Source organism: Sphingobium sp. BYY-5 (assembly GCF_022758885.1).
Taxonomy (GTDB): domain Bacteria; phylum Pseudomonadota; class Alphaproteobacteria; order Sphingomonadales; family Sphingomonadaceae; genus Sphingobium.
Map to the genome: position 1 here is coordinate 2839749 of NZ_JALEBH010000001.1, position 54672 is coordinate 2894420.

The following is a 54672-nucleotide window of genomic DNA, read 5'->3' on the forward strand; positions in this document are numbered from 1 at the left end:
GCCCCTGCCATCTGCCGGCGCGCAAAGGGCACACCCGCGCGGTCGGCCCAGTCATCCGCCGAGGTGTGGGTCTCCCTTTCTGGTTCGGACCATGGTGGGTTCGAGATGATCAAGGAGAAGCGGCGGCCAAAGAAGGCATGGCCGTCCTCGAAGAAGTCGGCGTGATCCCGCCCGTGCGCGAGGTTGCGATCCTTCAGCGGCGGCAATTTGGTGCCGTCGCGCTCCTGCGCCTCCAGAATGTCGGCCGGGTCCAGACCCTCCAGCAACGAAAGGTAGAGGCTGAAGGCGGTGACTCGGCAGGCCATAAAGTTGATGTCGCCGCCGAAGATGCTCCGCTTGAGGAGTTCGCCACGCTCGGCGAAACCCAGCTGACGCCCTTCGCGCGCTTCCGCCAAGGCTATAAGGCGGCGATAGGCCGTCGTAAGCAGTATCCCCGATCCGCACGCGCCATCGAAGATCGTCTCGGAGAGCGGATCGGGCGACGCCAGCAGCGCCTGGTCCACCGCGAGCATGGCGAGATTGCGCGGTGTGTAATAGGCGCCGTCCTCGGCCTGCTGTTCGGGCGTCAGGAACTGCTCGTAGAGGCCAGATAACAGCTCAACCGGAATATAGCTGAAGTCGTAGTTCCAAAAGTCGCCCTGACCGGTGCGCATATCAGTGCGGCTCAGGAACTGGTCAAGAAGATCGAAGCCGCCGATCGAAAGCGCTGTCCAGGGATCGTGCCGGTCATCGCCAAGGAAATCGCCATTAAAATCGGACCGCAGGCGGTCGATCAGCTTGGCGATGCCAGCTCGGTCCCGCTGGGCGACTAGGTCGGGCAGTTTGGCGACGTTGCGACGGGCGCGATAGGTTCCGCCGACGATCTCGCGATGCTCGAGATAGGAGATAAACAACACCTGCCCCATCAGGAGCTCGGCCAGCCGGCGGCGCGCGCGTTCCCCCGCTATACCGTTGAGGCCCTCAAGGGTCAGCTTGGCGACCGCGGTCGACAGGTTGGACAAGAGCTTGCGATCCACACGCGCCTTAACATCGAACCATTTTGGCAGGCGCCGCGAGAGGTTCGCCGTCGACACGTCGAGAGCGGAGAACGGACCATCGGGCCGGGCTTCGTCAAGGCGCAAGCGTTCACCAGCGCTTTTGAGCTTGCGCGCCGGAAGCGCGGTCGCTTCGTCGCCCTTGAGCTCGATGACGATAGTCGCGAGATTCTGGTTCCAGATACGTTGGCGCGCTTTGTCCAGCTCGGCGCTCGACAGCGGCGCACCGTCCCGCGCGACAAAGACGACGGTCGGGACGCCCTCGACGTCGAAGACCGCCTGTGCGCGAATTGCCCCGTCTGGTTTCAGAAGAGTCTTGATCTCCAGCGCATAGGGATGGGTCTCGGGAACCGCGTCGCCGCGCAGATGCAGCACATCGCGCTCGGCTTCATAGCCCAGCTTTTCAAGCCAGCTCTGGACCGTCGCTGCGGTCATGTCCCTACACTCTGCCATTGCATATGATGGAACATATCATGAACATTGGTATGAGAACAGCCGCCTTGGCTGGACAAGCGATGGTACGGCCCGACGGTCATGAAGCCCGTCGGGCGGCGGCGCGGCGAGGGCTGGTCTTGTTGCGCTGTCTTCCATGAACAGTCGGCAACGAGAACAGATCGAGTTGCCCTTCGTCGCTTGCCTCCGGGAGAGCGAAACCATCCCTCAATACGGTGAGGTGTGGGTCGAGCGCAATCAGCAGCGCATCGGTCTCTGGCACCGTTCCCGCGCCGTCGAGGAACGACCAGCTCCTACCCGGGCCAAGCGCGAGCCGTTTTCCCCAGAGCGCGATGAAGGATTGCGATCGGAGCAGCTGGCGCAGCTCGGCGAACGCCGCCTGGTGCGCCTGCAGCTCGAGGCTGAACTGGTCGCGAAGGAGGACGGCGACGCGCAGCACGAGGACCGTCTGCCAGCTGAACCGAGCTGGTGACCCCTTGGTCTTCGGACGTTGGTCCGCGGGGATCAGCGCGCGGCGGCTGGTCCATTCGCGGAGCTTGTCCGTCGAGAGCCCCGTCAGTTGCGAGGCGATCGGGGTGGGCACGTAGCGCAGACAGGACCTCCTCAAGGTCGGGTACCCTACCCGACTTTCTCCCAAGAACGGGTAACATACCCGATCTGAGCGGTAAAGAATCAGCTGCTGTGACCGAGCTTCTATAAGCTTCGTTCCTGCGAGCATGTCCCGCCGTGGTCTTGTTTTTCTTCGCCAGCCTACGACGAGAGCAGCAATCTCTTTCCTTTTACGACGACATTCGGTTTCACATGGCCGCAATCGACAAGGAGAACGGCCGTGCCCAAGCTCGACGAGGGTAGCTACACTCGGACAATCCGGCGTCAACAGCTCAAGGAGATGGTACCGCTGGCCGACAGTACGATCTTCGGGATGGAACAGCGCGGGGAATTCCCACGACGCTTCGCGCTGTCGTCGCGATGTGTTGTGTGGGATCTGGCTGAGGTAGAGGCTTGGCTCGCGTCGCGGCGTGCCCGGCCGATCGCCCGAGGCCAACAAGTTGATGTTCGTCATCGCCGCAGCCGCCCGGTCAGAGGCTAGGATCGGGTTCGAGCAACGGCATCGCGGGCGGTATGATGACCGGCGCATATTTCCGGCCATCGATCCAGGCGTCGATGGTATTGGACCATTCTTGCATCATGTGGCGGCGCTGAACCTCGTATTCAGCCTTGTTGTAGACGCCGCGCGAGGAGCGGCCGTCCTCGTGGGCGAGACACTTTTCGATCCAGTCGCTGTTGAAGCCGAGTTCATTGAGCAGGGTCGACCCGGTCCGGCGAAGGTCGTGGACCGTGAACGGCTCCAGCGGCAGCCCGTCCTTTTTGGCCTGCTCGACAACCGAGTAGGTAACGCGGTTGAAGGTCGCGCGCGACATCGGAGCGTCGGCGTCGTAGCGCGAGGGAAGCAGATATTTCGAGTTGCCCGCGCACGTCTTGAGCGCGATCAGGATGTCCAGCATCTGCGTCGATAGGTAGACGTTGTGCGCCTTGGAGCGCTTCATGCGCTCCTTCGGGATCGACCAGACAGCGTTCTCGAAGTCCACTTCGTCCCAGACCGCATCCTGCAGTTCGCTCTTCCGCACCATCGACAGAATGAAGAACTTCATGCCGAGACGGATCGTCGGCAGCGTCGCAACCTTTTCGATCACCTTGAACAGCACGCGGATCTCGGAGGGCGATAACGAGCGATCCTTTGGCGTGAAGGTCGCGATCGAGGCCGGACCGACCTCGTCAGCGGGGTTGGCGATCTTCTCCCCGTGCAGGATCGCAAAGCCGTAGATCTGTTTGACGATATCGCGGACGTGGATCGCGGTCGCGGGCGCGCCGCGATCCACAATAGCCAGGCAGTGGGCACGAAGGTCGCCGGGGGTGATCTCCAACAGGAGCCGATTGCGCCACGCCGGCAGCAGCTCACGCTCGAAGATCGAGCGGCGCATCGCGCGCGTGCTGTCGGCCATGGGCGCGGCGGTCAGCCACTTCTCGCCGAACTGGCCAAAGCTCTTGGCCTCCTTGATCCGGCGCTTGTCCCTTTGCTTTTCAATTGAAGGCGATAGCCCTTCCTGGACCATGCGCTTGGCGTCGATGCACTTCTCTCGAGCGCGGGCCAGAGAAAGGCCGGAAGGCCCGTACTTTCCGAAGGTTACGGTCTCCCGCCTGCCGTGCAGACGGTAATCCAGGCGGAAGGAGACGGTGCCGTTCGTCCCGACGCGCACATACATGCCGTCACGGTCCGAAACTTTGTATGCTTTCTCTTTTGGTTTCAAATGCTTGAGTGCTGCGTCGGTCAACATTGTCAGGGCCTCCGATCTTTTTTACCGTCACCCCCAAAACACACCTCTCCTGACCCGAAAAGCGCACTGTTTGCAGTGACTTAGGTGGAGAAAATTACCGTCAAGGGCTGTTGTGTCCCTGACGGTAACGGCGATTTTGGCGATAGACAAGAGGAGGCGGTACCGTCAGATCGCGCGACGGATTTGAACGCTACCCACCGAATGTGGCTGAACGTCATTGCGATAAAAATAAATTTTATCAGATACTTATGTCGTATTCTGGCGTAGTTCCGGACCCTTCTGGAGGAGCCTAAATCATTCCCACTCGATCGTACCGGGCGGCTTGCTGGTGTAGTCGTACACCACGCGGTTGATGCCTTTCACTTCGTTGATGATGCGGGTCGCGACGCGGCTCAGGAAGGTGGCGTCGAAGGGGTAGATGTCGGCGGTCATGCCGTCGGTCGAGGTGACGGCACGCACCGCGCAGACGCTGTCATAGGTGCGATGGTCGCCCATCACGCCAACCGTCCGCACCGGGAGCAGTACGGCGAAGGCCTGCCAGATCGCGTCGTAGAGGCCGGCGCTCCGGATTTCCTCCAGATAGATGGCGTCCGCCTTGCGCAGGATGTCGCAACGTTCCTTGGTGACTTCGCCGGGGATGCGGATGGCGAGGCCGGGGCCGGGGAAGGGGTGGCGGCCGACGAAGATGTCGGGCAGGCCCAGCTCCTTGCCCAGCACGCGGACCTCGTCCTTGAACAGTTCGCGCAGGGGTTCGACCAGTTTCATGTTCATGCGTTCGGGCAGGCCGCCGACATTATGGTGCGACTTGATCGTCACCGACGGGCCGCCGGTGAAGGACACGCTCTCGATCACGTCGGGATAGAGGGTGCCCTGCGCCAGATAGTCCGCGCCGCCGATCTTCGCGGCTTCCTCCTCGAACAGGGCGATGAATTCGCCGCCGATGAACTTGCGCTTCTTTTCCGGGTCGGTGAGGCCCGCAAGGCCGCCCAGGAAGCGTTCCTCGGCGTTCACATGGACCAGCTTGATGCCATAATGTTCGCGGAACAGGCCGACGACCTGTTCGGCTTCGCCCAGCCGCATCAGGCCATGGTCGACGAAGACGCAGGTCAACTGGTCGCCGATCGCTTCGTGGATCAGCACGGCGGCCACCGCGCTATCGACGCCGCCGGACAGGCCGCAGATCACCCGGCCGGAACCCACCTGAGCGCGGATTTCCGCGATCTTGGTCGCGCGGAACTCAGCCATGGTCCAGTCGCCGGCGAGGCCGCAGACATGGCGGACGAAATTGGCGAGCAGCTTTGCGCCGTCAGGGGTGTGGACGACCTCCGGGTGGAACTGGGTGGCGTAGAAACGCTTCTCCTCGTTCGCGGTGACGGCATAGGGCGCGCCCTCGCTGGTCGCGACGACCTCGAAACCGGGGGCGAGCTGCGTCACCTTGTCGCCATGGCTCATCCAGACCTGATGCTTCTCGCCCTCGGTCCACAGGCCGTCGAACAGGGCGCAGCCCTTCTTCACCTCGATGAAGGCGCGGCCGAATTCGCCGCTCTCGCCGCCTTCGACATTGCCGCCAAGCTGCTGCATCATCGTCTGCTGACCGTAGCAGATGCCCAGGATGGGGATGCCGGCGTCGAAGAAATTCCCGGGTGCGCGCGGGCTGTCTTCCCACATCACCGAGGAAGGGCCGCCCGACAGGATGATGCCCTTGGGCTTGAGCCGTTCGAAGGCTTCGGCGGCATTGTTGAAGGGGGCGATCTCGGAATAGACGCCGGCTTCGCGGACGCGCCGGGCGATGAGTTGTGTCACCTGGCTGCCAAAGTCCACGATAAGGATGGAATCCTGAAGGGGCAGCGTCATCGAATCGCCTTTATTGGACCGAGGGAAGGGATTCGCGCCCGGTTAGTGCCGTAGCCTTCATATGTCCAGTTATGGCTTGACCGCGCGGTCGGCCCGCCATCCGATCAGCGCCCCGCCGGCCAGGATGAGGGCGGCGATCAGGAAGGCGCTGCCGATGAAGGGCAGGGCCGGCTTCGCGCCCATCGACAAGGAATAGATGGTGCCGAAGAAGAGCGGCGAGACGATGCCGGCGATCGCGCCGACGCTGTTGTTGGCGCCTTGCAACTGGCCCTGTTCGGATTCGGAGACATGCTGCGTCATCAGCGACTGGATGGTCGGCATGGCGAGGCCCCAGAGCGCATTGGGGAACATGGCGGCGACGAACAGCCAGCCGGTGGGGGCGAGGCCCATGGCGGCCACACCGATCGCGCCGAAGCCGAGGCCGATCACCATCGTGGTGCGATCGCCCAGCCGCTTCGCCACCGGCCCGACCAGCATCCCCTGCACCCCCATGTCCATGAGGCCCACCAGCGCCAGCAGCGTGCCCACCTGCCACGCCCCCCAGCCATAGCGGTCGCCGGCATAGAGGACGAAGACGGCGGAGAAGAGATGATGGCCGAAATAGAGGAGGAAATTGACGATGGCGAGGCTGGAAAGCTCCGGGTGTGAGCGCAACAGCCGCAGCGCGCCGAAGGGATTGGCACGCCGCCAGCTAAAGGCCATGCGCTTTTCGCGCGCCAGCGATTCGGGCAGGACGAAAAAGCCGTAGAGGAAGGCGAGGGCGGACAGGGCGGCGGCAGCCCAGAAGGGTGCGCGATGGGAAATCTCGCCTAGCAGGCCGCCGATCAATGGCCCGGCGACGAAACCGGCGCTGAACGCCGCGCCGATCAGGCCATAGCCCCTGGCGCGACCTTCGGGCGGGGTGATGTCGGCCATATAGGCGAAGGCGGAAGTGAAGCTGGACGAGGTGACGCCCGCCAGGATGCGCCCGAGCGCCAGCCACCAGAGATTGGGCGCCACCGCCATCAGCACATAGTCGAGCGCCAGCCCCGCGACCGAGATCAGGATCACCGGCCGCCGCCCGAACCGGTCGGAAAGGGAGCCGATCACCGGCGAGCAGAGGAACTGCATCCCCGCCCACAGCGCGACGAACAGCCCGTTCCACATGCCCGCTGTCGCGTTGGAGCCGGACAGCGTCTCGATAAGCTGGGGCAGGACCGGGATGACGATCCCCATCGACATGACGTCGAGCAGCGCCGTGATGAGGATGAAGATGATCGCGGCGGTGCGGCGGGGAGAGGGCGGGACGGACATGGCGGTGGCGCTATAGCGACGGGAAGACGATGCCAAGGGTCACACCGTCAAAGTTCACACCGTTGCAGGGCCTATTTTTCGGCCAGTTGCGGCAGGGAAGCGCCCGCGAAGCGACAGCCACGCGACAGGGACGCGTCAATCGGGTCACGCCGACGCGCCTTCCACGCGCCCGTAAAGCGACGGCGACGCGCCAGCCATGCGCCCATGACGCAACGCGGAAAGGCCGGGATGAAGCGGTGGGGCGCGATAACGGAAAGAGGGCATGGCTATCCATCCGACAAGATAGATCAGGAAAAATCCTACATTGGAAGGATGTTGGATTTTCGGGTGGCGTTGACCGTTGGGAGAGCGATGAGGTGGTGGGTTGTGGGGCGACTGGGAGGGCGTCTGATTCCCCCTCCCGCTTGCGGGAGGGGAATGTGTTTGTTCAACCCATCCCCGACCTTCCTGGCTCTGAAGAATGACGGGGCTGAATGGCTGGCTTATCCTTGCGGTTGGTCCTTCCCCGGCAGGATTTTCTCGACGATCACCGGGGCGACGAGGGCGGGGTCCACGGCGCCCTTGACCAGCGCGTCGAGGCTGGAGCCGTCGAGGCCGAGTTCCTTCATCAGTCCGTCGATCACCGGGGCTTGCGCGCGGTAGCGCAGGGCGGCGGATACGGCGGCGTTGGCGAGATTCTGTTCGCCGCCTGCGCCGATGATTCCACCGTCGCCGCCACCCTGACCGGTCAGCCCCTCGACCTGCACGATCTTGATCGAATCGATCGATTCCATCGGCTTGGCGGCTTCCCGTACCAGGTCGGGCAGCACCTTCAGCAGCGCCAGCTTGGTCTGGAGCGACATCTGGTCGGAGGAGAGCAGGTTCGCGGCCTCGTTCACCGCACGCTGGCCCGCCGCTTCCACCTCGAAGCGCACGCGGTCGGCCTCGGCGCGCAGCTTGACGGCTTCGGCCTCACCCTCGGCGGCGAAGCGCAATGCGGCTGCGCGATCGGACGCGGCCTGTTTCTCGGCCTCCGCCTCGACCTTCACCTGGATAGCGGCGCGTTCGGCTTCGCGCGCGGCGTCGATCAGCTCGATCCGCTTGGTACGCTCGGCAATCTCGGTCTGGCGCGATGTCTGGACCTGTTCCTCGGCCGCGACAGCCTTGGCGCGGGCTTCGTCTGCCTGCGCCTTGGCCTGGCTTTCCTCGCGGCTCTTGTTCTGGACGGCGATCTGCTGTTCCTGCCGGGCGAGTTCGAGCGCCTGGTCCTGTTCGATGCGGGCCTGCTGTACGGCGCGGTCGGCTTCGATCTGCTGGCTGTCGACCAGCTTCTTCGCCTCGATCTTGGCCTGTTCGGCCTCCTGCTGGCGCAGCGACTGTTCGCGCGCCACCTCGGCCGACTGGACCGCGCGGCGCATCTCGACCTCGCGCTCCTGCTCCAGCCGGGCAAATTCGGTGTCGCGCGCGATCAGCATCGACTGGCGCTCGGCCTCCAGATTCTTGGTCTCGATCTGGACGCGGGTGTCCTGTTCGATGTCGTTGCGGGCTTTCTTGCGCAGCTCGATCTGCTCGGTCAGCTTGGTCAGACCCTCAGCGTCGAAGGCGTTGTTGGCGTTGAAATGCTCGATCGAGGTCTGGTCGAGACCGGTCAGCGAGACGCTTTCCAGCTCAAGCCCGTTCATGGCGAGGTCGACCGATGACACCTGCTGCACCTTCTGCACGAAGTCGCCGCGCTGTTCGTGGAGCTGGTTCATGGTCATGCCCGCCGCGACCGAGCGCAGCGCGTCGACGAACTTGCCCTCGACCAGTTCCTTCAGGGCTTCGGGGTTCATCGTGCGCATACCCAGCGTCTGCGCGGCGGTGGCGATCGACTGGGCGTCGGGGCGGACGCGCACGTAAAATTCCGCCTTCACGTCGATGCGCAGGCGATCGAGCGTGATGAGCGCGTCGCTATTCTTGCGCTCCACCGCCAGGCGCACCGTGTTCATGTTGACCGGCATGGTTTCATGGAAGATCGGCAGCACCAGCGCGCCGCCGTTCATCACCACCTTTTCCCCGCCGAAGCCGGTACGGACGAAGCCGATCTCCTTGGATGCGCGCTTGTAGAGGCGGGCGATGACGATCCCCAGCACGAACAGGACCAGCAGGCCGCTGCCCGCGATCATCGCATAGGGAAGGATAGAAAAACCTTGCTGGACGGCAGGCAGGTTCATGTCTGTCTCCTAAGGATTGTGGGGATTTAGGATTCCCATTTAGCGGCAACTGTGCTTCCTGGTGCGGATGGATCGTTTTGTACTGACGGACGCCCAGTGGGCGAAGATGGAACCGCATTGTCTTGGCAAGATCACCGATCCCGGACGCAGCGGCAGGAACAATCGACTATTCATGGAGGCGGTGCTGTGGATTGTGCGAACGGGCAGTCCTTGGCGCGACCTGCCCGCCCAGTTCGGCAACTGGAGTACGGCGTTTCGGCGGTTCCGTGATTGGCGCGAAGCGGATGTTTTCAAGCGGATTTTCGATGCTTTGACGGAGGAGCCAGACATGGAATACGCCATGATCGATGCGACCATCGTGAAAGTTCACCGGCACGGTCAAGGTGCAAAAGGGGGACTTCGAGCCAGGCCATTGGCCGCTCCAAAGGCGGCATGACGACCAAGATATTGGCGCTAACCGATGCCTTGGGCAACCTTGTGCGCTTTCGCCTGATGCCGGGCAATCGTTTCGATAGCGTCGGTGTTGCCCCGCTGATCGAAGGCGTCGAGTTTGGGGCGTTGCTTGCCGACAAAGCTTTCGACAGCAACGACATCATTGCCGATCTCAACGAACGCGGTGCCAGGATCGTCATCTCTCAGCATCCACGCCGCGCCATACCTATTCGGCTCGACACTGAAATGTATAAATGGCGACACCTGATCGAAAACTTCTTCTGCAAACTCAAAGAGTTCAAACGTATCGCCATGCGTGCCTGCAAAACAGACCAAAGCTTCTCAGCAATGATCTATCTCGCTGCCGCCGTCATCAATTCACGATGAATCCCCACAACCCTTAGAGTATTGGCAGATAATGATCGCCATGCGAGATGGCGCGGAAGAGGTGGTTTTCGCGGCGGACGAGCAGGATGGTTTGCCCTTCCTCCAGAACCTGGCCCGCATTGTCGGGTTCGACCATGACATAATGGGCCTGGCCATGATGATCCTCGACCCTTGCGCGGGCGGGAGAGCCGGTAGTGGCGCGGCCGGTGATGATCCTTGCGCGGCTACCAACCAGATGGTCGAGCGAAACGGCAGTGCTATGATCCTGCGGCAGCAGCGGGGCGACCAGGCGGGCGGCGAGGCCGGTGGCGGGCAAAGCGGCGGCGGCCGCGCCGGGCACCGCAATCCAGGGTGAAAGCATCGCGCCGAACAGGTCGTGCGCCGCCTGCTGGCCGAGCAGGCCGATGATCGCGAACAGGGTGAGGAAGAGCGCGACCAGCGCGAGCAGGGGCAGACGGCCCAGGCCCAGCCAGCCGAGCAGATCGGTATCGCTGTCCAGGCCCAGATCGGCATCGCCGGCAAAGCCCAGCGCCTGGACGGCGCCGATCAGCAGCATCAGCAGCAAGGCTGACACGAAGACGATGTTTTCCGGCGCGAAAAGAAAAGCCGTCACCCCATAACCCCCTGATTCGGGGGCGATGCTAGACGACGAGGGGAGGCAGGAACAGGATAAAGCGATCGGTCCCGAAAGCCTGGATTACTGCGCCACCAGGTCGCGGCTGAGATAGGCTTCCGCGACGCGGCCGTCCTTCATGGCGCAGGTGAAGCGGCGGGTGTCGCTGTTGGTCGCGCGATAGCTGGCGCGGGTCTCGACCTCGCCGTCGATATTATAGCCGCCGCCCTCGGTGGCGGTGGGGATGCCCATTTGGCGGATTTCGGCGTAGCCGTCCTCCCTCTGCGCCTGGTCGCGGATGGCGACGGCGCAGGCGTTGGTCATGGTATCGTTTTGCGCGTCGTCGCCGCTGCCGCTGCCGGCCACGTCGGAGAAGTCCGCGTCGTCCCGCGTGGGGGCATCGTTGCGGACATCGGCGCCATAATCGGTGTCGGCGCTGGGCGGCGGCGCGTCATAATCGTCGCCATAGCCCCGGTCGGTGCGTGCGCCCTGCGCCTTCTTGTCCTTGGACATGGAGGAGGCAACGATCGCCACCGCGCCGACCAGCGCGGCGACGCCGATCGCATCGCCCACGCCAAAGCCGTTACCCCGATGACGGTGCCGGTCCCAACCGCGATCCCAGCCGCGACCACCGCCCCAGCCCGGCTGCGCCTGCGCCGCGCCGACGCTGCCCAGCAGCAGCCCCACGCTCACCAGCGCTCCGGTTATCCAGCGTGCCTTGATCCCGATCATCGTCATATCTCCTGCGATGGATAGTGGGATAACCGTATCCGGCTGTCCAGCGGCTGAACGGGGCTTATTCGGGCTTCGCCCTGATCCTCAGCCCGGTGAACCGGGCGAGGAAGGCGTAGCTGTCGGCATATTCGTCGATCAGCTTGTCGATCGGCTTGCCTGCGCCATGGCCCGCGCGGCTTTCGACGCGGATGAGGTGCGGCCTGTCGCCGATGTCCGCCGCCTGGAGCGCGGCGGCATATTTGAAGCTGTGCGCCGGCACCACCCGGTCGTCGGTGTCGGCCGTGGTGACGAGGATGGCGGGGTAATCCTTGCCCGACAGGATGTTGTGATAGGGCGAATAGCCGTAAAGCAACGGGAAATCCGTGGCGCTTTCCGGCGATCCATAATCGTCCACCCAGTAGCGGCCGGCGGTGAAGCGGTCGAAGCGCAGCATGTCCATCACGCCCACGGCCGGCAGCGCGGCGGCGAATAGGTCGGGGCGCTGGTTCACCACCGCGCCGACCAGCAGTCCGCCATTGGACCGGCCCTCGATCGCCAGGCCGTCCTGCGGGGTATAGCCGTTGGCCTTCAGCCATTCGCCCGCGGCGATGAAATCGTCGAACACATTCTGCTTGTTCGCGCCGCGTCCGGCATCGTGCCAGGCTTTGCCGAACTCGCCACCGCCGCGCAGATTGGCGATGGCATAGGCGCCGCCCTGCTCCAGCCAGGCCATGCGCGTCGCCGAATAGCCGGGCGTCAGCGAGATGTTGAAGCCACCATAGCCGTAGAGAATGGTCGGGGCGGCGGTCGCGTGGTCGGCCAGCACCTTCTTGCGCAATATGGTGATGGGGATCATCGTCCCGTCCTTCGACGGGTAGAGCCGCTGCTCGATGCCGAAGTCATTGGGGTCGAAGGGCAGGTCGGGCTGGGCGAAGAGCTGATATTGTTGGGTCGTCGTGTCGAAGCGGTAGATGCTGGCGGGCGTCACGAAGCCTGAAAAGCTGAAGAAGGTTTCGGGATCGCCCTCGCGCCCGCCGAACCCCGCCGCCGTGCCGAAGCCGGGCAGGGGCACGTCGCCCACCTTGCGCCCGTCCAGTTCGACCAGTTCGGCGACGGTCTGGGCGTCGCTCATATAGGCCAGGATCATGCGGTTGCCGACCAGAGAGCCGCCCGCCAGCGTCTCCTTCCGTTCGGGCACCAGTTCCCTTGGCCCCTTGCGCGGGCGGGCGGCGTCCAGCGTCACCACCCGCATATGGGCGGCGCGTGCGTCGGTGATGAAATAGAGGGTTGTGCCCTTGCTGCCGATCAGCCGCCAGTCTTGCGCCGGCCCCCTGACCAGCAGGCGCGGCGTGATCGGCCCGCCGGTCAGTTCGGCGACATGGATTTCGCGGCGCGGGTCGATGCCCTGGAAGGACGTGATGAGCAGCCAGCGGCCGTCGGCCGTCACCTGCGCCTGATGGCTGAGCGTCGGGCGGTCCGGCGTCCCGTAGATGAGCTGGTCCTGCGCCTGGGCCGTGCCGACGCGGTGGTAGAAGAGCTGCTGATCCTCATTGGCGGAGCGGAAGGCCTCCCCCTCCTGCGGCGCGGCGAAGCGGGAATAGAAAAACCCCTCGCCCCGGCCATCCCAGGCGATCTGCGAGAATTTTACCCACTCGACCGTGTCGTCCAGCGTCCTGCCGCTGTCGACATCCAGCAGCTTCAGGGTCCGCCAATCGCTCCCCGCGTCCTGCATGGCATAAGCGAGATATTTGCCGTCGGGCGAGGGCGCCCATTCGGCCAGCGCGCTGGCGCCGTCCTTTGTCCAGCCATTGGGATCGAGCAGCAGCCTTTGCGCGCCGCCCAGCCCTTCGCGGACATAGAGCGGGGTCTGGTTCTGCAACCCCTTGTTATAGCCGTAGAAATAGCGTCCGCCCGCCTTGCGCGGCACGGTGAAGCGGCCATGGGAGAAGAGCGCCTGCATCCGTTCCTTGAGCGCCTCCCGCCCCGGCAGGCCGTCAATGTAGCGGCGGGTGAGGCTGTTTTCCTCCGTCACCCAGTCGCGCACGGCCGGGTCGGCGCGCAGGTCGTTTTCCAGCCAGCGATAGGGATCGGCGACCTTCACGCCGAAATGATCCTCGACCAGGTCCAGACGCTTCGCAACGGGATAGCGCAGCCCGCCATGGCCCGCGTCGATCGTCGCGCCCTCCGGCCCGGCGAGCGCGGGTGCGGCCGCCAGCAGCAGCGGCAGCAGGATCAGGGCGGCAACGCGCATCCTCTCTAGGTCACTCTTTTCTCAAGCAGAACAGGCCGTGATTCCCTAAGGAATCACGGCCTGTCCGTAAAGCATCCAGTCCCGCTCAGCAGGACTGCCGGATCACGCTTCTTCCAGCTCGTCCGCATCGGCGCCCTGGACCGGACCGGAGTCCTGACCCTTGGCGTCTACGTCGCGGTCGACCAGTTCGATGATCGCGATCGGCGAAGCGTCCGACGCGCGGAAGCCGGCCTTGATGACGCGGGTGTAGCCGCCGTTGCGGTCCTTGTAGCGCTCGGCCAGAACTTCGAACAGCTTGGCGAGCTGCACATCGTCCTGCAGACGGGCCGACGCCAGACGACGGTTGGACAGGCCACCCTTCTTGGCGAGGGTAATCAGCTTTTCGACGTAAGGACGCAATTCCTTGGCCTTGGCGGTGCCGGTCAGGATCTGCTCATGCTTGATGAGCGACGCTGCGAGGTTGCGCAGCAGCGAGTTACGGTGGCCCGTGCTACGCTGCAGTTTGCGATGACCAACTTTGTGACGCATTTTGTCTTCCTTCGTTCGTTAAAGGCCCGTGTGAGGTAGCCCAGACCAGGCGACTGTTGAGGTCGTCGCCGCTTCACCTTTAAATCGTCACCCCAGCTTCCGCTGGGGTGACGGATAGGGATCAGCCTAGCAGCTCCTGTTCGAGCTTCTTGGCCATTTCCTCGATATTCTCCGGCGGCCAGCCGGGGATGTCCATGCCCAGGCGCAGGCCCATGGACGACAGCACTTCCTTGATTTCGTTCAGCGACTTGCGGCCGAAATTGGGGGTGCGCAGCATCTCGGCTTCGGTCTTCTGGACCAGATCGCCGATATAGATGATGTTGTCGTTCTTGAGGCAGTTTGCCGAGCGAACCGACAGTTCCAGTTCGTCCACCTTCTTGAGCAGATAGCGGTTGATCTGGTTGGCGTCGCTTTCGCCCTCCGAAGCGGCGGCGGCGGAATGACCGGCGGCCGGCGCGGCGGTGGGCAGGGCGTCTTCGAAGTGGACGAAGAGCTGGAGCTGGTCCTGCAGGATACGGGCGGCATAGGCCACCGCGTCTTCCGGCGTAACGGTGCCATCGGTGTCGATGGTCAGCGACAGCTTGTCATAGTCCAGTTCCTGGCCGACGCGGGTATTGTCGACCTTGTAGGCGACCTGACGCACCGGCGAGTAGAGCGCATCGATCGGGATGAGGCCGATCGGGGCGTCCGCCGGACGGTTGGCGACGGCGGGAACATAGCCCTTGCCGATGTCGGCGGTCAGTTCCATGTTCAGTGTCGCGCCCTGGTCCAGGTGGCAGATCACCAGGTCGGGGTTCATCACTTCGATGTCGCCGACGACGCTGATATCGCCCGCCTTCACCACGGCCGGGCCGGTGGCGGAAAGCTGCAGCCGCTTGGGGCCTTCGCCTTCCATCTTCAGCGCGACCTGCTTGATGTTCAGGACGATGTCGGTCACGTCCTCGCGCACACCGGCGAGCGACGAGAATTCATGCAGGACATTCTCGATCTTGATCGAGGTGACCGCCGCGCCCTGGAGCGAGGAGAGAAGAACCCGGCGCAACGCATTGCCGAGCGTCAGGCCGAAACCGCGCTCCAGCGGTTCGGCGACGAAGGTCGCCTTGCGCTTGCCGTCACCCGACGCCTTGATCTCGAGGCTGTTGGGCTTCTTCAATTCCTGCCAGTTCTTCATGTTGACAGTCATGTATTTCCCCTGGGGATGGGCCGGAACGCTTTACAATCCTGAACCCGGCAGGACGTTCCGGCGATGCAGACGGGCAAACGGGCGGCGCGTCCGCCGCCCGCTATTCATGGCCAGCGCGCGATCAGACGCGACGACGCTTGGACGGACGCACGCCGTTGTGCGGGATCGGCGTCACGTCGCGGATCGAGGTGATGTGGAAGCCGACGGCCTGCAGCGCGCGTAGGGCCGATTCACGGCCCGAACCCGGACCCTTCACTTCGACTTCCAGCGTGCGAACACCATGTTCGGCGGCCTTGCGGCCGGCGTCTTCGGCGCACACCTGAGCGGCGTACGGGGTCGACTTGCGGCTGCCCTTGAAGCCCATCATGCCGGCCGAGGACCACGAAATTGCGTTGCCCTGGGCGTCGGTGATGGTCACCATGGTATTGTTGAAGCTGGCGTTCACATGCGCGACGCCGGCAGAGATGTTTTTGCGTTCGCGGCGCTTAATGCGCTGAGGTTCGCGTGCCATTTTGCTCTATCCTACTGAAATCGTTGAAAAGTAGAAGTCGCCGGAGGGGCTTGCCGAAGGGCGGCCCCTCAACGATTACTTCTTCTTGCCGGCGATCGGCTTCGCCTTGCCCTTGCGGGTGCGCGCATTGGTGTGCGTGCGCTGACCGCGAACCGGCAGACCCTTACGGTGACGCAGGCCGCGATAGCAGGCCAGGTCCATCAGGCGCTTGATGTTCATCGCGGTTTCGCGGCGCAGATCGCCTTCGACCGTCAGATCGGCGTCGATGGCTTCGCGAATCTGCAGGACTTCGGCGTCCGACAGATCCTGAACGCGGCGACCGTGGTCGATGCCCAGCTTGGTGGCGATGTCGGCGGCGGTCTTGCGGCCGATACCGTGGATGTAGGTGAGCGCGATGATAACGCGCTTGTTGGTCGGGATGTTTACACCCGCAATACGTGCCATGGTAATCTTGTCTCCTGCTCCACAGGGCCGCTTGCGCCACCCTATCTCAAAGCGTCCGGACCGTTCGTCCCTGGCGAGGAAAAACGACCGATTCCTATTCCCTTAGACGCAAAAAAGACGGTCAGTGCAAGAAGCACTGCCGCTCACCAGCGTGTTGGGGAGGTGGGCCTTTAGCGATTCGGCACAAAATAGTCAACTGCGCGGCTCGCTTGCGACCTTGATTTCGAACAGTTTAGGCCAGTTCTTGCCGGTGATGAACACCCGGTCCCTGGCGGCATCATAGGCGATGCCGTTGGCGACCGCTTCGCTGTCCCTGACGCCCGCCTCCTTCAGCAGCGGGGCGATGTCGATCCAGTCGATCACGGCGCCGGTCGCCGGGTCGATGCGGGCGATCCGGCTATCATACCAGATGTTCGCCCAGATTTCGCCACGCACCCATTCCAGTTCGTTGAGTCGGTCGACCGCGCGGCCGTTCCAGGTCACGGTGATGCGGCGCTGCTCGGCCAGGCTGTCGGGGTCGAGGAAGCGCAATTGCGCGCTGCCGTCGCTCATGATGATGTGGCGGCCGTCCTGGGTCATGCCCCAGCCCTCGCCCTGATAGCGGAAGTCGGACAGCGGCGCGAAATCGGCCAGGTTCCAGACGAAGCCCCGGCGATGCCGCCAGGTGAGGCTGATGAGCCGATCCTTCCAGTTGACGATGCCCTCGCCGAAATAGGGCCGGTCGATGACGCGGCGTTGCAGGATCTTGCCGGTCTTGAGCGCGACCTTGCGAATATCCGACTGGCCCTCCAGCCCGGTGCTCTCGTACAGCGCGCCGTCGAGATAGAAGAGGCCTTCGGTAAAGGCGGTCGGGTCGTGGGGATAGGCCTTGACCAGTTTCCAAGGGGTGTCGGCCCGGGCCGGGGCGGCGAGGATGAAAGCGCTGATGAGCGCGAACAGGATGCGCCTCATTCGGCGGCCTGGCCTTCGATCGCTTCGGCGAGCCAGGCGGGAAGCGTGGCCGGATCGAGCGTTTCGACGCGGCGCAGTTCGATCGAGAGGCCAAGGTCGGGCAGGGCGGCGCGCTGGCGCTTCTCATCGGCCTGCGCCAGCGGCACGGCGACCAGGCGGCGGTTCACCTTGTTGCGATAATGCATTCGCGCCGTATTTTCCTGCCCGACATAGCAGCCCTTGTCATAATCGACGCCGTTCAGATCCTCTGCATTGGCTTCGAGCCATAGGATCTGGTCCTGCCCCAGTTCCTCCACCCCTTCGAAAATACCGAGCGAGAGGCGATGGGCGCGGAAAGCGGCCGAAGCGTCGCCATCGGTGGCGGGGGCCAGCCAGCGACCCCCAAGTGCGGGCAGGCGCGGGTCGAGCGGCGCGCCGGGGGCGTCGGGCGACCAATGGGCGGCGAGCGACTCGTCGCGGGCGATCGTCACCTGGCGGCGGAGGCGATAGAGGGTGAGGCGTTTGGCGAGCGTGTCGGCCTGCGCGGCCTGGCAATCGATCAGGATATCGTCGCCATCCGCCCACAGGACGAAGTCGAACAGCGCCTTGCCCTGCGGCGTCAGCAGCCCGGTCCAGCGCGGCTGGCCCTCCGCCAGTGTCACCACGTCGCGGGTGAGCAGGCCCTGGAGGAAGGGGCGGGCTTCCTCGCCCGAAATTCTCAAGATGGCGCGATCGCGCAGGGTGGTGCCGGTCATCGGCTTTAGGTAGGACAGTCGCGCCAAATTACCAACCCGTTCGGGCTGAGCGAAGTCGAAGCCCTTGTCTGAGCGGAGCGAAGGCCTCACTGCGTTCGGCAGAGTCCTTCGACTTCGCTCAGGGCGAACGGATAATTAAGCGGAACCAACGCCATGACCCAGACCTATGACCTGATCCTCAAGAACGGCACCGTCCATACGCCGGGCGGCGCGGAGAGCGTGGACGTGGGCGTGCGCGGCGGCAGGATCGCGGCGATCGGCGTCGGCCTGGGGGCGGCGGGCGAGGTGATCGACTGCACCGGGCTGGACGTGCTGCCCGGCTGCATCGACAGCCAGGTCCATTTTCGCGAGCCGGGGCTGGAGCATAAGGAAGACCTTGAATCCGGCAGCCGCGCCGCGGTGCTGGGCGGGATTACCGCCGTGTTCGAAATGCCCAACACCAATCCCAATACCGACACCGTCGAGCGGGTGCATGACAAGCTGAAGCGCGCCCATCACCGCATGTGGTGCGACCATGCCTTCTATGTCGGGGCGACGGCGGACAATGCCGAACAGTTGAAGGAACTGGAGCGGATTCCCGGCACGTCGGGGGTGAAGATCTTCATGGGGGCGTCGACCGGCAGCCTGCTGGTCGACGATGACGGCGCGCTTGCGCGCGTGCTGGCGAGCGGCACGCGCCGCGTCGCCATCCATGCCGAGGACGAGGCGCGGATGAATGCGCGCAAGGATTTGCGGGTCGAGGGCGATCCGTCCTCGCACCCCGTCTGGCGCGATGATGAGAGCGCGATGATCGCGACGAAGCGGATCATCGCGCTGGCCCGCAAGGCGCGCCGCCGTATCCACATCCTGCACGTCACGACGCCTGCCGAACTGGAATATATCGGGCAGAACAAGGATATCGCCACCTGCGAGGTGACGCCGCAGCATCTGACGCTGGCGGCGGAGGACGCCTATCCGCGCCTGGGCAGCTATGCGCAGATGAACCCGCCGATTCGCTCCGCCGCGCATCGCGACGGGCTGTGGCACTGGCTCAATCAGGGTGTGCCCGACGTGCTGGGCAGCGACCATGCGCCCCATACGATCGAGGAAAAGGCGAAGACCTATCCCGCTTCGCCCAGCGGTATGCCCGGCGTGCAGACGCTGATCCCGCTGCTGCTCAACCATGTGGCGGAGGGGCGGCTGACGCTGCGCCGCTTCATCGAACTGACCAGTTCAGGCCCGCAACGCGTGTTCGGGCTGGTGGGCAAGGGGCGGATCGCGATCGGCTATGACGCCGACTTCACCGTGGTTGACCTCAAGAAGCGCTGGACGGTGGGGAGCGACTGGCTCGCCTCGCGCTGCGACTGGTCGCCGTTCGAGGGGATGGACCTGACCGGCAAGGCGGTCGGGACGATCGTGCGCGGCCATCGGGTGATGTGGGAAGACGCGCTGGCCAATGCGGCGGTGGGGGAACCGGTGCGGTTCGAAGCGACGCAGTTCGCCTGATTTCTTACCCCGTTTGCTTCGAGCGAAGCCGAGAAGCGGCTGGCACTGCGTTTCTCGACACGCTCGAAACGAACGGATGTTGGTTATGCAGTCGCCATCCTGCTTCGCCGCGCGGTCGCGATGCCGTCGCTGGCGAAGAGGAGCAGTCCCAGCCAGATCAGGCCAAAGCTCGCCATCTGGCCGGTGCTGAGCTTCTCGCCGAACAGCAGTACGCCGCAGAGAAATTGCAGCGTCGGGGCGAGATATTGCAGCAGGCCCAGCGTCGCCATCGGCAGGCGCTGCGCCGCCATCGCGAACAGCACCAGCGGCACCGTCGTCACCGCGCCGGACACGATGAGCAGGGCGGTGGTCGGCGCATCCTGTCCGAAGCCGACGCCGCCATGGCTCAGTTCCCAGAACAGATAGGCGACGGCCAGCGGGGCGAGCAGGGCGGTTTCGACGCCCAGGCCCGTCATCGGCGCCACCGGGGTCAGTTTCCGCAGCAGGCCGTAGAAGGCGAAGCTGAACGCCAGCGCCAGGCTGATCCACAGGGTAGTCAGCGCCGATGCGGCAAGGATGATGACGCCGACCGCCGCGACGCCGATCGCCAGCATCTGCGCGCGGCGCAGCCTTTCCTTGAGCACCAGCACGCCCAGCGTGACGTTGACCAGCGGGTTGAGGAAATAGCCCAGGCTCGCCGCGATCACATGGTCGTCATTGACCGCCCAGACATAAGTGACCCAGTTGATGCCGATCATCAGCGCGGAACCGGCGAGCGGCAATAGCAGCCGGCGATCGCGCAGCGCGGCGATGAAAGGCGGCAGGCCGCGCCGCAGCGCCAGCAGCGTCAGGATCAGCAGCAGCGACCAGAGGATGCGCTGGGTAACGATCTCCAATGGATCGACATGGTGGAGCAGGCGGAAGAAAAGCGGCAGCAGCCCCCACAGCCCATAGGCGCCGACCGCGGCCAGCAGGCCGCGCCGCATTTCGGCGTCCGCGTGGTTCAGAATATGCCTCCACCCAGGAACAGGCGCAGCGCGCCGAAGGCGGCGACGATCAGGCAGAAATTCCGTCCGCCATTCTTCGAGGACAATATGCCCACGAACGCGCCGAACAGGGCGATCGGCACCAATATCCAGTTGAGCGCTCCCAGCAGTGGGATGAACGCCGGGATCATCAGGATAAGGGTCACAAGACCAATGAAGGCGGAAAGGATGTTGAGCATCGTCAACACATGGCCTTCAACCTGTCCCAGAGCAAGACACCGGGGCGATGCCAGTGACACGAAACTGGCCTTGGGCGGAAAAATCGGTCAATCCGGCGGCGGCTCTAAAGGATAGAGCAACTCTTCTTGTGCATATCCCGCCGGCGAAGGAGTGAAATATGGCGCTTATCCGGTCCGTCGGCATCTTGTCCCTGGCGTTGGCGCTCGTCGCCTGCGGCCAGGGTGACAAGGAAGCCAATCTCGCCGCGCTTGACGCGCAGCTCACCAACAATGCGGCTGACCCGGCGCTGAAAGGGGCGCTGGCTGATCCGATCGTGGTCGATCCGCAACTGGTGGGCCAGTCGAACCGCAACGCCGTGCGCCCGGCCGATCGCCCCACCAATGGCGCGGTGCCGCTGCTATCGGGCGATGCGGGCAAGGCGCAGGTGGAGGCGGTGAAGCTGGCGGGCGGCAAGCTGCTCTCCGCCCCGGCCCCGAGCGCGGGGGAGGCGTTGGCGTCGACCGTGACGCTGGGCGCGGTCGCGCGCGAGCAGGCGGCGGCCCGTGGCGGCAATGCCGGCTGCGCGAAGAAGCTCAACTACGGCATGGAATGGGCGCAGCGCCTGCCCGAACCCTTCGCCCTCTATCCCGGCGCGCAACTGACCGAGGCGGCGGGCGCGCAGGCCGATGGCTGCACCCTGCGCGCGGCGAGTTTCGTGACGCCGGTTCCCAGGCAGGGCGTGATGGACTATTATTATACGCTGGCCCGCCGCGCCGGTTATGACGGCGAGCATAAGATCATGGACGGCGATCATGTGCTGGGCGGCACGCGCGGGTCCGACGGCAGCGCCTATTTCATCCTCTTCACCGACGCGCCCGGCGGCAAGACCAGCGTCGACATCATCGCGGACAATGGCCGGTAAGAGCGTGGCGGCCTGATGCAGGGCGGCCAATTGCGGATGCGCCTGGTCTTGTCCTGTCAGGGGAGGAGGGCCACGAAGTGGTGGCGGGGTGTCGCCTTATCGAGAGCGGGATACCCCTCCGTCATTCCCGCGAAGGCGGGAGATGGATCCCCGCCTGCGCGGGGATGACGATGGAAATAGGTAGAGCCGATTTTTGCAATGATCCCCTACAAGGGGAGGATGGAAAAAACCGGCATTCCGCCATCCACCCATCCCCGTCATGCTGACGAAAGTCAGCATCCAGGGTTATGAATAACCACTCTGGATTCCGTGATGCCGGATCACACCTCACGCTTAGGCCAGATCGACATTCACGGTTTTATACCAAACTGCGTAGAGAATGACTCATCAAGATCGACCGATTGCTGTTCCCCGGCGAAAGCCGGGGTCCAGTTCGAACCGTGGAACTGGACCCCGGCTTTCGCCGGGGAACAGGTCAGCATGAGTTCTTATCAATGTATCTTGGTATTAGGTGCTTCCTAAGCAGTCAGGACAGGCTTGATCCGGCATCCAGGGCCACAAAGGGCGGCACTTGCGCTCTGGATGCCGGATCAAGCCTGTCCTGAGCCTGTCGAAGGGTTCGGCATGACGTTGAAAATGAGGCCAAGGCTTTTCTGCTTTAACCGGAATGTCGATCCGCCCTAAGCGAGGCTTGCGCTTATTTCTTCTTGCCGAAATCCACCGTCACGACGTTGGAGCCATCTTCGGTCTTCACCTGCGGGGCGTCGTTTTCGGCTTCGTCGTGCAGGTCGGGCAGCTCGTCACCCTGAACCTGGAACTGCAGCGCGAAGTTGACCGCCGGATCGACGAAGGCGGTGATCGCGCTGAAGGGGATATCAAGATGCGCCGCGACCTGATTAAAGGTCAGGCTGACCTCGAAATGCTTGTCGCTGACCTTCAAGTCCCAATATTTATTCTGGAGGACGATGGTCATCTCGTCCGGAAAGCGCTCGATCAGATGCTTGGGGATGTCGACGCCCGGCGCCTGAGTCTTGAAGGTGATGTAGAAATGATGCGCGCCCGGCAGGCCGCCGGTCTGCTGCACTTCGCCCAGCACGCGGCCGACGACTGCGCGCAGGGCCTCCTGCACGATTTCGTCATAGGGAATCAGGCTATCGGGCAGGTCGTCGCTCATGGCCCAATGTCCTAGCGGCACGAATCAGAGGGTCAACCCCGTCCAGACAGATTGCATGACTGGCGTGAGGCGCTATAGGGCGGCCATGCGCACGGCCGAGATTCACCGCAACACGGCGGAAACCCAGATCGACGTCACCGTCAACCTCGACGGAACGGGCCTTTATACGGTGTCGACGGGCATCGGTTTCCTCGACCATATGATCGAGCAATTGTCGCGTCATTCGCTGATCGACATGGATGTGAAGACGGTGGGCGACCTGCATGTCGATCAGCATCACACCACTGAGGATACCGCGATCGCGATCGGCGAAGCGGTGGCCAAGGCGCTGGGCGACAAGCGCGGCATCAGCCGGTATGGCAGCGTCTATTCGCCGATGGACGAAACGCTGACCCGCGTCGCGCTCGACATTTCGGGCCGCCCCTGGCTGGTGTGCAACCTGCCCTTTACCGTGCAGAAGATCGGCGAATGGGACACGGAGATGGTGGAGCATTTCTTCCACAGCTTCGCCCAGGCCGCCGGAATCACGCTGCACATCGAGAATCTTTATGGCGGCAACAACCACCATATCGTCGAAAGCGCGTTCAAGGGACTGGCCCGCGCACTGCGCCAGGCGGTCGAGATCGACCCGCGCAAGGCGGACGCGATTCCGTCGACCAAGGGGATGTTGTGAGCGTCAACGCCCATTCCAGCCTTCCCTCCCTCCGTCATGCTGAACTTGTTTCAGCATCCATCGCGCCGCCGGGTCTGTCGGTTCGGGCGGCGAAATGGACCCTGAAACAAGTGCAGGGTGACGACGAAGGAGCGCTTCGCTCCCAATATTATAGCCGTGCTTGTACGGGGAGGGGCGCATGACGATTGCCCTGATCGATTACGGCGCGGGCAATCTTCATTCGGTCCATAACGCCCTGCGCAAGGCGGGGGCGGAGAATGTGACCATCACCGCCGACGCCGATCTGGTGGCCAGGGCCGACCGCATCGTCCTGCCGGGCGTGGGCGCTTTTCGTGCCTGCCGCGACGCGCTGGTGGCGATCCCCGGCATGGTGGACGCGATGAACGCGGCGGTGAACGGACGCGGCATTCCTTTCCTGGGCGTCTGCGTGGGAATGCAATTGCTGGCCGATGCGGGCGAGGAGTTCGGCCGGCACGAAGGGCTGGGCTGGATTCCGGGCACGGTGCGGCTGATCGAACCGGCCGACGCCGCGATCAAGGTGCCGCATATGGGCTGGAACGATGTCGTGCTGAACGGCGCGCCGCCCCTGCTGGAGGCGGGCGAGGCCTATTTCCTGCACAGCTATCATTTTGACGTGGCCGACCCGGCGCATGTCGCCGCCACAACCGACCATGGCGGTCCGCTGGTCGCCGCGGTCGCCCGCGACACCATCATCGGCTGCCAGTTCCATCCCGAAAAGAGCCAGCGTTATGGCCTTTCCTTCCTTTCCCGCTTTCTGGAGTGGCGGCCATGAGCCTGATCGTCTTTCCCGCCATTGACCTGAAAAATGGCCAGGTCGTTCGCCTCGCCGAGGGCGACATGGACCGCGCCACCGTTTATGGCGACGATCCCGCCGCGCAGGCGCTGCTCTTCGCGCAGGCGGGCGCCCAGCATCTCCATGTCGTGGACCTGGACGGCAGCTTCGCGGGCCATGCGGTGAATGCGGCGGCGGTCGAGAAGATCGTCGAGACTTTCCCCGGCCATGTCCAGTTGGGCGGCGGTATCCGCAACCGCGAGTCGGTGGAACGCTGGTTCGACCTTGGCGTATCGCGCATCGTCATCGGCACGGCGGCGCTGAAAGACCCGGTCTTCGTCAAGGCGGCGGCGCGCGACTTCCCCGGCGGCATCGTCGTCGCGGTCGATGCGCGCGACGGCTTCGTCGCGACCGACGGCTGGGCGGAAAAGAGCGACATGCCGGTGATCGACCTCGCCCGCCGGTTCGAGGATGCGGGCGTCGCCAGCCTGCTTTTCACTGATGTCGGCCGCGATGGGCTACTCAAGGGGTGCAATGTCGATGCGACCGTCGACCTCGCCCGCGCCACCGACATTCCGGTGATCGCCAGCGGCGGCGTGGCGGGCATCGCCGACATCCGCATATTGAGCCTTCATGCCGATGAAGGGATAGAAGGCGTCATCACCGGGCGGGCGCTCTATGACGGCCGCCTCGATCTGAAAGCCGCACTGGCCGTGGCGCAGGCGGCGGCGTGAGCGGGGGCAGTCCGATCCTTCCCGATACGGGGAGGGGGACCGCCAGCGAAGCTGGTGGTGGAGGGGGCTATCCTCCTGCACAGCGCCAGGAGGATAGCCCCCTCCACCAGCCTGCGGCTGGTCCCCCTCCCCGCTCCGGGGAGGAATCATGACCGTCCGGACCCGCGTCATCCCCTGCCTCGACGTCGCCAATGGCCGCGTGGTGAAGGGCGTCAATTTCGTCGACCTCAAGGACGCGGGCGATCCGGTGGAGCAGGCCAGGCTCTATGATGCGGCCGGCGCGGATGAACTCTGCTTTCTCGACATCACCGCCACGCATGAGGCGCGCGGCACCATCCTCGACGTGGTGCGCCGCACCGCCGAAGTCTGTTTCATGCCCGTGACCGTGGGCGGCGGCGTGCGCAGCGCGGAGGATGCGCGCGCGCTGCTGCTCGCCGGGGCGGACAAGGTGGCGGTCAACAGCGCGGCGGTCGCCCGGCCCGAACTGGTCGCCGACATTGCCGACCGCTTCGGCAGCCAGTGCATCGTGGGGTCGGTCGACGCCCGACGCGTGGGCGAGAATCGGTGGGAAATCTTCACCCATGGCGGGCGCAAGCCGACGGGCATCGACGCGCTGGAGCACGCCTTGCGCCTGACCGAACTGGGCGCGGGCGAATTGCTCGTCACGTCGATGGACGGCGACGGCACGAAGCAGGGCTATGACCTGGCGCTCACCCGCACGATCGCGGACGCGGTTCCGATCCCGGTGATCGCCAGCGGCGGCGTCGGCACGCTGGATCATCTGGTCGAGGGTGTGGTGGAGGGCCATGCCAGCGCCGTGCTGGCCGCCTCCATCTTCCATTTCGGCCAGCATACGATAGCGCAGGCGCATCGCGCCCTGGCGGCGGCCGGTGTACCGGTGCGCGCCGCCTGACCGGCGCGGGAGTGTCGGTTTCCTTTACATGCCTCCCGTTTCCCTGCGCGCGGTTAACCTTTCACCGGCACGAAAATCCGCCGATCTGATCCCTGTGGCATGGAGTCTGCTTTGACCAAGGCGGGTCGCGTTCAACCGATCATGGTTCGCGCAAACAGGGTGATGCAAATGAAACTGACCAAGATGCTTCTCGTGGCCGGCGTGACCGGCCTGATGGGTACGGCGATCCCCGCACCCGCCCAGGCGACCTGGGGCTGCTGGTTCGGCAAGTGCGGCGGTTCGTCGTCCGGCGGCTCGACCAGCGGCGGCAGCACCAGCACCAGCTCGGGCGGTGGATCGTCGGGCGGCACGCCTACGCCGGTGCCGGAACCGGAGCAGATGACGCTGTTCGCCATGGGGGCGGCGGTGCTGGCCGGGCGCGTCCTCTTTGCCCGCCGCAAGCAGAAATGATTTGACGGGTCGCGCGCGCGGCGCTTGATGCGCTCCATGCGCGCGACCCTTCATGCTCTCGAACACACCATCCGCCAGCGGCGGAGCGCCGATCCGTCGACCTCCTATGTCGCCAGGCTGACCGCCAAAGGCCGCGCCAAGATCGCGCAGAAGGTCGGCGAGGAAGCGGTGGAGACCGTCATCGCCGCCATGGCCGATGATCGGGAGGGAGCGATCGGCGAAAGCGCCGACCTGCTGTTCCACCTGCTGCTGCTGCTCGCCGATCTCGACGTGCCGCTCGACGCCGTGCTGGACGAGCTGGACCGGCGCGAAGGCGTGTCGGGTATCGCCGAAAAGGCCGCACGTTCCCAGGATTAGGCCAAGAATCAGGCCAGAAATCAGGAGCGATCGGTATCCAATCCGCCGTAATGCGGATGAAAATCGACATCCAGGCGAAGGATTAAACACGGCCTTCCGGAAAGATGTTGCTCCTTTTGCGTTGATGCGTCAGCTTTGCGTCACGAAAAAGGGGGAGGTTCAGGATGGTTCGTTCTCTCATCGGCGGTCTGGCTGGCGGCCTGGCCATGTTCATCACCGGCTTCATTTTCTGGGGCACGCCCCTGAGCGCGCTGGCGCTAAGTCGCGCCGACGCGCAGCCGAGCGCCGATTTGCAGGCGGCGCTGGCGCAGGCGCTGACCCCCACCGGCACCGGCGTTTATGTGATCCCCGACCCATCGACCGCGCAGGGGACGATCCTCTACGGGCGCGGGCCGGTGGCGCAGATCTTCTATAATGAAAGCGGTTTTCCCGTGATGGACAGCACGGCGCTGATCGGCGGGCTGATCCTGTCGCTCGTGGTCGGCGTGCTGATCGCGCTGGCGCTGCGCTTCGCCTTCGCCGACTTCGCCGGCCGGGCGCGCGTCGCCATCCTGTTCGCGCTGGCGGCGGTGCTGTGGATGCATGTCGGACAGGCCGTGTTCAACCATGCGCCCTGGGGCTATATCCTCTACCTCGCCTTTAGCGATTTCGTCGCGCTGGCACTGGCGGGGCTGATCGCGGCGAAGCTGATGGAGGGGAAAGCGGCGAAGGTCACGTCAGCCGATACGTTCCACTAATAGCCTCCTCCGCCATCCGGATCATGCAGGCGGCATGGCGGCGGGCGATCGCCATGCGGTCCGCGCCATAGCCGCCGCCCATGGTGCTGGCGACCGGCACGCCCCGCCCACGCGCCTGCCGCATGACGAAACGATCGCGCGCGTCCAGTCCGGCGTCGGTCAGCGCCAGCCGGCCCAGCCGATCTTCTTGATGCGGATCGACCCCGGCCTGGTAGAGGATCAGGTCCGGCGCGAAGTCATCCAGCACGCGCGGCACCACATCGCCCAGCACGGCCAGATAGGCTTCGTCCCCGGTCCCGTCCTCCAGCCCCACGTCCAGCGTCGATCGCGCCTTGCGCGCCGGGAAATTCCTTTCCGCATGGACCGACAGGGTGAAGATGTCGCCGCGCCCGGCGAGCAGGGAGGCGGTCCCGTCACCCTGATGCACATCCAGGTCGAGGATCAGGATGCGCGCGGCGTCGCCCTCCGCGATCAGCCGGTTGGCCGCGATCGCCAGGTCATTGAATATGCAATAGCCTGCGCCTGTATGGCTGAGGGCATGATGGCTTCCCCCCGCCGCATTGGCGGCATAGCCATGGGTCAGCGCCAGCTTCGCCGCCAGCCATGTGCCGCCGGGCGACAGGATCGACCGGCGCATGATATGTTCCGTCACCGGAAAGCCGATCCGTCGCTCCTTGTCGGGCGGCACCGTCAGGCTCAACACCTGGTCGACATAGGCGGGATCATGCACCGCCGCGATCCAGTCGCGCGGCATGGACTGTGGCTCATGGGTCACATAGGATAGGCCGCTTTCACGCAGTGCTTCCATCACCAGGCCATATTTATCGAAACGAAAATGGCTGCCGGGTGTTGCAGGGGAGACATAGGCGGGATGGTGAACAACGTGCAGCATGATCTTTTCCAGCTATCCCGATTTGAACGTTGGCCGCTTTGCGCTATCTGGTCCAGCATGAACCGTCCCAATTTGATCCGTTTTTCGCTGCTGACGCTCGCCGGCCTCGGCGCCGTCCCCGGCATTGCGCAGACTCCCGCCGCGCCACTGGTCCAGCCGCAGCAGGTACAGCCGCTGCCCCCAGTGGTCATTGTTCCGCCACCCGTGCCCATCCCGGCCTTGTCCCCGACGCAGGAGGCATGGGCGAACGACTGGCTCAAGAACGGAGCGGCCCAGGGTCTGATGGCGCGGCAGAAGGCGAGCGGTCCGCTGAGCGGATCGGCGTTGATCGGCGCGTTGCTTGACCGGGCCAGGGCGCTCAGCACCGGCCGCGTCGGCACCGCCGACTTCCTCGACATATGGGCGCTGCGTCCCGCCGCTTTCGATCCGCGCCCCGGCTTGGCCAGGGCCGTGGCCGAGGACCGGCTGCAACAATGGGCCAACGGTCTGACCCCGCCCTGGGCCGGTTATGAAACGCTGCGCAAGGGCCTCATCAAATATGAGGCGATCCGCGACAAGGGCGGCTGGCCCACGCTCAGCGCCACGTCCGCGCCCGATGTGGTGCGCAAGCGCATCGCGTTGGAAGACCCTGCCGTCACGCCCGACGAAAAGCTGGTCGACGTGATCCAGCGCGCCCAGCGCCGCTATGGGCTGGAACCCACCGGCCAGTTGGGCGTGCGCACGCTCGAAGCGCTCAATGTCGATGTGGACGACCGGATCGCGGCGATCATGGCGAATATGGAACGCTGGCGCTGGATGCCGCGCAGCCTGCCGGTCAATCGGGTGCAGGTGAATATCGCCGCCGCCGTGCTGACCCTGTTCGAAGGCGACCAGCCCGTCACTTCCATGCGCGCCGTCACCGGCAGCCCGGACAATCAGACGCCGATGCTGTCGTCCAGCATCCATTCGATCGTGGTCAATCCGCCCTGGAACGTGCCGATGTCGATCGCCAAGCGGGAATTATTCCCCAAGGGGCGCGCTGCGCTGGCCAGGCAGGGATACAAGATCGTCAAGACCCCCGAAGGCGGCGAGCGCATCGTCCAGCCGGCGGGGCCGGGCAGCGCGCTTGGCCGGTTGAAGTTCGACTTCAACAATCCCTTCGCCGTCTATCTGCACGACACGCCGTCGCGCGGGAAATTCTCCAGCTACGACCGGCTCGCCAGCCATGGCTGCATCCGCCTGGAAAAGCCGGTGGCGCTGGCCGAGCGGATGGTCGCCCCAGACCCGAACCTCAACGGCCAGATCCAGACGCTGATCGACGAAGGCAAGACGCAACGTGTCTCGCTGCCCAATCAGGTGGCCGTCTATCTGCTCTACTGGACCGCCTTTGCCAGCAACAATGGCACGGTCAGCTTCCGCGCGGACCCCTATGGCTGGGACAAGCTGCTCGCGCAGAAGATCGAGGCGTCGAGCCGGCGCGTCGATCCCACCGCCGCCCCTTCCTCCACCATCGCATCGAAGGACTGACGCCCCATGCGCAAATTTGCCCTGATCGCTCTTGCCGGCGCCCTTGCCTTGTCCGCCTGCGGCAAGAAGCATGAGGAAGAGGCATCGCCCGCCGCGACCAACAATCTGGTCGAGCCGCCGGTGGAGAATGTGACCGTCGACGAACCCGACGCCCCCCAGCCCGAACCGCAGAATAATGCCGTCGCGACTCCGGCCGCGCCGCCCCCTTCGGTGTCGGAACGGCAACAGATTCAAGATGATGCGGAAGCCACCGGTATGACCGCTCGCCTGCCCGAAGGCGGCGAGCAGAGCCAGCCTGCGGACGAATCGAGCGGCACAGGCGAGTAGGATCGTTCGCCCCGGTCTTCAACCGGGGCGTCAGTTTTGCTATATTGGGCGAATGGATCGCCGCAATTTCACGAAGTTCGCGTTAAGCGGACTCGCCTTTTCATTTCTGTCCGACAGCATGGGTCGTGCCGCGCTGCCGATGACGGGACCAGAAACTCTGGGGCCTCAACCCGCAAATGCGGCTGCGGTTCCCGCCACGCCGCGCGCGGTTGCACAAAAACCTTATGCCGCGCTGCTGGAGCGCGCCAAGGCCGCGCTTGATCGTCATGCCGACGCCTTCGCGCTGCGCGACCGGGTGGCGATCGTCGATTTCGACGCCCCGTCGAAAGATGCGCGGATGCACGTCGTCGACCTGATCGGCGGGCAGACCAGCAGCTATCTGGTCTCGCATGGCCGTGGGTCCGACCCCGCGCATTCGGGCTGGCTGCACAGCTTTTCCAATGAGTTCAACTCGCTCGCCAGCAGCCAGGGCGCGTTCCGGACGGGTGACATGTATTTCGGCCAGCACGGCCGATCGATGCGCCTTGTCGGCCTCGACCCGCAGAACAGCAATGCCGAATCGCGCGCCATCGTCATCCACGGCGCCGACTATGTGAGCGAGGATCATGTCGCCGTCTGGGGCAAATGCGGCCGCTCCGAAGGCTGCTTCGCCGTCGCCCCGCACATCGTGCCGCAGGTGCTGGGCCTGCTGGGGCCGGGGCGGATGCTCTACGCGGACAAGATCGGCAGGGGTTGAGGCGCGGTGTTAGCCTACCACTGCAATCCGCCCTGATATTGGTGGGGTGATGTGGGTCGGTCCCTACGCAACAACGGATACCAGGCCGCGTAGAAAATGATTTTTCAAGATCAACTGGTTGTGGTTCCCCGGCCCTTCGACTGCCTGCTTGCAGCAGGCGCTCAGGATAAACTTCGGCCGTAGGCCGAAAGCCGGAGTCCAGATCCAAGGTTCGAACTGGACTCCGGCTTTCGCCGGGGAACAGGTCCGCATAAGTTCCCATCAATATATCTTGATATGTGCGTCAGGAGCCGGTCAGCGCGTCGATCGAAGGCTTGTTGGCCGCGTCGATCGATCCGTCGGCGATCATCGCCTTGCCCATGCCGATCAGCTCGTCGCGCAGCCCTTCCTCCATGGAGGTCTGGCTGGCGCCGATCAGGGCGGAGAGCAGGATATTCTTGGCCGCTGCATCGCCGGGCTGTTCCGCCACCGACTGGCGCGCCAGCGGCAGGGCTTCCTGATAATAAGGGTCGGCGCCATTGGTGTCGCTGGTCGCCAGCTTCTGATTGCCGATCTGGATGAGAATACCGGCCAGGATGTTGCGGCTGGCGGCGTCGGCCGGCTTGGCCTCCACCACTTTGCGCCAGTGCGGCAGCGATTCGTCGTAGAGCGCAATCATCCTGTCCATCTGCCCCAGCGCGCTATAGGCGGCGGCGTCGGCATAGAGGGCGTTGGCGAGGAAGGTTACATTGTCGATCTTGCCGGGGTCAGCCTCCACCGCGGTACGGATGGCCGGCATGGCGGCGTCATATTTGATGACCGCGTTCGCATTGTCGCCGGTCTGCTGTGCGCTCTGCCCGGCGGTGAAGTCGGTCACGGCCTGGTTGAAGGCGGCGATTTCGTCCGGGGTCATTTCCCTGGCGACGGGGGCGGTTTCCGCCGGGGCGCCCTGAGGGGTTGGCTGAGTGGTTGGGGCTTGCTGCGCCAGCACGGGCGCGGCAAGCGCCAGCGGCGCCGAAACAAGGGCAGTCAGAACGGACTGGGTCAGCAACTGGGCCAACGTCGGGGTCTCCTTGAGTTATGGCCAGGATGTCGAACGGGCATATCCCGCCCCGCCAATCCCAGAATGAATGAAACAGCCCTGCGGTTCCTATCGCGTCAGGGGCGGCTCATCACGCAAAAATCGCCTGCCGTGGCGAAATCGGCCTTGCGTCGGGCGCTTCTGGCCGTTGCCTCCGCATCTTCGCCCCATTGTGCGATCTGCCAGGCCTCGTCGATTTCCGCCGCTTGCCAGATGGCGTCGAGGTCATGACCGCCGTCGACCAGGGCCAGCCCGCAGACCAGCGAGCCGCTGAGCGTCACCAGGGTCGACAGGCCGGTGAGCGTGAAGGGATCGAGCGCAGCCACCGCCGCGCTCAGCCGAACCAGCGTCTCTTCCGGCTGGGGCACGGGGATGATCCCCTGCGTCACCACGAAGGTCACGTCATAGCGCGCCCGCGCCCAGTCGAGCAGTGGGTCCCAGGCAGCCGCCTGCCGCGCGACCAGCATATCGGGGCGGTCGGCACGATAGCAGAGCAGATCGCTTTGCGCATAGCGCGCGACCCCGGCGGCGAAATCTTGCCCGTTGGGCGCGACATGGTCGATCGCCGCATTGGCAAGGCCGGTGATGGGCATGGCGGCGGGATCGACCGTCTCGCCCTGCGCCCGCCATTCGGCCGCCACCGCATCGGCCAATGCCTGCGTCGGCAGCGCCAACAGCGCGCGCGCGGGCGTGCGCACCGGCCGCCCGTCGAGCTGGATCGCAAACGCCGCTTCGGCCGGGACGACGGCCGCATCCTTGTAGAAACGCTTCATCGCGGCGGTTTATGCCGGAACAACGCCAGCAGCAGGCGCGGGACGATGATGAACTGGAACAGGCCGGTGACGACCATGATCGCGCCGAACACCTTGGCCTTGTCGCCCTGCACCCAGGTGAAACGCTGCATGATGGCGAGGAAGCCGAACATCACGATGAAGGCGCCCGACAGGCGGAACAGGCCGATGGCGAAATGACGCTGGCGCGCGACCTTGTCGGGATCTGGCCGGGGCGGCGGAGGGGAATCTGTCATGGCGCGCCGATATGGCCGCGCAATTCCGCGCTGTCCATCGCCACGGCATGGGCGCCCGCCGCGATCAGATCATCGGGCGCATGATAGCCCCAGCCGACGCCGATCGTTCGCGCACCGGCCGCCAGCCCCATGTCGATGTCGAAACTGGTGTCGCCGATCATTACCGTGGTTTCGGGCGTCGCGCCCGCCTCCGCCATGGCGGTCTGGAGCATCGAGGGATGCGGCTTGGACGGGTGCCGGTCGGCGGTCTGGAGCGTCACGAACCGGTCGACGATGCCATGATGGGTGAGGCAGAGGTTGAGGCCGCGATCGGACTTGCCCGTCGCCACGCCCAGCAGCCATCCGGCCGCGTCCAGGTCATGCACCAGATCGGCAATACCGGGATAGAGCGGCTCCGACACCGCATTTTCCTGCCGCAGCGCGTGGAAGGCCCGCTTGTAGCGCTCGGCCAGATGGTCGTGGAAATCGCTCTCCGCCTCCGGCAGCAGGCGCGCCATCGCCACCGGCAGCGACAGTCCCACCACCGACAGGATCGCCGGTCGTTCGGGCGGCATCAGCTTCGCCTCGTCAAAGGCGCGCACCATCGCGGTGCAGATGCTATGCTGGCTGTCGACCAGCGTACCATCGCAATCGAAAACGGCCAGTTTGTTGGTCATGGGCAGTTGCTCATGCGCCTTCCAATGTCCCCCGCATCAGGGCGGCAATGGCTTCATCGCCCGCCGCCGCCATTCCGTCCGCCGCCGCCGCGCGGGCGGCCGGCACCTTGTTCTGCCCCAGTTTGCGCGTGCCGCGCCAGTCTGTCACCCGCATTTCATAGCCGATGATCGCGCCCGCCATCCGATCGAACAGGCCGGGGGTCATCTTGTCGCGGGTCCAGACCGGCTTGGGCGCCAGCCGCGCCTCATTGTCCAGCGACAGCGCGTCGATCAGCGCGGGCAGCGCTTCGGCCGGCAAAGCGCGAACCTCGCCCTCCAGCTCGGCAGCGACATAGTTCCAGGTCGGCACCTGATCGTCGATGCCATACCAGTCCGGACTGACATAGCCATGCGGCCCGTTGACCACGAACAGCGCCCGCGCGCCATCGACATGTGGCGCGAGCCGGTTGCCGCGCGACAGGTGAAAGCCGATCCGCGCCTCGTCCAGCCACAGCACCGGCACATGGGCGACCGCCGGTCCATCCGGCGTCTGGACAAACAGCGTCCCGAAACGCTCTGTCGCCACGAAGGCGCGCAGTTCATTTTCGTCGCGCCAGCGAAATTTGGGGTCCGGATGCATCGCTGTCTCTCAGCGTGATCCGCGTGACCGGCGCTCGCCCTTGCGGTCCTTGCGTACCTGCTTGGCGTGCTGGCGCGCGAACTTCTTCTCGTCCTCGCGGGTGGGGGTCCGGTCGATCTCATCGTCCAGCAGCAGGTCGCCCAGGCTGAGGTCGAAGCCCAGATCATGCAGGCTGGAGGCGAAGTGCGGCGGCAGGTCCGCCATCACATCGACCCGGCCGCCATCGGGATGGTCGATCCGTATGCGCCGGGCATGAAGGTGCATCTTGCGGCTGATCGTGCCGCTGAGGAATGCTTCCTTGCCGCCATATTTGCCGTCACCCACGATCGGATGGCCGATCGCGGCCATGTGGACGCGAAGCTGGTGCGTGCGCCCGGTATAGGGTTGCAGCTCGACCCAGGCGGCGCGGTTGCCCGCGCGCTCGATTACGCGATAGCGGGTGCGGGCGGGCAGGCCTTCCGCCTCATCCACATGCATCTTCTCGCCGCCGGTGCCCGGCTGCTTGGCGAGCGGCAGTTCGATCATGCCGTCATTGATGCTGGGCACGCCCATCACCAGCGCCCAATAGACCTTGCGCGCGGTACGGCTGGAAAAGGCCTTGGCGAAATGGGCGGCGGAGCGGCTGGTGCGCGCCAGCAGCAGCGCGCCCGACGTGTCCTTGTCCAGCCGATGGACCAGCTTGGGCCGGGATTCCAGGTCGAACAGCAGGCCGTCGAGCAGCTTGTCGACATGCTCGTCGGTCTTGGTCCCGCCCTGCGTGGCAAGGCCCGGCGGCTTGTTGATGACGATCGCCTGCTCGTCGCGGTGGATCACCATCTCCTGAGCATAGGCGATCTCGTCCGGGGTCAGGTCGATCACGCGCACCCGCTTGGGCTTTTCGGCCGCCTCAGGCTTCTGTTCGGCGGGCGGGACGCGGATCATCTGTCCTTCGACGATGCGATCGCCCGGCGCGGCGCGCGCGCCATCGACCCGCAACTGCCCGGTGCGCGACCAGCGCGACACCAGGTTGAAGCCGACATCGGGCAAGTGCCGCTGGAACCAGCGGTCGAGCCGGATGCCGTCATCGTCCGCCTTCACCCGGAACTGCCGCACGTCGAGCGACACGCCCTTGGCGGGATTGGGCTTGGCAGATGCGGTCTTGACCGGGGCAGGCTTTGCCGCGGCCGATTTGGCCGCTGCCGGCGCCTTGGGCCTGAAAGCGGGCTTGTCGCCGTCGCCCTTGCGCGGGCCGGTCGGCTTGCCGCGACCGGGCGCGCCGCCCATTTTGCGATCGGCCGATTTGCGATCCGAAGACCGCCCGCCCGCGGGCTTGCCGCCACGCGGACCCGCGCCGCGCGCGTCATTGCCGGACGAACGGGCGCCGCCCTTGCTCGGAGGCCGCCCCTTCATGCCGCGACACTCCGCGCGACGCCCAGGCCCAGCGCCAGCGCCGCCACCGCGCCGATCACGGACGCCACCGCATAGCCCATCGCCAGCGCGCCTTGCCCGCGTTCGATCATCAGCATCGTCTCCAGGCTGAAGGCGGAAAAAGTGGTGAAGCCGCCCAGCACTCCCACGCCCAGCAACAGGCGGACCGGCTCGCCCGACACGGCGTTGCCCCGCGCCAGCCATCCGGCGAGCAGGCCCATGGCGAAGCCGCCGATCAGATTGGCGGCAAAGGTGCCCCAGGGCCATGTGGCGCCGGGGGCGATCTGCCCGGCGAAGCGGCCAAGCTGATAGCGCAGCGCAGCGCCAGCCGCGCCGCCGCCCATCACGAGAAGGAGATTGGTCATGCGACCCGCCCTATAGCGATTCCGCCAAAGGGGAAAGGCCTGCTTCCGCCGCAATGGGTCGCCGATGCGTGGCGATGCAGGTGATGACGCTCAGCACCACCAGCACGAACGCCGCGCCTTCCCATAATGTCGGCAGCCGCTGTTCCCAGAGGAAGCCGTAGATCAGCGCGAAAGCCGTTTCGAACAGGATCATCTGACCGACCATGGTCAATGGCAGCAGCCGGCTCATCCGGTTCCACAGCGCATTGCCGACGATCGATGCGAGCAGCGCGACGCCGATCGCCACGCCGGCGAACTTGCCCCAGCCGGCGGCGTCATGCTGTCCGACGCCGATCAGGAAGACGACCGGCAGGAACAACAGCGCCTGTGCGCCCGTCGCCAGGCCGATGAGGAAGTTCCAGTCCTGCGCGCGCATGTCGCCCAGTTGCCGCAGCCAGTGATTGTTGCCGATGGCAAAGGCGGTCCAGGATATCAGCGCCCCGACCGCACAGGCCAGGCCCGCCAGTCGCGTCGCCATCGGCCCCGATCCGGGCATCGCGACCGCCTGCCAGCCGATGCAGAGCGCGCCCGCCATGCAGAGCAGCAGCGACGGCGCCAACTGGCGCAGCGGCACGGCGCCCGCCTCGCGGCTGCCGATGATCGTCACCGCGACCGGCAGGAAGCCGACCACCAGAGAGGTCATGGCGATCCCGCCCATCTGCACCGCGCTGGCCAGCAGCACATAATAGAAAAGATTGCCCGCCAGCGCGAGCCAGGCGAGCGCCCACAGGATGCGCGGCGTCATCAGCGCCGCGAGCGTGCGCCAGCGCGGTGCGATCAGCAGCGCTGACATCGCGCCATAGGCCAGGTAGCGGCCGACCGCCTGTTCCAGCGGGCTGAAGCCGCGCACCACTTCGGGCGCGAGAAAGACGAGGCCCCACAGCGCACCCGCGCCCATGCCGAACAGGATGCCCGCCAGCGTAGCGCCGCCGCCCGATCCCTTGCTCATGATACCGCCTTTTTCCGAACCCATGTTGCGATCGATGTGAGTATTATCATCATAACGGCGGGAAAAATGCTCTTGATTGCGCCATCAAATGCAACAATTACTCGATCATGGCTGCTTTCCGCCCCTTGCCCCGCCCCCTCGACCCGTTCGACCGGGCGATCCTGCGAATCGTCCAGTGCGACAACCGGATGCCCCAGCGCGCCATTGCCGAAGCGGTGAACCTGTCGACCGCTGCGGTTCAACGTCGCATCGCCGCGATGGAAAAGAGCGGCGTGATCGCCCGCAACGCCGCGATCGTCGCGCCCGACATGCGTAGCTACGAAGCCACCACCCGCCGCCTCTTCGCGGAAAATGCGTGGGTGGCGAGCTATCACAGCTATCTGGCGCTCGACCGGGTCAAGGCAGGGATGGAACTGGTGATCCCGTGAGACCGGCGGTCGGGTCCAGCCTGTCGAGGAGGCCGGGCGGATGGTTGCCTTCCCTATTCTCGATCGTCACCCCAGCGCAAGCTGGGGTCTCAGGCGATCTGGCGCGTCATTGCCTGAGATGCCAGCCTGCGCTGGCATGACGAATAATACCCGGCTGCGTAGAGAATGACTCATCAAGATCGACCGATTGCTGTTCCCCGGCTTTCGCCGGGGAACAGGCCGGCATGAGTTCTCATCAATGCATTTTGGTATAAGGGGGCACTCCCCCCAGCCTGTCACCGCCCCAATCTTCCCCCACGCATCCATTCCCCTGTCCTACAGCGCCCGGCGCCGCTATCCTTCGGCACTTCTCGCGGTGCATATGTATGAACTTTGCCAAGTTTCCGGACACAATGGTTCCGTCCGCTAAATTCGCCTTGGATTTTCGCGCCTTCTCCCTACATGGGACACAGTAATTGCGATTGATTCTTAACTGGGAGTCCTGAATGTCCGCTACCCGCACCGAGACCGACAGCATTGGCGCCATCGAGGTTCCGGTCGACGCCTATTGGGGGGCGCAGACCCAGCGCAGTATCGAGAATTTTCCCTTCGGCGATACGGAGCGGATGCCGATCGGCATCGTCCACGGCCTTGCCATCGTGAAGCAGGCGGCGGCGCGGGTGAACCGCAAACATGGGCTGGACGCCAGGCTCGCCGACGCGATCGAGGCTGCCGCCGCCGAAGTGATCGCGGGCCAGCATGACGACCAGTTTCCGCTGGTCATCTGGCAGACCGGCAGCGGCACCCAGTCCAACATGAACGTCAACGAAGTGATCGCCGGCCGCGCCAACGAAATCCTCACCGGCACGCGCGGCGGCAAGTCCCCGGTGCATCCCAATGACGGTGTGAACTTCGGGCAATCGTCCAACGACAGCTTCCCCACCGCCATGCATATCGCCACCGCGCGCGCGGTCACCGGACAGCTTTTCCCCGCGCTCGACCGGCTGCACGCCGCGCTGGATGCCAAGGCGAAGGCATGGGAGGGGATCGTCAAGATCGGTCGTACCCATTTGCAGGACGCGACCCCGCTGACCCTGGGGCAGGAATTTTCCGGCTATGCCCATCAGGTCTATCGCAGCCGCAAGCGGATCGAGCCGGCGACCAAGCACGGCATGATGGCATTGGCGCAGGGCGGCACTGCGGTCGGCACGGGCCTCAATGCGCCCGCAGGGTTCGACGTCGCCATTGCTGCGGAGATCGCAACCCTGACCGGCCTGCCCTTCCGCACCGCCGACAACAAGTTCGAGGCGCTGGCGTCGAACGATCCGCTGGTCCATCTGTCTGCGGCCCTTGCGACGCTGGCCGTCGCCCTGACCAAGATCGCCAACGATATCCGCCTGCTGGGCAGCGGCCCGCGTTCGGGTCTGGGTGAACTGGACCTGCCCGCCAACGAACCGGGCAGCTCGATCATGCCGGGCAAGGTCAACCCGACCCAGTGCGAGATGCTGACTATGGTCGCGGCCCAGGTGATCGGCAATCATCAGGCGGTGACGGTCGGCGGCCTGCAAGGCCATCTGGAACTCAACGTCTTCAAGCCGCTGATCGGTGCTGCGGTGCTGCGGTCCGTCCATCTGCTCAGCGTCGGCATGGACAGTTTCGCGGAGCGCTGCGTCGATGGGCTGGAGGCCAATGAAACGCGGATCGCCGAACTGGTCGATCGCTCGCTGATGCTGGTGACGGCGCTCGCGCCCGAGATCGGCTACGACAATGCCGCCGCCATCGCCAAGCACGCGCATAAGAAGGGGCTGACGCTCAAGCAGGCGGGCCTTGAACTGGGGCTGGTGGACGAGCCGACCTTCGACCGGCTGGTGCGTCCGGAAAATATGGTCTGATCCTGATCATCATGGCGGAACCGGCGGGCGTGCGATACATTGATCCCCTATGAGGAAGAAAATACCCACCCCCGCCGCACCGCTGGTGACCACCGCTCCGCTGAAAAAGGCGGGGCTGCTGCGCAAGGTGGCACGGGCCGGCGCGGCCGTCGTGGCGGCGCGGGTGGCGGCGGACACGGGCAAGAAGGGCGTCATCGGCCTGCTCGCGGGCGCGGGCGCCAAACGGTTCATCACGCGCTATCCAGCCGGCGCCTTGTTCATCACCGGCGCCTATATGGCGGGCAAGCTCTTTGAAGCGAAGCGGGCGGCGGACCGGAAGAAGGCCTTGAAGCGCCTGCCCGACAAGAGCGGCGAGCCGATTCCGATCGAACATGCGCGCAAGGTGCGGAAGGGTTAGAGCGCGGCCTGCCATTCCCGGACCGCGTCGATCGGGAAGGTCAGCATCAGGACGTTGAGCGTCAGATTGTCGCGGATCACCGCCAGCGCCAGCAGTTCCAGCGCGATGGCGATCGTCACCGTCAGCCAGACCGGCGCACGGGCGGCGAAAAGGAAACCGATCGTCATCATGCCGATGTCGCTCATCGAATTGAGGATCGAATCCCCCGAATAGCCCAGCGCAATCGTCGCCGTGCGATAACGGTCGATGATGAAAGGCGAGTTTTCCAGAATTTCCCAGGCCGCTTCGACCGCGACGGCCAGCGCGAGCCGGATACCCGGCGGCTGACGGCGCAACAGCAGCCATGCGCCGGCATAGAAGAGGAAGCCGTGGATCACATGGCTGAGGCTGTACCAGTCGGCAATATGCTGGCTGTTGCCGCTGTCGAGAGCGCTATGCCACAGCTCGATCCTGCCGCAGGTGCAGATGGGCGGGCGGTTCATCAGGAAGAGGATGGCGCAGGCCGCCGCCGCGATCAGCGCAGCGAGGATAAAGCCGCGCCGATTCATTCTTTTAAGCCTGCGGTTCAATGCCAACCTCCCCAACCCCTTGCAAAAATGCGTGCATGACGCCACTAGCGGTCATGGCTGACAGCATCCCCTCAGAGACTCCCGATTTCAAGCGCCGCGGCGTGCTTTTCGTCCTGTCCTCGCCCTCGGGCGCGGGCAAGTCCACCATCGCGCGCAAGCTGCTCGCGGCGGAATCCGACCTGTCCATGTCGGTGTCCGCCACCACGCGGCCGATGCGGCCGGGCGAGGTGGACGGCAAGGATTATCATTTCGTCGATCTGGAAGAATTTCGCCGGATGACGACGGACCATGAGTTTCTGGAATGGGCGCATGTCTTCGGCCAGCGTTACGGCACCCCGCGCGCGCCGGTGGACGCGATGCTGAAGTCGGGCAAGGATGTGCTGTTCGACATCGACTGGCAGGGCGCGCAGCAGTTGCACCAGATCGCCGGTGGCGATGTGGTCCGCATCTTCATCCTGCCGCCGTCGATGGAGGAACTGGAGCGCCGTCTGCGCGGTCGCGCCACCGACAGTTCGGAAGTGATCGATGGCCGCATGGCCCGCGCCGCGGGCGAGATCGCGCATTGGGACGGCTATGACTATGTGCTCTGCAATGTCGATGCCGAGGATTGCTTCCGGCGGGTGCAGACTATCCTCCATGCCGAACGCATGAAGCGCAGCCGCCAGACCGGCCTGATTGGCTTCATCCGCAAATTGAGCCGCTATCACCAGGAGGATTGATCCTCCTTCGCTCGTGATTATTTCTCAAACCCGGCCGGGTCGGCCCAATCCGGATGCGTCCAGGCCATCGCCTTGAACAAGGTGCCCATCGCCTGCCCGTCGGTCAGCCGGGCGCGGGCGGCCTCTACTTCCTTGCCGCGGTCCGGCGCGGCGCGGGCAAGCTGGTCGGCGCGGGCGTCGATGCCGAGCTGGCGCAGGAAATCGCCCTGGCCGACCGGACCATGGACCCTGAGGCCCGCCTGTCGCGCCATATGGCCCAGCACGGTGAAGTCGACATGGGTGGTGAGGTCGATCTCGCCCGGATCGGTGAAGGGATCGGCGAACCGGTGCGCCTTCACCGCCTGCAACGTGTCGCCCAGCGCCGGGCCTTCATAGCCATAGTCGACGATGATCGCCGCGCCGCCCTGCCTGGCGATGCGATGTGCCAGGGCATAGGCGATCTCCGCCCCGATGATCGGCGATTCAAGGATCGCGCCGTCAGGCGCTTCGCCTGCGAGCGGAGGCAGGCCCGATTCGATGCAGCGATAGCCGGCGACGGGGATGAAACGGCCTTCCTCTTCGCGGCGGATCACCACCCGCTCGCGCCATTCGTCGCCCACGCGGATGCATTGGCGGACGGGAAGGGCGTCGAAAAACTCGTTGGCGACGACCAGCAGCGGTCCCTGTTCGGGCAGGCTGCCGATGCTGTCGTGATGAATGACATGGGGCAGCAGCGCGCTCTGACGGTCGCGCAGCGTGGGGCTGGTTTCGACCAGATGGACCTTGGGCGCCAGCGCCGCGCGCTCCATCGCCCGCAGCGCGTCGGACGCCAGCGTTCCGCGCCCCGGCCCCAGTTCCGCATAGACGGTTTCCGGTCGCCGGCCCGATCGCATCCAGACATCGGCCAGGCACAGGCCGATCAACTCGCCGAACATCTGGCTGATTTCCGGGGCGGTGGTAAAATCACCCTCCGCGCCCAGGGGGTCGCGGGTGGCGTAATAATGCTGGTTCGCCTCCCCCATATAATGAGCGACCGAGATCGGGCCGCCCGAGGCGATCTGCCGCGCCAGCCGTTCGGCCAGCGGCAGTGGGCTAGCTGACACTGGCGCTGCCGGCTATCGGTTCGACCCGCACGCGGCGGCCCTTTGCGGTGACGATCAGATAGAGGCCGGCGACGATCATGGGCAAGCACAGCCACTGGCCCATATGCAGGCCGGTGCGCGCGGCGAAGTCCATCAACTGCGCGTCGGCTTCGCGGAAATACTCCACGCCGAAGCGGAAGCTGCCATAGCCGAGCAGGAAGATGCCCACCAACATGCCGGGCTTGTAGCGCGCCTTGGTCTTCCAGAAGGCGAAAGCGAGGATCAGGAAGAGGACGATGCCTTCCAGCGCGGCTTCGTAGAGCTGGCTCGGATGGCGGGGGAAGGGGCCGCCGGTCGGGAAGATGATGGCCCAGGGCACATCGGTCTCCTTGCCCCACAGTTCGCCGTTCACGAAATTGGCGAGCCGGCCGAAGAAGAGGCCGAAGGGCACGACGCAGGCGACATAATCGTGGATGCGCAGCCAGCTCAGCTTTTCCTTCCACGCCATGTAGAGGATGCCCAGCGACACGCCGGCCGCGCCGCCATGGAAGGACATGCCGCCATGCCACAGCTTGAATATGTCCAGCGGGTGCTGGAGGATTTCGGGTTGGTAGAAGATCACATAGGCCAGCCGCCCGCCGATGATGATGCCCAGCGTCGCGTAGAAGATCATGTCGTCGGCATGGCGGCGCGCCATCGGCGAACCCGGCTGAGCAACCAGCCGCAGCAGATACCAATAGCCGATCAGGATGCCCGCCAGATAGGCGAGGCTGTACCATTTCAGCGTGAAGAAGCCGAGATCGAGGGCGACGGGATTAAGCCCCAGATCTTCAAAGCGGATGGCGCTCGAAGCGGCGGCGGCAAGGTCCAGGATCAATTCGGCTTCCCTCTATTCGGACAGGCCTGACCCCATAGAGCATGGGCCTGCCAAGACCAAGAGGGCGCGATAAGGCAGGAGCATTTGAACATGCTCCTGCCCATGCTTCATCCCTGCCTCATTGCGGCAGGCCAAGCGCCTTTGCGATGTCGTCCCAGGCGACCAGCTTGAAATTCTGCGCCGCCGCGGCGTTATGGCCGTCCTGCGCCACGAAAAGCCCGCCGGGATAGGCCGGGCCGAAATCGCCCAGCATCAACTCGATGCCGTCCGTTTCCTCCGATCCGCCGATGGCCCCGTCGACTATGCGGAACCGGCCGACATAGCGGTCGTCGGGCAGGCGATAGAGGACGTAAGCATTATCGCCCTGGCTGGAGACGACGACATAGCCGTCCTTTTCACCGATTGCGGCGATGGCGACCCCTTCGGCATCCATCACCAGATTTTTGCCGTCGGCCGCAGCGATCTTGATGGGGGTGGTCGACCCGGTCGCGCGGGCGTCGAAACGCCACAGGCCGACATCCTCCTCCGCCACATAGAGGATATGGGTACGGTCATCGACGGCGCAGCCTTCCGACTGGGTGCCAAGCTTCATGGTGCGGACGATGCGGCTGGTCGGCGTCACGCCCGACGTGTCGAGCGCAATCTGGTGGATGGTGCCGTCCTTGAGCACGATGAAGGCGTAGGTCGCTGTGCCTTCACGCGCCATGCAGATGCCATAGGCCTCGCCCTTGCCCGCCTCTACTCTGCCCAACGCCGTCAGCTTGGCGGTGGCCGGATCGAGGCGGAAGAGGGCGAGCCTGGCATTGGCGACATCGTTGCGGTCGCTGGCGACCACCAGAATGCCGCTCTGGCCGTTGATGGTCACATGATCGCGCAGGTCGACATTATTAACCCGTCCCGCATCCAGAAAATCGCGGGTCTTGCCGTCAAGGCCATAGACATAAAGCCCGGCCTTCTTGTCGGTGCCGACGATCAGGCTCTGCGCAGGATCGGCGGCGTTGCGCCAGATCGCCGGATCGTCCGCCGCATCGGCATTGGGCGTGCCGACCGGGGTCGTCTCGCCGCGCGCGATGACGGTCACGGCCGGGGTGGCGTTGGCGATGCGGACTTCGACCGGAATTTCCACTGGCGTGGCGGCGCAGCTGGTCAGCAGAAGCGCGGCCAGAAGGCCCTGGAACATGACATTGCGGATCATATGGCCCCCCGTTTCAGGACGCCCAATGACGGGCGATCATGACGATCATGTGACGGTTTCAGCCCATCAAGCGATTGGATTGTAACCTATATGTCACCTTATCTTCACGCCGATGTATTGCGCGGCCTTTAGGGCGCGCATCAATCGCCAGCCAGGCGATGTCTCAACAGGGGGATATCATGCAGATTCTGTCCGTCCGGCCGCGCGCCGGCGTCAAGCCCGTTCGTCTTGTCCTTGCCAGCGGCATTGCCTGCTGGGCGCTGGCATCCGCTCAGGCCATGGCGGAAGAGCCGGCCGCTGATGACGATCAATATGGCGCTATCGTCGTCACCGGCGCCCGTCCGATCGCGGAATCGGAGGCTGCGGCGCTTGAAATCCAGAAAAATTCGGACTCGCTGGTTACTGTCGCCGCATCGGACTCGGTGGGCCGCCTGCCCGACCAGAATATCGCCCAGGCCGCCAGCCGTTTGCCGGGCGTCAGCGTCGAACGCGACCAGGGCCAGGCCCGCTACATCAACCTGCGCGGCGCGCCCAAGACTTGGACGACCCTGTCGTTCGACGGCATCAACGTGGTCAGCCCGGAGGGCCGCGCGGCGCGCTTCGATTCCATCCCGTCGGCCATTGCGGGCAAGATCATCGTGTCGAAGGCGGTGACGCCCGATATGCCGGGCGAAACGGTGGCGGGCAATGTCAATGTCGTTACCCGTTCGGCCTTCGACTATGACGGTTTCCACCTGGCCGGCAAGGGCGGCATGGGCATCGCCGAACTGGGCAGCGACAAGAAGGAATATGAAGGCGCGCTGGTCATTTCCGATCGTTTCCAGACTGGCATCGGCGAATTCGGCGTCCTGCTGTCGGGTAGCTACTACGAACGCAACATGATCACCGACAATTTCGAGACGGATTATGAGCGTGTTAGTCAGGACAGGCGCCCTGGCAGCGGAACCCGTTTCTGGGCGCAGGAGGCCGAGAACAAGTTGTATCGCCTGACCCGCAAGAACTGGTCCGTTTCCGGCCGGGTCGACTGGAAGCCGGACGATGCCAACACCATCTCGCTGCGGTCGGTTTATACCATCTTCACCGACGATGAAGCGCGCGACAATTACCGCTTCGATATGGACGGGCAGCAGTCGGCCCTGTCCACCAGCACGACCGCCTGCCCCACCACGGTCAATACAACGCCCACGACCAGCGGTTATGCGGATGTCTGCATCGGCAATACGCCGGAAAAGGGCACGCTTTACGGCATTGCCATCCGCCAGCGTTCGACATTGCGGGCCTTTCGCCAGTCGATCTTCACCAACAGCCTCACGGGCGATCATGAATTTGCCGATGGCTGGAAACTGTCCTGGGTTGGCAACTATACCCAGTCCAAGGACGACCGGTCGGTGGTCGGTGAAGCGGCATGGCAAAGCCCCAGCGCGGCGACCGCCCGCCCGACCATCAGCTATGACTTCACCGATCCCAACCACTCGCGCCTGCAACTCTTCCGCACGCTCCAGTTGAGCGGCCCGACCCGCTATCAGGCGGGCGCCGCCGTCACCGACGTTGACAGCTTTGCCAAGCCGCTCAACAGCTTCACGGTTCTGGACGCGGTGGACACGACCAAGGCCTATACCGGCAAGGTCGTGCTGGCGCGCGAACTGGACAATGCGACGCTCAAGGCCGGATTTCAGTATGACCGCCGCACCAAAGTGGCCGATGAGAACCAGATATCGCTGAACGCCGCGGATGCCGCGACGATCATGACCACGGACTTCAACCAGTTTTCGACTAATGAAGGGTTCCAGGGTAAGCTCCCCATGGGCTACACCTTCCATTATTTCGATACCGACAAGATGCGGGCTGCGTCGGAAGCGGCGCAGAAGGCTTTCGCCTTCTCCCCGGTCACCGGCAATAATTATAATGTGCGCGAGGAGGTCTTCGCCGGCTTCCTGATGGGTACGGTGCGTTATGATTGGGGTTCGGTCGTCGGCGGCGTGCGCGTCGAGCATATCAAGAATCACGGCGCAGCGACTGTACGTATCACTCCTGCGACAGGTCCGGCGATAGAGACGCCGGTGGCGAAACAGTCGAGTCAAACGCTCGCTTTCCCCAGCCTGCACGTCAATTACAATATTGATGACACCAAGAAGCTGCGCGTCTCGTTCAACAGCGGCGCAGCGCGGGCCGACTATGGTCAAATGCGGCCGAACTTCATCATCAACGATTCCGACACGGCGATTTCCGGGGGCAATCCGGACGTGAAGCCGGAGCGTGCCTATGGTGTCGATACCTATTTCGAATGGTATATGCGTCCGCAGGGCTATTTGATGATCGGTGCCTTCTACAAGCATCTCGAAGACGTACTCTACACCCAGCGCGGCACTTTTGGATCGACCGAATTTAATAGCAACGGCGTCGATCGGTCTGTCTACCAATATTCGCGGATCACCAATGGCGGCAGCGGCCGCATCTACGGCCTGGAAGCCGCTGCGCAGTTGCAGTTGGAACCCTGGACGCAGGGCCTTGGCCTGCCCGACTGGATGGGCGGCTTTGGTATTTCGGCCAACCTGACGCTCAACAACAGCAAGGTGGAAAAGCCCGGCATCGGCAGCGTGCCGACACGCCATGTGCGGCTGCCCGGCACATCGGACGTCGTCTATAATGTCGGCGGCTATTATGAGAAATACGGCCTGTCGCTGCGCGTGCAGTTCCAGCGCCGCAGCGCCTGGCTGGACACGATTGCCGACGACCTGACTGATGCGGGCGATACCTATTGGGCGGCCGATGAGGAAATGGATATCTCGGCGCGCTATGCGATCACGAAGAATTTCGAGATTTATTTCGACGTGTCGAACGTGCTGAACCAGCCGGGTCGTCGCTACGCCAATCCGGGCAGCCTGCTGACCGCCACCGGCACGCCGACGGCCGACAGCAGCGGCCGGACGATCGAATGGGAGCGTTTTGGTCGCCGTTATACCGGCGGTATTCGCTTCAACTTCTGATCCCTGACGCAGGTCAAGAAAAAGGGCGGGGGACCGATAGTCCTCCGCCCTTTTCTTTTGTTACGGCCATAGGATCTCAGGCCAATGGTGCTGAGGCCTGATGCTTCAACCGCGCATAAAGGGCGGCGATGATACCGAAGAAGGCGAGGATCGAAAGCGGGACGGCCCAGCCATGTTCCGCCACCAGCGCCAGCGGCGCGTCGCTATCCGTGCTTGCCACGATACCGGCGAAGGCGACACCGAACAGGCTTTCGCCGACGATGAAGCCGGTCGCCATCAGCACGCCCATGCGCTCGGCGAACGCAGGATTGGCCTGGCGCAGCGCCCAGCGATTATAGAAATGCCCGATCACCGCGCCGACGGGAATCAGCAGGGTGAGCGCCATCGGCAGGTAGATGCCCATGCCGACCGCAAGCGGCGGCAGGCGCAGCTTGCCGGCCTTGCCCAGCAATTCGTCGATCAGGATGACGACGGCACCGATACCAGCGCCGATGCCGATCAGCCCCCAGTCGAGATCACCGCCCAATACGCCCTTGGCGAGCGCGGAGATGAGCGCGGCTTGCGGTGCGGGCAGGGCGCTCGCCTTGGCGCCCGGCGCGCCGGCGAAACCGAATGCGCTGTTGAGCAAATCCAGCACCGGCGGGATGACAAGCGCGCCGAAGATGACGCCCAGCACCAGCGCGACCTGCTGCTTCCACGGGGTGGCGCCGACCAACTGGCCGGTCTTCAGATCCTGAAGATTGTCGTTGGAGATTGTCGCGATGCCGAAGATGATTGCGGTGGTGAAGAGCGCATAGGCGATCAACGCCTGGGTTTGCGACGGGTCGCTATTGCCCGATCCGTAGATCGCCGCCAGCAGCAGGGATGCGCCGAGCACGGCGAGGATGCCGACGCCCGAAATCGGGCTGTTCGACGCGCCGATCAGGCCCGCCATATAACCGCAGACGGAGGCGATGACGATGCCGGCCACCAGCACATAGGCCAGCGTCAGTGCGATCACCGGGACCGGGTTGGCGGCGATCGGCCCGCCCTGGGCGAAGGTCCAGAGCAGCACGCCGATGGGCAGCAGCGCAGCGAGGATGGTGCCGCCGACGATGCCGATCGGCAGGTCGCGTTCGGTGATGTCGAGCGACGCGGCGTTGCCCGCCTTGCGCGTGGCGTTGGCGGCGAGTGCGGATCGGATGCCGCTGATAATCGGCCCCAGAATCTTGAGCAGGGTCCAGATCGCCGCGACGCCGATCGTGCCCGCGCCGATGAAGCGCGCCTTCATGCGGAAGGCCGTGCCGACAATGTCGGACAGTTCCGCACCGGCGGGAAGGGGCGTGGTGAGATAGGGAACCAGGCCGGTCCAGCTTATCAGCAGGCCGATGAACATGGCGACGCCCACCGACAGGCCAACCAGATGGCCGACGCCGATCAGCGCCATGGAAAAGCTGGTGGAGACCGAGGTTGCGCCTGCGCCGAACTTGAAGAAGGTTGCGGCTTCTTCCGCGATCAGCCTGGTCTTGGCGATGATTGAGAAGGCGGCGGCCGCGATGGAACTGGAGACGATGGCGGTTAGGCCGCGCTTATTCTCCTCCAGCCCTTCGCGCGATCCCGCGCCGACTTTCAGCACTTCGGCCGCAGCGACGCCTTCGGGATAGGGCAGGTCGGACCCGGTGACGAGCGCGCGGCGCAGCGGCACCGAATACATGACACCCAATATGCCGCCCAGCGCGATGGTGAAGGCGGAAAGCCAATAGGGGAAGCCATGCCACCAGCTGATGATGACCAGGCCCGGCAGCACGAAGATGATGGCGGACAGGGTGCCGGCGGCCGAAGCGATGGTCTGGACGATGTTGTTTTCCAGGATCGTGCCGGTCGCAAACAGGCGCAGCACGGCCATGGAGATGACGGCGGCGGGAATGGAGGTGGCGAAGGTGAGGCCGATCTTGAGGCCCAGATAGACGTTCGCCGCCGTGAAGACGAGGGTGATGAGGGCGCCGAGAATGACGCCTCGCAACGTCAGTTCGGCCATGCCGCCGCCTTGCGCTCCCTGAGCTTTAGCTTCCATTGTCACCCTTCGTCCCCTTGGCTTGGCGCTTATGTCGATCGGCTGGTAATAATGTTGCTTGGCCGTGGATCAATCGGAAAGTGGTTCAGAAGCGGCTTTCCGCCATGCTCTGCTGTGGCGCGACACGGTCGAGCCAGGCGTCGACCAGGCTGGTCCAACGCTGATAACCCCGCGCATTCATGTGCAGCCCGTCCGGGCGGAAGAGCGATGCATCGGGCAGTCCGTCGGCCGCCAGCAGAACATGTTCTACATCGAGATAGGCGAAGCCGTCCACCTGGGCACGCTGCGCGATGGCGGTGTTGACCTGCGCCATTTTCGGACGAAGCACCCAGCGCAGGGGGCTGGGCTTGAGCGATAGATAGGCGATGGGCGCGCGCGGATAATCGGCACGCAGCTTCCCGATCAGGGTCAGGATATCGCGCGTGACGGCTTCGGGCGTAATTCCGGCGGCAAGGTCATTCTCCCCGACATAGATGACGACCGAGCGTGGCGGAAGGGCTGGCAGCAGGCGCTTATAATAATGGAGCACATGCGCCGTGGTTGCGCCGCCGAAGCCACGATTGATCGTGCTGATATCGTGGAAGCTGCCGGCTATGTCCCATAAGCGGATGCTGGAGCTGCCGAGGAACAAGGTGGCATCGCGCGCAGGCGGGCCAGCGCTGTTCGCCTTGGCGAAGGCCTCTATTTCCCGCGAGAAGGGGAAGACGGGATCGGCATTGGGTGTCGGCGGCGGCGCGGCGATGGCCGGCAGCGCACATGCGAACAGCAGAAGCGCGCCGCCGTGGCAGAGCAACACCCGCAAAGGGGGGGGTGTGCGCCTAGTGCCGATGAAGCGGGCGCAGCCGATATTTGCCGTCCGCATAGGCGCCGAACATGTCGGTAATGGCGGGATGGTCGACCGGCTCGTCGCTGTCGTCCGTGACCAGATTCTGCTGGCTGACATAGGCGACATAGCTGGATTCGCCATTTTCGGCGAGCAGATGATAGAAAGGCTGCTGCTTGTCCGGCCGGGCATGTTCCGGGATCGCCTCATACCATTCCTCGCTATTGGCGAAGACCGGATCGATATCGAACACGACGCCGCGGAAACCGAACATGCGATGTTTGACCACATCGCCAATATTGAAGCGGGCATGGACGATCGGCGGGGCGGTGACGCCGGCGCCGAAAATCTGAATCGTGTCTCTCATATGTCTAATTTAGGAGCCTCCTGCACCGACACAAGAAAAATACCGGATTGGCCGCTTGGCAAGTACGATTTCATTCGCTAATGGCCGCCGCTCGACCGGGAACGCAGCGCCTTACGGCACCTCGCGGACCTTCTGCGGAGAGGTGGCAGAGTGGTCGAATGCACCGCACTCGAAATGCGGCGTGCCCGAGAGGGTACCGAGGGTTCGAATCCCTCCCTCTCCGCCATTTCAGTCCCAAAGTGGGCACGCCGATGCCCGCCGATTTCCCGCTAGAGACCGAAGTAAGGGCACGCAGTAGCTCGCCCTTCGATCCCATGATGCGAACATGACCTTCTCCGACCTCGACGCGCTGGGCAAACGCGCGGAGGTGATCACGCCGATAGCCGCCGCCGTCCTGCCTGAGCCGCCGCCGCGCGGTCGCGGCAAACTTGCGTAGAACGACCGGCGTCACCGCCATACTGCCGGAGCTTTCGAGCATGGCCTGTGCCCGCTCGGAATCGACCTGCGCCTGATCGCGTAGCGCCCGAAGGGCGACGACGCGCTCCTTCAAGGCCGGATCGTCCAGATCGGCCACGCCCGATTCGATGGCCTCATAGAGCCGTTTCAACCGAAGCTCGGTCTCGGCCGCGCGACGGTTCAGTTCGGCAATATGCTCGCGGCGGCGCTCGGCCCGTTCCTCGCGCCGGTCGAGGATCGAGGCCAGGATCTCCTCCAGCCGCTCTGGCTGAAGAAGCCGGTTCTCGATGTGATCGCAGACGATGGCGTCGAGTTGCGGCATCGGAATCGAGCGGCCGGAGCAACCCGTCTCGCCCTGCCGCGCCTTGATCGAGCAGGTATAGTAGCGGTAGCGTCCGCCCTTGCCGGTGCGAATGGTCATGGCTCCGCCGCACTTCTCGCAGTAGCAAATACCCGTCAGCAGGGTCGGCCCGCTGACGACGCGCGGCGGCGTGACCCTGGAGTTGCGGACGCGCAAATGCTCCTGCACGGCGTCGAACGTCTCCTGGTCGATCAGCCGGGGCACCTGCACCACGACTATTTCGCTGACCGGCTTCAATTCCTTGGATTTGGAGCGCTTGTTGAACTCGTGCTCGCCGATATAGGTGCGCCGGGTCAGGATGCGGTGGAGCTGACCGATGCCCCAACGCCCGCCATCACGGGTGAAAATGCGGTTGCGATTGAGGTGATTGACGATCGCCTTGACGCCCATCGGGCCGGAACCGCCTTCCCCCTGAAGAGCGAGCCGGTAGATCAGTCGCACCGTGTCGGCGTGTAGTGGGTCGATCTCCAGCTTCTTCTTGGTCTTCGCGCCGCGCTGCTCGGCCGCGACGATGCGATAGCCGATCGGCGGCAGCGCGCCGTTCCAGAAGCCCTGCCGGGCATTCTCCTTCAGGGCGCGCATGACGTGCTTAGCGTTCTCCTTCGACTGGTATTCGTCGAATAGCGCCATGATCCGACGCATCATGTCGTGGATCGGATCGTCGCCCAGTTCCTGGGTGATGGAGATGAGCCGGACGCCGTTCTTGGCAAGCTTCCGATAGTAATATTCCATGTCGAAGGCGTCGCGAAAGAAGCGCGAGAAGCTGTGAACCAGCACCACGTCGAACGGCGCAGGCTTGGACGTGCCCGCCTCGATCATGCGCTGAAACTCGGGCCGGCGATCGTTGGTGGCGGTATTGCCCGGCTCCACGAAGGTTTCGACGAGCTGATAGCCACGAGCCTCGCAATAGGCTTCGCCCTGTTTGCGCTGGTCAGGGAGTGACACGTCATGCTCGGCCTGACGCGCGGTGGAGACGCGCAGGTAAAGGGCGGCGCGCGTGGCGACCAGAGGAGATTCCTTGTTCATGGGCGGTCTCCTTCGGGCTCGGCGACACGAGCGCGTGGTTCGGCAAGGCGCAATTCCAGCGACACGCAGTCATAATTGAGTTTGGGGGCGAGCTTCCGGCCGCTGCGCTCCATGCGCACGATGCCGTAGTCGATCATCGTTTTCATGGTGCGGGAAAGATTCGACTTCGCCCGCCCGGTCATCTCCGCCAGTTCCTCAATCGACCCCGGCTCCCGCTCGGCGATGGTGCAGAGCATGGCTCGATTGGTGGCGGAGAGAATGCGCGCGAAGGATTCTGTCGAAGGGAACCAGACTGTCGGATCGCTGGGACCAGGTTTCTCCTCCCCCCGCGCAATCCGCAGGGTGCGGGCCTTCATGTCATCCAGGCCGGCGATCCCGATCCTGAGCGTTCTTGTCACCTGTCGCCTCCTTCCAGCGGCACAGCCAGACGGACGCTCGATGAGCAAGGCGGCTGCTTACTCAATAAGTATCATTATCAGATTACGATATCAACGAGTAATGATCTATTCCCGCCAATCGCCTCTGGGATTAGCCGGGCTTGCCAAACAGCTCGTCGAGAATGTCGCCGAACCACGCCTCGAACAGGTCGATCTCGGCTTCCGTCACAGGCACGCGGTCGGGCCAGTCGTCGGAGACGGTCCAATGGTCGAGCGAAGGGACGACTATCTGCTTCTTCGCCACTCGCACCTGCGGCGGTTCCGCTGCTGCGGCCTCATCGATGTAATCGTACAGGTCGTCGGGCAAGCTGCCGGAGACGGCGCGTGCCCGACGCCGGGTCTTGGTGGCTTGGCGTCGAGACATGAACTCACCGTCCGGTTGGATACGCAGTCGTGGGTTCCCCCGATCGGAATATGCGGCACCGCGCCGCCCCATCATCCTGCGAGGTTTGGGGACGGTGTGAAGTCATGGTTTCGCGATACCTTGATCGCTTCATGCGATCGGAGCGCCGGACGACGCTGATTTTCGGCGGGCTTTGGCGAAGCCGCGATCCGTGGCGATGAACCGCTCCAACATGGGCACGATGAGGCGAACAGGATCGGACGGGCCATGCCCCGCCTCACGGCCGAGGATTTCAGCATAGGCGGCGAGATCGCGGTGCAAGCTCGCGGGTAGCTCCAGCGTGACCTTGATGGGTTTATCGTCGGCGATCGGGCCTAACTTCAGCTTGGTCATGGCGTTCCCCCATAGGGTTCGAGCACAAGGTCACGGGTGACGATGACGCGCACGGGAAAGCCCGGCCGGATCGTCAGCGTCGGCGCGATCTGCAACTGGCGCTGGACGATCTGCTGGCCGGCTTGATTGACGGTGTCCTGTGCGCCGTCACGGATGGCTCGCACCAGCCGGTCATGGTCGTCGGTGGCGAGTTCGGTGCCAATGCCGAGCAGCGTCGAGAGCGCGGCGGCCTTGGCGAGATCCCACCAGTGATAATCGACGCCATCCTCCAGGCCGGCATAGCCCTGTGTATCCGCGCCGGGCTGGCGCTCCAGCACGATCGAGCGGCCGTTTGGCATGATGAGCCGGTTCCAGACGAGCAGGATGCGGCGCTGGCCGAAGCCGACGCCGTTGTCATATTCTCCGATAACGCGGGTGCCCTGCGGGATCAGAAGGATGCGCCCGGTTGGGCTGTCATAGATGTTCTCTGTCACCTGCGCGGTGATCTGGCCGGGGAGATCGGACCGGATGCCGGTGATGAGCGCAGCGGAAATCACCGCACCGGCTTGAAGCACGTTCGGCGACGCGGGCGCGGCGACGCGATCGGATGAGACGGTGCGCCGGTCGGGCGTCTGATTGAGGAAGGCGAGCTGGCGGTCCTGCGCCGAGGGCGTGGCCGGCTGCGGCGCAAGGCCAAGGCTGGCAAGGTTCGGTGCCGCCGCCGTAGCGTCGGCCGTCACCGTCGCGGCGGGTGCGGCATTGCGCGTTTCCGTCGAGGCGAACAGGCGCGCGGTCCTCGCCGCCTCCAGTTCCTGCAAGCGGCGCTGCTCCTCGGCGCTGAGACCGGGCTGCACGGCGGTCGTGCCGGCGAGCGGCGGCGTAATGGGTTGTCCGCGGTTCTGCGCGTCGAGGATCGGTCGGCCGAGATCGCCGGGAAGCGGCGGGCCGAGCACCGGCCCGGTATAGTCGCGCGGCAGGTTGTTGAGGCCGTCCGGCGTTGCCCGGTTGTCAGTCGAAAGCAGTTCCTCGTTCGCGCGGCCCCCCTGCGAGTTCTGGAGCGCGTAGATCAGCGCGCCTCCGACGCCGAGGCTGGCGACAAGACCAAGACCGGCGAGCACCTTGCGCGACAGCCGGGTGACGCGCGGCGGCTCGGGGCGGAGCCGCATGGGCGCGATCGGCTCGCCGGTCAGCGGCCTGGCATCGTCCGGGGTTTCTGGCGCGTCCGGGCTCTGCCCTTCCTTTTTTTCGGGATCGACCTCGTTCACGATGCCGGCCTCCCGTCCGTTCGGGAAATGCGGACCCGCTTCTGGTTGCGGTCGGTCCCGAAGCGCAGTTCGGCGGCGGCGAAGAGCCGGTCCACAATCATGTGGTGGCCGCGCACGCGATAGTTCACCAATTCGGAGGTGTTACCCTCC

At 64.6% G+C, this 54672-nt stretch carries 57 protein-coding genes, 1 tRNA gene and 2 pseudogenes (2 of these 60 running past the window's edge); 20 read left to right on the plus strand and 40 right to left on the minus strand.

Annotated elements, in window-relative coordinates:
• A protein-coding gene (locus MOK15_RS13620) for an N-6 DNA methylase (protein WP_242932109.1) crosses the window boundary here: on the minus strand, positions 1-1469 show its 5' portion. The gene continues 1639 nt to the left of window position 1, outside the view; the window shows 1469 of its 3108 coding nt (coding positions 1-1469); the start codon lies at positions 1467-1469; the stop codon falls past the left edge of the window.
• Between the two features lie 97 nt (positions 1470-1566).
• Complete coding sequence (locus tag MOK15_RS13625) at positions 1567-2070, minus strand: hypothetical protein (RefSeq protein WP_242932110.1); 504 nt, start codon at positions 2068-2070, stop codon at positions 1567-1569.
• Positions 2071-2316: 246 nt separating this feature from the next.
• Between MOK15_RS13625 and MOK15_RS13630 the strand changes: the two genes are divergently transcribed.
• Positions 2317-2577 carry an AlpA family phage regulatory protein gene (locus MOK15_RS13630; protein ID WP_347567198.1) on the plus strand — a complete coding sequence of 87 codons (261 nt, stop codon included), beginning with the start codon at positions 2317-2319 and terminating at the stop codon, positions 2575-2577.
• Here the strand turns inward: MOK15_RS13630 and MOK15_RS13635 are convergent.
• From MOK15_RS13635 to MOK15_RS13650, 4 genes are all read right to left on the minus strand, one after another.
• Positions 2567-3823: a site-specific integrase gene (locus tag MOK15_RS13635; RefSeq protein WP_242932111.1), complete on the minus strand. Its 1257-nt coding sequence runs from the start codon at positions 3821-3823 to the stop codon at positions 2567-2569. The genes MOK15_RS13630 and MOK15_RS13635 overlap by 11 nt on opposite strands.
• A 294-nt stretch (positions 3824-4117) precedes the next feature.
• Positions 4118-5677, minus strand: a complete 1560-nt coding sequence (gene guaA, locus MOK15_RS13640; RefSeq protein ID WP_242932112.1) for a glutamine-hydrolyzing GMP synthase — start codon at positions 5675-5677, stop codon at positions 4118-4120.
• A 69-nt stretch (positions 5678-5746) separates the two neighbouring features.
• Complete coding sequence (locus tag MOK15_RS13645) at positions 5747-6970, minus strand: TCR/Tet family MFS transporter (protein WP_242932113.1); 1224 nt, start codon at positions 6968-6970, stop codon at positions 5747-5749.
• Between the two features lie 482 nt (positions 6971-7452).
• A complete protein-coding gene (locus MOK15_RS13650; RefSeq protein ID WP_242932114.1) occupies positions 7453-9162 on the minus strand; it encodes a flotillin domain-containing protein in 1710 nt (569 codons plus the stop codon).
• Between the two features lie 106 nt (positions 9163-9268).
• On the opposite strand from MOK15_RS13650, the pseudogene MOK15_RS13655 reads away from it, so the two are divergent.
• Positions 9269-9981: pseudogene (locus MOK15_RS13655) on the plus strand (IS5 family transposase).
• A gap of 13 nt (positions 9982-9994) precedes the next feature.
• Here the strand turns inward: MOK15_RS13655 and MOK15_RS13660 are convergent.
• The 9 genes from MOK15_RS13660 to MOK15_RS13700 all read right to left on the minus strand — a co-directional run bounded on the left by MOK15_RS13660 (position 9995) and on the right by MOK15_RS13700 (position 17910).
• The gene (locus MOK15_RS13660) at positions 9995-10594 is read right to left on the minus strand and encodes an OB-fold-containig protein (RefSeq protein WP_242932115.1); all 600 of its coding nucleotides are present in this window, start codon (positions 10592-10594) and stop codon (positions 9995-9997) included.
• Between the two features lie 84 nt (positions 10595-10678).
• Positions 10679-11326 carry a hypothetical protein gene (locus tag MOK15_RS13665; protein WP_242932116.1) on the minus strand — a complete coding sequence of 216 codons (648 nt, stop codon included), beginning with the start codon at positions 11324-11326 and terminating at the stop codon, positions 10679-10681.
• 64 nt (positions 11327-11390) lie between these two features.
• Complete coding sequence (locus MOK15_RS13670) at positions 11391-13559, minus strand: prolyl oligopeptidase family serine peptidase (RefSeq protein ID WP_242932117.1); 2169 nt, start codon at positions 13557-13559, stop codon at positions 11391-11393.
• Between the two features lie 102 nt (positions 13560-13661).
• Positions 13662-14087, minus strand: a complete 426-nt coding sequence (gene rplQ / locus MOK15_RS13675) for a 50S ribosomal protein L17 (RefSeq protein ID WP_242932118.1) — start codon at positions 14085-14087, stop codon at positions 13662-13664.
• Between the two features lie 121 nt (positions 14088-14208).
• Positions 14209-15270, minus strand: a complete 1062-nt coding sequence (locus tag MOK15_RS13680; protein WP_242932119.1) for a DNA-directed RNA polymerase subunit alpha — start codon at positions 15268-15270, stop codon at positions 14209-14211.
• 121 nt (positions 15271-15391) lie between these two features.
• Positions 15392-15781 (minus strand): 30S ribosomal protein S11, encoded by a 390-nt coding sequence (rpsK, locus tag MOK15_RS13685; protein WP_004208752.1) that lies wholly within the window; start codon positions 15779-15781, stop codon positions 15392-15394.
• Between the two features lie 75 nt (positions 15782-15856).
• Positions 15857-16225 carry a 30S ribosomal protein S13 gene (gene rpsM / locus MOK15_RS13690; protein ID WP_242932120.1) on the minus strand — a complete coding sequence of 123 codons (369 nt, stop codon included), beginning with the start codon at positions 16223-16225 and terminating at the stop codon, positions 15857-15859.
• Positions 16226-16417: 192 nt separating this feature from the next.
• Positions 16418-17176, minus strand: coding sequence for a glutaminyl-peptide cyclotransferase (locus MOK15_RS13695; RefSeq protein ID WP_242932121.1), 759 nt, complete (start codon positions 17174-17176; stop codon positions 16418-16420).
• A complete protein-coding gene (locus tag MOK15_RS13700; protein WP_242932757.1) occupies positions 17173-17910 on the minus strand; it encodes a folate-binding protein in 738 nt (245 codons plus the stop codon). The genes MOK15_RS13695 and MOK15_RS13700 overlap by 4 nt, the downstream gene beginning before the upstream one ends.
• 153 nt (positions 17911-18063) lie before the next feature.
• Here MOK15_RS13700 and MOK15_RS13705 point away from each other — a divergent pair, with 153 nt between their 5' ends.
• Positions 18064-19395, plus strand: a complete 1332-nt coding sequence (locus tag MOK15_RS13705) for a dihydroorotase (protein ID WP_242932122.1) — start codon at positions 18064-18066, stop codon at positions 19393-19395.
• 83 nt (positions 19396-19478) lie between these two features.
• On the opposite strand, the gene rarD is transcribed toward MOK15_RS13705, so the two are convergent.
• Together rarD and MOK15_RS13715 are read right to left on the minus strand one after the other, a co-directional pair.
• A complete protein-coding gene (rarD, locus tag MOK15_RS13710) occupies positions 19479-20360 on the minus strand; it encodes an EamA family transporter RarD (protein WP_242932123.1) in 882 nt (293 codons plus the stop codon).
• A 17-nt stretch (positions 20361-20377) separates the two neighbouring features.
• On the minus strand, positions 20378-20599 hold the full coding sequence (locus tag MOK15_RS13715) for a hypothetical protein (RefSeq protein ID WP_242932758.1): 222 nt from the start codon (positions 20597-20599) through the stop codon (positions 20378-20380).
• A gap of 158 nt (positions 20600-20757) precedes the next feature.
• On the opposite strand from MOK15_RS13715, the gene MOK15_RS13720 reads away from it, so the two are divergent.
• On the plus strand, positions 20758-21501 hold the full coding sequence (locus MOK15_RS13720) for a hypothetical protein (protein ID WP_242932124.1): 744 nt from the start codon (positions 20758-20760) through the stop codon (positions 21499-21501).
• A 697-nt stretch (positions 21502-22198) separates the two neighbouring features.
• Here MOK15_RS13720 and MOK15_RS13725 read toward each other — a convergent pair.
• Positions 22199-22675 carry a ClpXP protease specificity-enhancing factor SspB gene (locus tag MOK15_RS13725; protein ID WP_242932125.1) on the minus strand — a complete coding sequence of 159 codons (477 nt, stop codon included), beginning with the start codon at positions 22673-22675 and terminating at the stop codon, positions 22199-22201.
• Between the two features lie 85 nt (positions 22676-22760).
• Between MOK15_RS13725 and hisB the strand changes: the two genes are divergently transcribed.
• The 7 genes from hisB to MOK15_RS13760 all read left to right on the plus strand — a co-directional run bounded on the left by hisB (position 22761) and on the right by MOK15_RS13760 (position 27332).
• Complete coding sequence (gene hisB, locus MOK15_RS13730; RefSeq protein ID WP_242932126.1) at positions 22761-23348, plus strand: imidazoleglycerol-phosphate dehydratase HisB; 588 nt, start codon at positions 22761-22763, stop codon at positions 23346-23348.
• A 178-nt stretch (positions 23349-23526) separates the two neighbouring features.
• Positions 23527-24141, plus strand: a complete 615-nt coding sequence (hisH, locus tag MOK15_RS13735; protein ID WP_242932127.1) for an imidazole glycerol phosphate synthase subunit HisH — start codon at positions 23527-23529, stop codon at positions 24139-24141.
• Positions 24138-24875 carry a 1-(5-phosphoribosyl)-5-[(5-phosphoribosylamino)methylideneamino]imidazole-4-carboxamide isomerase gene (gene hisA / locus MOK15_RS13740; protein WP_242932128.1) on the plus strand — a complete coding sequence of 246 codons (738 nt, stop codon included), beginning with the start codon at positions 24138-24140 and terminating at the stop codon, positions 24873-24875. Before hisH ends, hisA begins: the two co-directional genes overlap by 4 nt.
• 148 nt (positions 24876-25023) lie before the next feature.
• Positions 25024-25788 (plus strand): imidazole glycerol phosphate synthase subunit HisF, encoded by a 765-nt coding sequence (hisF, locus tag MOK15_RS13745; protein WP_242932129.1) that lies wholly within the window; start codon positions 25024-25026, stop codon positions 25786-25788.
• 168 nt (positions 25789-25956) lie between these two features.
• Positions 25957-26238 carry a PEP-CTERM sorting domain-containing protein gene (locus MOK15_RS13750; protein WP_242932130.1) on the plus strand — a complete coding sequence of 94 codons (282 nt, stop codon included), beginning with the start codon at positions 25957-25959 and terminating at the stop codon, positions 26236-26238.
• A gap of 36 nt (positions 26239-26274) precedes the next feature.
• Positions 26275-26595, plus strand: a complete 321-nt coding sequence (locus MOK15_RS13755; RefSeq protein WP_242932131.1) for a phosphoribosyl-ATP diphosphatase — start codon at positions 26275-26277, stop codon at positions 26593-26595.
• 164 nt (positions 26596-26759) lie between these two features.
• Positions 26760-27332, plus strand: a complete 573-nt coding sequence (locus MOK15_RS13760) for a hypothetical protein (RefSeq protein WP_242932132.1) — start codon at positions 26760-26762, stop codon at positions 27330-27332.
• Here MOK15_RS13760 and MOK15_RS13765 read toward each other — a convergent pair.
• A complete protein-coding gene (locus MOK15_RS13765; protein WP_242932133.1) occupies positions 27307-28224 on the minus strand; it encodes a histone deacetylase in 918 nt (305 codons plus the stop codon). The genes MOK15_RS13760 and MOK15_RS13765 overlap by 26 nt on opposite strands.
• Positions 28225-28281: 57 nt before the next feature.
• Here MOK15_RS13765 and MOK15_RS13770 point away from each other — a divergent pair, with 57 nt between their 5' ends.
• From MOK15_RS13770 to MOK15_RS13780, 3 genes are read left to right on the plus strand one after another with little or no spacing between them, the layout of a single operon-like run.
• Positions 28282-29730 (plus strand): L,D-transpeptidase family protein, encoded by a 1449-nt coding sequence (locus MOK15_RS13770; protein ID WP_242932134.1) that lies wholly within the window; start codon positions 28282-28284, stop codon positions 29728-29730.
• Positions 29731-29736: 6 nt separating this feature from the next.
• Positions 29737-30057: a hypothetical protein gene (locus tag MOK15_RS13775; protein ID WP_242932135.1), complete on the plus strand. Its 321-nt coding sequence runs from the start codon at positions 29737-29739 to the stop codon at positions 30055-30057.
• A gap of 52 nt (positions 30058-30109) precedes the next feature.
• A complete protein-coding gene (locus MOK15_RS13780) occupies positions 30110-30793 on the plus strand; it encodes a murein L,D-transpeptidase catalytic domain family protein (RefSeq protein WP_242932136.1) in 684 nt (227 codons plus the stop codon).
• A gap of 283 nt (positions 30794-31076) precedes the next feature.
• On the opposite strand, the gene MOK15_RS13785 is transcribed toward MOK15_RS13780, so the two are convergent.
• The 8 genes from MOK15_RS13785 to MOK15_RS13820 form a co-directional block, all read right to left on the minus strand.
• Positions 31077-31823: a hypothetical protein gene (locus MOK15_RS13785; protein ID WP_242932759.1), complete on the minus strand. Its 747-nt coding sequence runs from the start codon at positions 31821-31823 to the stop codon at positions 31077-31079.
• A gap of 107 nt (positions 31824-31930) precedes the next feature.
• Positions 31931-32626, minus strand: a complete 696-nt coding sequence (locus MOK15_RS13790; RefSeq protein WP_242932137.1) for an ATP12 family protein — start codon at positions 32624-32626, stop codon at positions 31931-31933.
• Entirely contained in the window at positions 32623-32880 is a 258-nt protein-coding gene (locus MOK15_RS13795) for a hypothetical protein (RefSeq protein WP_242932138.1), read from the minus strand. Before MOK15_RS13795 ends, MOK15_RS13790 begins: the two co-directional genes overlap by 4 nt.
• Positions 32877-33536, minus strand: a complete 660-nt coding sequence (locus MOK15_RS13800; protein ID WP_242932139.1) for an HAD-IA family hydrolase — start codon at positions 33534-33536, stop codon at positions 32877-32879. Before MOK15_RS13800 ends, MOK15_RS13795 begins: the two co-directional genes overlap by 4 nt.
• 10 nt (positions 33537-33546) lie before the next feature.
• On the minus strand, positions 33547-34155 hold the full coding sequence (locus tag MOK15_RS13805) for an FMN-binding negative transcriptional regulator (RefSeq protein WP_242932140.1): 609 nt from the start codon (positions 34153-34155) through the stop codon (positions 33547-33549).
• Between the two features lie 9 nt (positions 34156-34164).
• Complete coding sequence (locus MOK15_RS13810; RefSeq protein WP_242932141.1) at positions 34165-35544, minus strand: RluA family pseudouridine synthase; 1380 nt, start codon at positions 35542-35544, stop codon at positions 34165-34167.
• Entirely contained in the window at positions 35541-35927 is a 387-nt protein-coding gene (gene crcB / locus MOK15_RS13815) for a fluoride efflux transporter CrcB (RefSeq protein WP_242932142.1), read from the minus strand. The genes MOK15_RS13810 and crcB overlap by 4 nt, the downstream gene beginning before the upstream one ends.
• Before the next feature lie 10 nt (positions 35928-35937).
• Positions 35938-36915 (minus strand): DMT family transporter, encoded by a 978-nt coding sequence (locus tag MOK15_RS13820; RefSeq protein WP_242932143.1) that lies wholly within the window; start codon positions 36913-36915, stop codon positions 35938-35940.
• Positions 36916-37022: 107 nt separating this feature from the next.
• Between MOK15_RS13820 and MOK15_RS13825 the strand changes: the two genes are divergently transcribed.
• The 3 genes from MOK15_RS13825 to MOK15_RS13835 all read left to right on the plus strand — a co-directional run bounded on the left by MOK15_RS13825 (position 37023) and on the right by MOK15_RS13835 (position 39611).
• A complete protein-coding gene (locus MOK15_RS13825) occupies positions 37023-37343 on the plus strand; it encodes a winged helix-turn-helix transcriptional regulator (RefSeq protein ID WP_242932144.1) in 321 nt (106 codons plus the stop codon).
• A gap of 485 nt (positions 37344-37828) precedes the next feature.
• Positions 37829-39214, plus strand: a complete 1386-nt coding sequence (gene fumC / locus MOK15_RS13830; protein ID WP_242932145.1) for a class II fumarate hydratase — start codon at positions 37829-37831, stop codon at positions 39212-39214.
• A 49-nt stretch (positions 39215-39263) separates the two neighbouring features.
• Positions 39264-39611, plus strand: coding sequence for a hypothetical protein (locus MOK15_RS13835; RefSeq protein WP_242932146.1), 348 nt, complete (start codon positions 39264-39266; stop codon positions 39609-39611).
• Here MOK15_RS13835 and MOK15_RS13840 read toward each other — a convergent pair.
• Complete coding sequence (locus MOK15_RS13840) at positions 39608-40159, minus strand: DUF2585 family protein (protein WP_242932147.1); 552 nt, start codon at positions 40157-40159, stop codon at positions 39608-39610. The genes MOK15_RS13835 and MOK15_RS13840 overlap by 4 nt on opposite strands.
• 74 nt (positions 40160-40233) lie before the next feature.
• Between MOK15_RS13840 and gmk the strand changes: the two genes are divergently transcribed.
• Positions 40234-40899 (plus strand): guanylate kinase, encoded by a 666-nt coding sequence (gene gmk, locus MOK15_RS13845; protein ID WP_242932148.1) that lies wholly within the window; start codon positions 40234-40236, stop codon positions 40897-40899.
• Between the two features lie 17 nt (positions 40900-40916).
• Here gmk and MOK15_RS13850 read toward each other — a convergent pair whose 3' ends face one another.
• The 3 genes from MOK15_RS13850 to MOK15_RS13860 all read right to left on the minus strand — a co-directional run bounded on the left by MOK15_RS13850 (position 40917) and on the right by MOK15_RS13860 (position 44017).
• Complete coding sequence (locus tag MOK15_RS13850; RefSeq protein WP_242932149.1) at positions 40917-41981, minus strand: SAM-dependent methyltransferase; 1065 nt, start codon at positions 41979-41981, stop codon at positions 40917-40919.
• Positions 41971-42837 carry a prolipoprotein diacylglyceryl transferase gene (gene lgt, locus MOK15_RS13855; protein WP_242932150.1) on the minus strand — a complete coding sequence of 289 codons (867 nt, stop codon included), beginning with the start codon at positions 42835-42837 and terminating at the stop codon, positions 41971-41973. The genes MOK15_RS13850 and lgt overlap by 11 nt, the downstream gene beginning before the upstream one ends.
• A gap of 118 nt (positions 42838-42955) precedes the next feature.
• Positions 42956-44017: a phytase gene (locus MOK15_RS13860; protein ID WP_242932760.1), complete on the minus strand. Its 1062-nt coding sequence runs from the start codon at positions 44015-44017 to the stop codon at positions 42956-42958.
• A gap of 194 nt (positions 44018-44211) precedes the next feature.
• Between MOK15_RS13860 and MOK15_RS13865 the strand changes: the two genes are divergently transcribed.
• The gene (locus tag MOK15_RS13865; protein ID WP_242932151.1) at positions 44212-47019 is read left to right on the plus strand and encodes a TonB-dependent receptor; all 2808 of its coding nucleotides are present in this window, start codon (positions 44212-44214) and stop codon (positions 47017-47019) included.
• Between the two features lie 76 nt (positions 47020-47095).
• On the opposite strand, the gene MOK15_RS13870 is transcribed toward MOK15_RS13865, so the two are convergent.
• From MOK15_RS13870 to hspQ, 3 genes are all read right to left on the minus strand, one after another.
• A complete protein-coding gene (locus tag MOK15_RS13870; protein WP_242932761.1) occupies positions 47096-49036 on the minus strand; it encodes an oligopeptide transporter, OPT family in 1941 nt (646 codons plus the stop codon).
• Between the two features lie 121 nt (positions 49037-49157).
• Positions 49158-49934 carry a GDSL-type esterase/lipase family protein gene (locus tag MOK15_RS13875; protein WP_242932152.1) on the minus strand — a complete coding sequence of 259 codons (777 nt, stop codon included), beginning with the start codon at positions 49932-49934 and terminating at the stop codon, positions 49158-49160.
• Complete coding sequence (gene hspQ / locus MOK15_RS13880; protein WP_242932153.1) at positions 49891-50262, minus strand: heat shock protein HspQ; 372 nt, start codon at positions 50260-50262, stop codon at positions 49891-49893. Before hspQ ends, MOK15_RS13875 begins: the two co-directional genes overlap by 44 nt.
• Positions 50263-50398: 136 nt before the next feature.
• Here hspQ and MOK15_RS13885 point away from each other — a divergent pair.
• Positions 50399-50488: transfer RNA gene (locus MOK15_RS13885), tRNA-Ser, on the plus strand.
• 576 nt (positions 50489-51064) lie between these two features.
• Here MOK15_RS13885 and MOK15_RS13890 read toward each other — a convergent pair.
• From MOK15_RS13890 to trbG, 6 genes and pseudogenes are all read right to left on the minus strand, one after another.
• Positions 51065-52105: pseudogene (locus MOK15_RS13890) on the minus strand (recombinase family protein); the annotation flags it as partial.
• Positions 52102-52503 carry a helix-turn-helix domain-containing protein gene (locus tag MOK15_RS13895; RefSeq protein WP_242932154.1) on the minus strand — a complete coding sequence of 134 codons (402 nt, stop codon included), beginning with the start codon at positions 52501-52503 and terminating at the stop codon, positions 52102-52104. The pseudogene MOK15_RS13890 and the gene MOK15_RS13895, both read right to left, overlap by 4 nt.
• A 130-nt stretch (positions 52504-52633) precedes the next feature.
• Complete coding sequence (locus MOK15_RS13900) at positions 52634-52906, minus strand: hypothetical protein (protein WP_242932155.1); 273 nt, start codon at positions 52904-52906, stop codon at positions 52634-52636.
• A gap of 129 nt (positions 52907-53035) precedes the next feature.
• Positions 53036-53278 (minus strand): DUF2274 domain-containing protein, encoded by a 243-nt coding sequence (locus tag MOK15_RS13905; protein WP_242932156.1) that lies wholly within the window; start codon positions 53276-53278, stop codon positions 53036-53038.
• Positions 53275-54423: a TrbI/VirB10 family protein gene (locus tag MOK15_RS13910; protein WP_242932762.1), complete on the minus strand. Its 1149-nt coding sequence runs from the start codon at positions 54421-54423 to the stop codon at positions 53275-53277. The genes MOK15_RS13905 and MOK15_RS13910 overlap by 4 nt, the downstream gene beginning before the upstream one ends.
• 95 nt (positions 54424-54518) lie before the next feature.
• Positions 54519-54672 carry the final stretch of a P-type conjugative transfer protein TrbG gene (gene trbG, locus MOK15_RS13915; RefSeq protein WP_242932157.1) on the minus strand. 887 nt of this gene lie beyond the right edge of the window, so the window shows 154 of its 1041 coding nt (coding positions 888-1041); the start codon falls outside the window, past its right edge; the stop codon is at positions 54519-54521.

What these genes read in the sequence shown, in the direction of transcription:
- MOK15_RS13865 (WP_242932151.1), top strand. Translation starts at nt 44,212, where the DNA reads ATGCAGATTCTGTCCGTCCGGCCGCGCGCCGGCGTCAAGCCCGTTCGT.
- MOK15_RS13800 (WP_242932139.1), bottom strand. Translation starts at nt 33,536, where the DNA reads ATGACCAACAAACTGGCCGTTTTCGATTGCGATGGTACGCTGGTCGAC.
- MOK15_RS13790 (WP_242932137.1), bottom strand. Translation starts at nt 32,626, where the DNA reads ATGAAGCGTTTCTACAAGGATGCGGCCGTCGTCCCGGCCGAAGCGGCG.
- MOK15_RS13635 (WP_242932111.1), bottom strand. Translation starts at nt 3,823, where the DNA reads ATGTTGACCGACGCAGCACTCAAGCATTTGAAACCAAAAGAGAAAGCA.
- rpsK (WP_004208752.1), bottom strand. Translation starts at nt 15,781, where the DNA reads ATGGCACGCGAACCTCAGCGCATTAAGCGCCGCGAACGCAAAAACATC.
- MOK15_RS13870 (WP_242932761.1), bottom strand. Translation starts at nt 49,036, where the DNA reads ATGGCCGAACTGACGTTGCGAGGCGTCATTCTCGGCGCCCTCATCACC.
- MOK15_RS13765 (WP_242932133.1), bottom strand. Translation starts at nt 28,224, where the DNA reads ATGCTGCACGTTGTTCACCATCCCGCCTATGTCTCCCCTGCAACACCC.
- MOK15_RS13875 (WP_242932152.1), bottom strand. Translation starts at nt 49,934, where the DNA reads ATGCGGACGGCAAATATCGGCTGCGCCCGCTTCATCGGCACTAGGCGC.
- rplQ (WP_242932118.1), bottom strand. Translation starts at nt 14,087, where the DNA reads ATGCGTCACAAAGTTGGTCATCGCAAACTGCAGCGTAGCACGGGCCAC.
- MOK15_RS13755 (WP_242932131.1), top strand. Translation starts at nt 26,275, where the DNA reads ATGCGCGCGACCCTTCATGCTCTCGAACACACCATCCGCCAGCGGCGG.
- gmk (WP_242932148.1), top strand. Translation starts at nt 40,234, where the DNA reads ATGGCTGACAGCATCCCCTCAGAGACTCCCGATTTCAAGCGCCGCGGC.
- MOK15_RS13670 (WP_242932117.1), bottom strand. Translation starts at nt 13,559, where the DNA reads ATGCGCGTTGCCGCCCTGATCCTGCTGCCGCTGCTGCTGGCGGCCGCA.
- MOK15_RS13770 (WP_242932134.1), top strand. Translation starts at nt 28,282, where the DNA reads ATGAACCGTCCCAATTTGATCCGTTTTTCGCTGCTGACGCTCGCCGGC.
- crcB (WP_242932142.1), bottom strand. Translation starts at nt 35,927, where the DNA reads ATGACCAATCTCCTTCTCGTGATGGGCGGCGGCGCGGCTGGCGCTGCG.
- rarD (WP_242932123.1), bottom strand. Translation starts at nt 20,360, where the DNA reads ATGCGGCGCGGCCTGCTGGCCGCGGTCGGCGCCTATGGGCTGTGGGGG.
- MOK15_RS13700 (WP_242932757.1), bottom strand. Translation starts at nt 17,910, where the DNA reads ATGACCGGCACCACCCTGCGCGATCGCGCCATCTTGAGAATTTCGGGC.
- MOK15_RS13910 (WP_242932762.1), bottom strand. Translation starts at nt 54,423, where the DNA reads ATGCGGCTCCGCCCCGAGCCGCCGCGCGTCACCCGGCTGTCGCGCAAG.
- MOK15_RS13715 (WP_242932758.1), bottom strand. Translation starts at nt 20,599, where the DNA reads ATGCTCAACATCCTTTCCGCCTTCATTGGTCTTGTGACCCTTATCCTG.
- MOK15_RS13720 (WP_242932124.1), top strand. Translation starts at nt 20,758, where the DNA reads ATGGCGCTTATCCGGTCCGTCGGCATCTTGTCCCTGGCGTTGGCGCTC.
- hisF (WP_242932129.1), top strand. Translation starts at nt 25,024, where the DNA reads ATGACCGTCCGGACCCGCGTCATCCCCTGCCTCGACGTCGCCAATGGC.
- MOK15_RS13820 (WP_242932143.1), bottom strand. Translation starts at nt 36,915, where the DNA reads ATGAGCAAGGGATCGGGCGGCGGCGCTACGCTGGCGGGCATCCTGTTC.
- hisB (WP_242932126.1), top strand. Translation starts at nt 22,761, where the DNA reads ATGCGCACGGCCGAGATTCACCGCAACACGGCGGAAACCCAGATCGAC.
- MOK15_RS13680 (WP_242932119.1), bottom strand. Translation starts at nt 15,270, where the DNA reads ATGACTGTCAACATGAAGAACTGGCAGGAATTGAAGAAGCCCAACAGC.
- MOK15_RS13650 (WP_242932114.1), bottom strand. Translation starts at nt 9,162, where the DNA reads ATGAACCTGCCTGCCGTCCAGCAAGGTTTTTCTATCCTTCCCTATGCG.
- MOK15_RS13695 (WP_242932121.1), bottom strand. Translation starts at nt 17,176, where the DNA reads ATGAGGCGCATCCTGTTCGCGCTCATCAGCGCTTTCATCCTCGCCGCC.
- guaA (WP_242932112.1), bottom strand. Translation starts at nt 5,677, where the DNA reads ATGACGCTGCCCCTTCAGGATTCCATCCTTATCGTGGACTTTGGCAGC.
- MOK15_RS13825 (WP_242932144.1), top strand. Translation starts at nt 37,023, where the DNA reads ATGGCTGCTTTCCGCCCCTTGCCCCGCCCCCTCGACCCGTTCGACCGG.
- fumC (WP_242932145.1), top strand. Translation starts at nt 37,829, where the DNA reads ATGTCCGCTACCCGCACCGAGACCGACAGCATTGGCGCCATCGAGGTT.
- MOK15_RS13780 (WP_242932136.1), top strand. Translation starts at nt 30,110, where the DNA reads ATGGATCGCCGCAATTTCACGAAGTTCGCGTTAAGCGGACTCGCCTTT.
- MOK15_RS13840 (WP_242932147.1), bottom strand. Translation starts at nt 40,159, where the DNA reads ATGAATCGGCGCGGCTTTATCCTCGCTGCGCTGATCGCGGCGGCGGCC.
- MOK15_RS13795 (WP_242932138.1), bottom strand. Translation starts at nt 32,880, where the DNA reads ATGACAGATTCCCCTCCGCCGCCCCGGCCAGATCCCGACAAGGTCGCG.
- MOK15_RS13835 (WP_242932146.1), top strand. Translation starts at nt 39,264, where the DNA reads ATGAGGAAGAAAATACCCACCCCCGCCGCACCGCTGGTGACCACCGCT.
- MOK15_RS13665 (WP_242932116.1), bottom strand. Translation starts at nt 11,326, where the DNA reads ATGATCGGGATCAAGGCACGCTGGATAACCGGAGCGCTGGTGAGCGTG.
- rpsM (WP_242932120.1), bottom strand. Translation starts at nt 16,225, where the DNA reads ATGGCACGTATTGCGGGTGTAAACATCCCGACCAACAAGCGCGTTATC.
- hspQ (WP_242932153.1), bottom strand. Translation starts at nt 50,262, where the DNA reads ATGAGAGACACGATTCAGATTTTCGGCGCCGGCGTCACCGCCCCGCCG.
- MOK15_RS13775 (WP_242932135.1), top strand. Translation starts at nt 29,737, where the DNA reads ATGCGCAAATTTGCCCTGATCGCTCTTGCCGGCGCCCTTGCCTTGTCC.
- MOK15_RS13725 (WP_242932125.1), bottom strand. Translation starts at nt 22,675, where the DNA reads ATGAGCGACGACCTGCCCGATAGCCTGATTCCCTATGACGAAATCGTG.
- MOK15_RS13900 (WP_242932155.1), bottom strand. Translation starts at nt 52,906, where the DNA reads ATGTCTCGACGCCAAGCCACCAAGACCCGGCGTCGGGCACGCGCCGTC.
- MOK15_RS13760 (WP_242932132.1), top strand. Translation starts at nt 26,760, where the DNA reads ATGGTTCGTTCTCTCATCGGCGGTCTGGCTGGCGGCCTGGCCATGTTC.
- hisH (WP_242932127.1), top strand. Translation starts at nt 23,527, where the DNA reads ATGACGATTGCCCTGATCGATTACGGCGCGGGCAATCTTCATTCGGTC.
- MOK15_RS13860 (WP_242932760.1), bottom strand. Translation starts at nt 44,017, where the DNA reads ATGTTCCAGGGCCTTCTGGCCGCGCTTCTGCTGACCAGCTGCGCCGCC.
- MOK15_RS13750 (WP_242932130.1), top strand. Translation starts at nt 25,957, where the DNA reads ATGAAACTGACCAAGATGCTTCTCGTGGCCGGCGTGACCGGCCTGATG.
- MOK15_RS13810 (WP_242932141.1), bottom strand. Translation starts at nt 35,544, where the DNA reads ATGAAGGGGCGGCCTCCGAGCAAGGGCGGCGCCCGTTCGTCCGGCAAT.
- hisA (WP_242932128.1), top strand. Translation starts at nt 24,138, where the DNA reads ATGAGCCTGATCGTCTTTCCCGCCATTGACCTGAAAAATGGCCAGGTC.
- MOK15_RS13645 (WP_242932113.1), bottom strand. Translation starts at nt 6,970, where the DNA reads ATGTCCGTCCCGCCCTCTCCCCGCCGCACCGCCGCGATCATCTTCATC.
- MOK15_RS13905 (WP_242932156.1), bottom strand. Translation starts at nt 53,278, where the DNA reads ATGACCAAGCTGAAGTTAGGCCCGATCGCCGACGATAAACCCATCAAG.
- MOK15_RS13705 (WP_242932122.1), top strand. Translation starts at nt 18,064, where the DNA reads ATGACCCAGACCTATGACCTGATCCTCAAGAACGGCACCGTCCATACG.
- MOK15_RS13805 (WP_242932140.1), bottom strand. Translation starts at nt 34,155, where the DNA reads ATGCATCCGGACCCCAAATTTCGCTGGCGCGACGAAAATGAACTGCGC.